This is a genomic window from Tepidicella xavieri (assembly GCF_004363315.1).
GTDB lineage: Bacteria > Pseudomonadota > Gammaproteobacteria > Burkholderiales > Burkholderiaceae_C > Tepidicella > Tepidicella xavieri.
Window position 1 is genome coordinate 55,877 of record NZ_SNYL01000009.1, and the last position, 56,672, is coordinate 112,548.

General features: G+C 66.8%; 51 protein-coding genes (1 of these 51 cut by a window edge). 27 read left to right on the plus strand and 24 right to left on the minus strand.

The genetic code is table 11. From position 1 onward, the window contains the following. Positions 1–1,619, minus strand: partial view of an ATP-dependent DNA helicase RecG gene (gene recG / locus DFR43_RS08745; RefSeq protein WP_133597746.1) — the 5' portion only. 529 nt of this gene lie to the left of the window's left edge; the window shows 1,619 of its 2,148 coding nt (coding positions 1–1,619); it begins with the start codon at positions 1,617–1,619; the stop codon falls past the left edge of the window. A 151-nt stretch (positions 1,620–1,770) separates the two neighbouring features. Between recG and DFR43_RS08750 the strand changes: the two genes are divergently transcribed. From DFR43_RS08750 to DFR43_RS08760, 3 genes are read left to right on the plus strand one after another with little or no spacing between them, the layout of a single operon-like run. After that, positions 1,771–2,703 carry a sodium-dependent bicarbonate transport family permease gene (locus DFR43_RS08750; RefSeq protein WP_133597748.1) on the plus strand — a complete coding sequence of 311 codons (933 nt, stop codon included), beginning with the start codon at positions 1,771–1,773 and terminating at the stop codon, positions 2,701–2,703. Positions 2,704–2,724: 21 nt separating this feature from the next. Next, entirely contained in the window at positions 2,725–3,036 is a 312-nt protein-coding gene (locus DFR43_RS08755; RefSeq protein ID WP_245988881.1) for a P-II family nitrogen regulator, read from the plus strand. Positions 3,037–3,062: 26 nt separating this feature from the next. Next, positions 3,063–4,553: a sensor domain-containing diguanylate cyclase gene (locus DFR43_RS08760; RefSeq protein ID WP_133597866.1), complete on the plus strand. Its 1,491-nt coding sequence runs from the start codon at positions 3,063–3,065 to the stop codon at positions 4,551–4,553. Positions 4,554–4,566: 13 nt separating this feature from the next. Here DFR43_RS08760 and trhP read toward each other — a convergent pair whose 3' ends face one another. The 7 genes from trhP to DFR43_RS08795 all read right to left on the minus strand — a co-directional run bounded on the left by trhP (position 4,567) and on the right by DFR43_RS08795 (position 13,072). Further along, positions 4,567–5,949, minus strand: a complete 1,383-nt coding sequence (gene trhP, locus DFR43_RS08765) for a prephenate-dependent tRNA uridine(34) hydroxylase TrhP (protein WP_133597750.1) — start codon at positions 5,947–5,949, stop codon at positions 4,567–4,569. 35 nt (positions 5,950–5,984) lie between these two features. Beyond that, the gene (locus tag DFR43_RS08770) at positions 5,985–7,178 is read right to left on the minus strand and encodes a DUF3095 domain-containing protein (protein WP_164499721.1); all 1,194 of its coding nucleotides are present in this window, start codon (positions 7,176–7,178) and stop codon (positions 5,985–5,987) included. Between the two features lie 62 nt (positions 7,179–7,240). Beyond that, positions 7,241–7,705 (minus strand): fasciclin domain-containing protein, encoded by a 465-nt coding sequence (locus tag DFR43_RS08775; RefSeq protein WP_133597754.1) that lies wholly within the window; start codon positions 7,703–7,705, stop codon positions 7,241–7,243. 210 nt (positions 7,706–7,915) lie between these two features. Next, complete coding sequence (gene acnB, locus DFR43_RS08780; protein WP_133597868.1) at positions 7,916–10,519, minus strand: bifunctional aconitate hydratase 2/2-methylisocitrate dehydratase; 2,604 nt, start codon at positions 10,517–10,519, stop codon at positions 7,916–7,918. Positions 10,520–10,554: 35 nt separating this feature from the next. Beyond that, on the minus strand, positions 10,555–11,061 hold the full coding sequence (locus DFR43_RS08785; RefSeq protein ID WP_133597756.1) for a hypothetical protein: 507 nt from the start codon (positions 11,059–11,061) through the stop codon (positions 10,555–10,557). A gap of 2 nt (positions 11,062–11,063) precedes the next feature. Beyond that, on the minus strand, positions 11,064–12,071 hold the full coding sequence (locus DFR43_RS08790) for an HpcH/HpaI aldolase/citrate lyase family protein (protein WP_133597758.1): 1,008 nt from the start codon (positions 12,069–12,071) through the stop codon (positions 11,064–11,066). 14 nt (positions 12,072–12,085) lie between these two features. Further along, a complete protein-coding gene (locus tag DFR43_RS08795) occupies positions 12,086–13,072 on the minus strand; it encodes a malate dehydrogenase (RefSeq protein WP_133597760.1) in 987 nt (328 codons plus the stop codon). Between the two features lie 115 nt (positions 13,073–13,187). On the opposite strand from DFR43_RS08795, the gene DFR43_RS08800 reads away from it, so the two are divergent. From DFR43_RS08800 to DFR43_RS08895, 20 genes are all read left to right on the plus strand, one after another. Next, on the plus strand, positions 13,188–13,988 hold the full coding sequence (locus tag DFR43_RS08800) for a GntR family transcriptional regulator (RefSeq protein ID WP_133597762.1): 801 nt from the start codon (positions 13,188–13,190) through the stop codon (positions 13,986–13,988). Positions 13,989–14,147: 159 nt separating this feature from the next. Beyond that, positions 14,148–14,579, plus strand: coding sequence for a succinate dehydrogenase, cytochrome b556 subunit (gene sdhC / locus DFR43_RS08805; protein ID WP_133597764.1), 432 nt, complete (start codon positions 14,148–14,150; stop codon positions 14,577–14,579). 20 nt (positions 14,580–14,599) lie between these two features. Further along, entirely contained in the window at positions 14,600–14,965 is a 366-nt protein-coding gene (gene sdhD / locus DFR43_RS08810; RefSeq protein ID WP_133597767.1) for a succinate dehydrogenase, hydrophobic membrane anchor protein, read from the plus strand. A 3-nt stretch (positions 14,966–14,968) separates the two neighbouring features. After that, positions 14,969–16,774, plus strand: a complete 1,806-nt coding sequence (gene sdhA / locus DFR43_RS08815; protein ID WP_133597768.1) for a succinate dehydrogenase flavoprotein subunit — start codon at positions 14,969–14,971, stop codon at positions 16,772–16,774. 25 nt (positions 16,775–16,799) lie between these two features. Beyond that, positions 16,800–17,504 (plus strand): succinate dehydrogenase iron-sulfur subunit, encoded by a 705-nt coding sequence (locus tag DFR43_RS08820; RefSeq protein ID WP_133597770.1) that lies wholly within the window; start codon positions 16,800–16,802, stop codon positions 17,502–17,504. A 17-nt stretch (positions 17,505–17,521) separates the two neighbouring features. Further along, positions 17,522–17,830 carry an FAD assembly factor SdhE gene (locus DFR43_RS08825; RefSeq protein ID WP_133597772.1) on the plus strand — a complete coding sequence of 103 codons (309 nt, stop codon included), beginning with the start codon at positions 17,522–17,524 and terminating at the stop codon, positions 17,828–17,830. Further along, positions 17,827–19,137 carry a citrate synthase gene (locus tag DFR43_RS08830; RefSeq protein ID WP_133597774.1) on the plus strand — a complete coding sequence of 437 codons (1,311 nt, stop codon included), beginning with the start codon at positions 17,827–17,829 and terminating at the stop codon, positions 19,135–19,137. The genes DFR43_RS08825 and DFR43_RS08830 overlap by 4 nt, the downstream gene beginning before the upstream one ends. 134 nt (positions 19,138–19,271) lie before the next feature. Continuing rightward, positions 19,272–20,723 (plus strand): 3-isopropylmalate dehydratase large subunit, encoded by a 1,452-nt coding sequence (gene leuC / locus DFR43_RS08835; protein ID WP_133597775.1) that lies wholly within the window; start codon positions 19,272–19,274, stop codon positions 20,721–20,723. Between the two features lie 26 nt (positions 20,724–20,749). After that, complete coding sequence (locus tag DFR43_RS08840; RefSeq protein ID WP_133597777.1) at positions 20,750–20,881, plus strand: entericidin A/B family lipoprotein; 132 nt, start codon at positions 20,750–20,752, stop codon at positions 20,879–20,881. 3 nt (positions 20,882–20,884) lie between these two features. Then, complete coding sequence (gene leuD, locus DFR43_RS08845) at positions 20,885–21,538, plus strand: 3-isopropylmalate dehydratase small subunit (RefSeq protein ID WP_133597779.1); 654 nt, start codon at positions 20,885–20,887, stop codon at positions 21,536–21,538. 82 nt (positions 21,539–21,620) lie between these two features. Beyond that, complete coding sequence (gene leuB / locus DFR43_RS08850; RefSeq protein ID WP_133597782.1) at positions 21,621–22,691, plus strand: 3-isopropylmalate dehydrogenase; 1,071 nt, start codon at positions 21,621–21,623, stop codon at positions 22,689–22,691. Positions 22,692–22,969: 278 nt separating this feature from the next. Then, on the plus strand, positions 22,970–24,076 hold the full coding sequence (gene asd, locus DFR43_RS08855; RefSeq protein ID WP_133597784.1) for an aspartate-semialdehyde dehydrogenase: 1,107 nt from the start codon (positions 22,970–22,972) through the stop codon (positions 24,074–24,076). A gap of 166 nt (positions 24,077–24,242) precedes the next feature. Continuing rightward, positions 24,243–26,798, plus strand: coding sequence for a FimV/HubP family polar landmark protein (locus tag DFR43_RS08860; RefSeq protein ID WP_245988882.1), 2,556 nt, complete (start codon positions 24,243–24,245; stop codon positions 26,796–26,798). Positions 26,799–26,826: 28 nt separating this feature from the next. Continuing rightward, the gene (truA, locus tag DFR43_RS08865; RefSeq protein WP_133597786.1) at positions 26,827–27,612 is read left to right on the plus strand and encodes a tRNA pseudouridine(38-40) synthase TruA; all 786 of its coding nucleotides are present in this window, start codon (positions 26,827–26,829) and stop codon (positions 27,610–27,612) included. A gap of 32 nt (positions 27,613–27,644) precedes the next feature. Next, entirely contained in the window at positions 27,645–28,331 is a 687-nt protein-coding gene (locus DFR43_RS08870) for a phosphoribosylanthranilate isomerase (RefSeq protein ID WP_133597788.1), read from the plus strand. 91 nt (positions 28,332–28,422) lie between these two features. Next, on the plus strand, positions 28,423–29,715 hold the full coding sequence (gene trpB, locus DFR43_RS08875; protein WP_133597872.1) for a tryptophan synthase subunit beta: 1,293 nt from the start codon (positions 28,423–28,425) through the stop codon (positions 29,713–29,715). Between the two features lie 15 nt (positions 29,716–29,730). Further along, a complete protein-coding gene (trpA, locus tag DFR43_RS08880; protein ID WP_133597790.1) occupies positions 29,731–30,540 on the plus strand; it encodes a tryptophan synthase subunit alpha in 810 nt (269 codons plus the stop codon). Between the two features lie 171 nt (positions 30,541–30,711). Further along, on the plus strand, positions 30,712–32,226 hold the full coding sequence (locus tag DFR43_RS08885; protein WP_133597792.1) for a CoA-acylating methylmalonate-semialdehyde dehydrogenase: 1,515 nt from the start codon (positions 30,712–30,714) through the stop codon (positions 32,224–32,226). A gap of 17 nt (positions 32,227–32,243) precedes the next feature. After that, entirely contained in the window at positions 32,244–32,537 is a 294-nt protein-coding gene (locus tag DFR43_RS08890) for a putative signal transducing protein (protein ID WP_133597794.1), read from the plus strand. After that, complete coding sequence (locus tag DFR43_RS08895) at positions 32,534–34,228, plus strand: GMC family oxidoreductase (protein ID WP_133597796.1); 1,695 nt, start codon at positions 32,534–32,536, stop codon at positions 34,226–34,228. The genes DFR43_RS08890 and DFR43_RS08895 overlap by 4 nt, the downstream gene beginning before the upstream one ends. Before the next feature lie 213 nt (positions 34,229–34,441). Here the strand turns inward: DFR43_RS08895 and DFR43_RS08900 are convergent, their stop codons facing one another. Beyond that, complete coding sequence (locus tag DFR43_RS08900; RefSeq protein WP_281276437.1) at positions 34,442–34,738, minus strand: flagellar basal body protein; 297 nt, start codon at positions 34,736–34,738, stop codon at positions 34,442–34,444. Positions 34,739–34,799: 61 nt separating this feature from the next. Beyond that, positions 34,800–36,080, minus strand: coding sequence for a solute carrier family 23 protein (locus DFR43_RS08905; RefSeq protein ID WP_133597798.1), 1,281 nt, complete (start codon positions 36,078–36,080; stop codon positions 34,800–34,802). A 131-nt stretch (positions 36,081–36,211) separates the two neighbouring features. On the opposite strand from DFR43_RS08905, the gene DFR43_RS08910 reads away from it, so the two are divergent. After that, positions 36,212–38,242 carry an acetoacetate--CoA ligase gene (locus tag DFR43_RS08910; RefSeq protein ID WP_133597800.1) on the plus strand — a complete coding sequence of 677 codons (2,031 nt, stop codon included), beginning with the start codon at positions 36,212–36,214 and terminating at the stop codon, positions 38,240–38,242. Positions 38,243–38,259: 17 nt separating this feature from the next. On the opposite strand, the gene DFR43_RS08915 is transcribed toward DFR43_RS08910, so the two are convergent. From DFR43_RS08915 to DFR43_RS08945, 7 genes are all read right to left on the minus strand, one after another. Continuing rightward, positions 38,260–39,156 (minus strand): DMT family transporter, encoded by an 897-nt coding sequence (locus DFR43_RS08915; RefSeq protein WP_133597802.1) that lies wholly within the window; start codon positions 39,154–39,156, stop codon positions 38,260–38,262. Next, on the minus strand, positions 39,153–39,638 hold the full coding sequence (locus tag DFR43_RS08920) for a flavin reductase family protein (protein ID WP_133597804.1): 486 nt from the start codon (positions 39,636–39,638) through the stop codon (positions 39,153–39,155). Before DFR43_RS08920 ends, DFR43_RS08915 begins: the two co-directional genes overlap by 4 nt. A gap of 59 nt (positions 39,639–39,697) precedes the next feature. Beyond that, positions 39,698–40,687 (minus strand): GGDEF domain-containing protein, encoded by a 990-nt coding sequence (locus tag DFR43_RS08925; protein WP_133597806.1) that lies wholly within the window; start codon positions 40,685–40,687, stop codon positions 39,698–39,700. Beyond that, on the minus strand, positions 40,684–41,301 hold the full coding sequence (locus DFR43_RS08930) for a chemotaxis protein CheC (RefSeq protein ID WP_133597808.1): 618 nt from the start codon (positions 41,299–41,301) through the stop codon (positions 40,684–40,686). Before DFR43_RS08930 ends, DFR43_RS08925 begins: the two co-directional genes overlap by 4 nt. After that, complete coding sequence (locus DFR43_RS08935; RefSeq protein WP_245988883.1) at positions 41,298–41,666, minus strand: response regulator transcription factor; 369 nt, start codon at positions 41,664–41,666, stop codon at positions 41,298–41,300. Before DFR43_RS08935 ends, DFR43_RS08930 begins: the two co-directional genes overlap by 4 nt. A 145-nt stretch (positions 41,667–41,811) precedes the next feature. Continuing rightward, positions 41,812–43,290, minus strand: a complete 1,479-nt coding sequence (locus DFR43_RS08940) for an alanine/glycine:cation symporter family protein (protein WP_245988884.1) — start codon at positions 43,288–43,290, stop codon at positions 41,812–41,814. A gap of 61 nt (positions 43,291–43,351) precedes the next feature. Next, complete coding sequence (locus tag DFR43_RS08945) at positions 43,352–44,695, minus strand: D-amino acid dehydrogenase (protein WP_133597810.1); 1,344 nt, start codon at positions 44,693–44,695, stop codon at positions 43,352–43,354. Positions 44,696–44,812: 117 nt separating this feature from the next. On the opposite strand from DFR43_RS08945, the gene DFR43_RS08950 reads away from it, so the two are divergent. Further along, positions 44,813–45,727 carry a LysR family transcriptional regulator ArgP gene (locus tag DFR43_RS08950; RefSeq protein ID WP_133597812.1) on the plus strand — a complete coding sequence of 305 codons (915 nt, stop codon included), beginning with the start codon at positions 44,813–44,815 and terminating at the stop codon, positions 45,725–45,727. A 32-nt stretch (positions 45,728–45,759) separates the two neighbouring features. On the opposite strand, the gene DFR43_RS08955 is transcribed toward DFR43_RS08950, so the two are convergent. Both DFR43_RS08955 and DFR43_RS08960 read right to left on the minus strand, forming a co-directional pair. Beyond that, entirely contained in the window at positions 45,760–46,632 is an 873-nt protein-coding gene (locus tag DFR43_RS08955) for a metallophosphoesterase (RefSeq protein WP_133597814.1), read from the minus strand. Beyond that, positions 46,629–47,585, minus strand: a complete 957-nt coding sequence (locus tag DFR43_RS08960; RefSeq protein WP_133597816.1) for a LysR family transcriptional regulator — start codon at positions 47,583–47,585, stop codon at positions 46,629–46,631. The genes DFR43_RS08955 and DFR43_RS08960 overlap by 4 nt, the downstream gene beginning before the upstream one ends. Before the next feature lie 105 nt (positions 47,586–47,690). Between DFR43_RS08960 and DFR43_RS08965 the strand changes: the two genes are divergently transcribed. Further along, positions 47,691–48,218: a hypothetical protein gene (locus DFR43_RS08965; RefSeq protein ID WP_133597819.1), complete on the plus strand. Its 528-nt coding sequence runs from the start codon at positions 47,691–47,693 to the stop codon at positions 48,216–48,218. A gap of 70 nt (positions 48,219–48,288) precedes the next feature. Here DFR43_RS08965 and DFR43_RS08970 read toward each other — a convergent pair whose 3' ends face one another. Both DFR43_RS08970 and DFR43_RS13620 read right to left on the minus strand, forming a co-directional pair. Beyond that, the gene (locus DFR43_RS08970) at positions 48,289–50,148 is read right to left on the minus strand and encodes a phosphoenolpyruvate carboxykinase (GTP) (protein WP_133597821.1); all 1,860 of its coding nucleotides are present in this window, start codon (positions 50,146–50,148) and stop codon (positions 48,289–48,291) included. A 286-nt stretch (positions 50,149–50,434) separates the two neighbouring features. After that, the gene (locus DFR43_RS13620; protein ID WP_164499722.1) at positions 50,435–50,578 is read right to left on the minus strand and encodes a hypothetical protein; all 144 of its coding nucleotides are present in this window, start codon (positions 50,576–50,578) and stop codon (positions 50,435–50,437) included. A gap of 334 nt (positions 50,579–50,912) precedes the next feature. Here DFR43_RS13620 and DFR43_RS08975 point away from each other — a divergent pair, with 334 nt between their 5' ends. Then, positions 50,913–53,168 (plus strand): ATP-binding protein, encoded by a 2,256-nt coding sequence (locus DFR43_RS08975; protein WP_133597880.1) that lies wholly within the window; start codon positions 50,913–50,915, stop codon positions 53,166–53,168. Here DFR43_RS08975 and recQ read toward each other — a convergent pair. The 3 genes from recQ to hemB are packed head-to-tail and all read right to left on the minus strand — an operon-like array spanning position 53,158 to position 56,575. Next, complete coding sequence (recQ, locus tag DFR43_RS08980) at positions 53,158–55,077, minus strand: DNA helicase RecQ (protein ID WP_245988885.1); 1,920 nt, start codon at positions 55,075–55,077, stop codon at positions 53,158–53,160. The two genes, DFR43_RS08975 and recQ, sit on opposite strands and share 11 nt — an antisense overlap. Positions 55,078–55,116: 39 nt before the next feature. After that, positions 55,117–55,527, minus strand: coding sequence for a rhodanese-like domain-containing protein (locus tag DFR43_RS08985; RefSeq protein WP_133597823.1), 411 nt, complete (start codon positions 55,525–55,527; stop codon positions 55,117–55,119). A 40-nt stretch (positions 55,528–55,567) separates the two neighbouring features. Further along, a complete protein-coding gene (gene hemB / locus DFR43_RS08990) occupies positions 55,568–56,575 on the minus strand; it encodes a porphobilinogen synthase (protein WP_425471084.1) in 1,008 nt (335 codons plus the stop codon). Positions 56,576–56,672 lie beyond the last annotated feature (97 nt).

Below are 56,672 nucleotides of genomic sequence, written 5' to 3' on the forward strand. Positions count from 1 at the left end.
AACCCGACGCGCGCGGGGCTGCCGTCGGCATGGCACAGCCCTTGCAGGGCCGCCGACAGCTCGGCATGGGTGGCGGTGGCGTTGCGCAGATCCAGCGCCTCGCTTTCTTCGATCAAGGGGCAGACCCAATAGACCTGGCGACCCTGGGCGACCTGGGCGCGCAAACGGGCGATGAGCTCATCGCGCCGGCTGTCGGCCAGCAGCTTGGTGACGATGGGCGTGCGGCCCGGCGGCAGTTCGTCGATGGTGGAGACGTCCAGATCGGCGTAGTAGCTCATGGCCAGGGTGCGCGGGATGGGGGTGGCGCTCATCATCAACAGATGCGGCTCCCAGCCGGCGTCTTGCATCTTGGCGCGCAGCGCCAGGCGCTGGGCCACGCCGAAGCGGTGCTGCTCGTCGATCAGGGCCAGCGCCAGCCGGTGAAAGCGCACCTGCTCTTGAATGACCGCATGGGTGCCCACCACCAGCGCCGCCTCCCCGCTGGCGATGGCGTGCAACATCGCCGCGCGCGCTTTCTTGGTCTGGCCACCGGTCAGCCAGGCCACGGTTTTGCCCCGCGGCGCCAACAGCGGGGTGAGCCAGCCCACCAGCTTGCCGAAATGCTGCTCGGCCAGAATTTCCGTGGGCGCCATGAGGGCGCACTGCCAGCCGGCGTCGATGGCCACGGCCGCCGCCAGGGCGGCCACCACCGTTTTGCCGCTGCCCACATCCCCTTGCAACAGGCGATGCATGGGCACGGTGCGGGCCAAGTCGCGGGCAATCTCGTCGGCGACCCGGCGCTGCGCCGCCGTCAAGACAAACGGCAAGGCGGCGAGCAATTGCTCGTGCAGTCCCCCGGGCTGGGCACACAGCGCCGGGGCGCTGAGGGTCGAGCGCTCCCGCCGCGCCAGGTGTTGCGAGAGCTGTTGGGCCAGCAGTTCCTCGGCTTTGAGGCGTTGCCAGGCGGGATGGCTGCGGTCCTCCAGTGCCGCCAACGGCACATCCGGGGTGGGCTGATGCAGGAAATGCAGCGCTTCGCGCAAGCTCCAGGGCCGCCCGCCCCCGCGGGAGCACAGCCCCGGGCACGCCTGCAGCGCCTCGGGCGGGATGGTGTCGCTCAGATCGGCCCGCTGCAACCCCGCGAGCACGGCGCGGCGCAGATAGGCCTGGGGCAAGCCGGCGCTGCTCGGGTACACCGGGGTCAGCGCATCGGGCAACTCACCCTGGGCGGACCGAAAGCTCGGATGCACCATGCTCCACCCCCACAAGCCACCGCGCAGTTCCCCCCGGGCGCGGATGCGGGCGCCGACGCTCAGGGCTTTCTGATGGCTGGGGTAAAAGCTGAAGAAGCGCAAAGTGCAGATGGCGCTGCCATCGTCGAGCGTGACCAGCAATTGCCGCTTGGGGCGCAGCGCCACCTCGCACGCCGTGACCGTGCCTTCGATTTGCACCACCTCGCCCTCCCGCGCTTGCGCCAGGTGGGTCAGGCGGGTTTCGTCCTCATAGCGCAGCGGCAGATGCAGCGCCAGATCGATCGGGCGCACCAGCCCCAGCTTGCGCAGCGCTTTTTGCGGCGCAGACAGGGGCTTGACAGCGGCCGCCGCAGGCGGCGCCGCCGATGGCGGGGCGGTCCGGGGCATGACCCGATTGTGCCAGCCCTGATAGATAGGTTTTTACCTATGAATCGCGCAGGAGAAATGGATTTTACAAAATGCCTCTTCCCGCCTAGGATCACTCGTTTGCCTTCCGACGCCCCCTTGACGGGGGCCATCCGTGCCATCATCGCTGCCTATGGATCCGGTCATCCTGTTTTTTCTGTTCGGCCTGGTGGCCGGGCTGCTGCGTTCGGAGCTGAAGCTGCCCAGCGCGCTGTACGACTCCCTGTCCATCTTCTTGCTGCTGGCCATCGGCCTCAAAGGCGGGCAAGGGTTGGCCACGCAACCCCTGCTGCCGCTGCTGCCGCAGATCGGGGCGGTGATCGTGCTGGGGGTCTTGCAAACACTCATCGCTTTCAGCGCGCTGCGCCTGCTCTTCGGCTTCGATCGCCCCAACGCGGCCTCCACCGCCGCGCATTACGGCTCCGTCAGCGTGGCCACGTTCGCGGTGGCGGCGGCCTGGCTGGCCGCGCGAGACATCGCCATGGAGCCGCAAATGGCGGTGCTGCTGGCGGTGATGGAAATCCCGGCGATCCTGGTCGGCATCGTGCTGGCACGCGGCATCCACCGCGATACCGACTGGAAATCCCTGGGCCACGAGGCCTTTCTGGGCAAAGGGGTGACGCTGCTGCTGGGCGGCATGGCCATCGGCTGGGCGGCCGGCCCCGAGGGACTGGCCCCCATCAGCGGCTTGTACTTCGACCTGTTCAAGGCCGTGCTGGCCCTGTTTCTGCTGGAAATGGGGCTGATCGTGAGCCGGCAGGTGGGGGAGTTGCGCCGGCGCGGGCTGTCACTGATCGTCTTTGGCTTGGCCATGCCGCTGCTGTCGGCCACCCTGGGGCTGGGGACGGGTTGGCTGCTGGGCCTGTCTGTCGGCGGGCTGACCATGCTGGCCACGCTGGCGGCTTCGGCCTCCTACATCGCCGTGCCGGCGGCCATGCGCATCGCCGTGCCCGAAGCCAATCCGGCGGTCTCCCTGGCTGGCTCATTGGGCGTGACCTTTCCTTTCAACATTCTGCTGGGCATTCCCCTCTACCACTGGATGGCCACCCGTTTGAGTGGCGCCTGACCCCCTGCCGAGGAGCCTCCCATGAGCACCATGCACACCGAAAAGCGCACCCTGCTGACCGTATTCACCGAAGCCAGCATCGAGCAGCTCCTCATCCGCGACATGGACCGCCTGGGCGTGCGCGGCTACACCATTTCAGACGCGCGCGGCAAGGGCAGCCGTGGCGTGCGCGACGCCTCCTGGGACGAATCGCGCAACATCCGCATCGAAGTCATCTGCGCGCGCGAACAAGCCGAAGCCCTGCTGGCTCACCTGCAAGCACGCTATTACTCCAATTACGCCATGGTGGCCTGCTTCTCCGAGGTGGAGGTGCTGCGGCCTGGCAAATTCTGATGGCTCAGGGCTATGATGACGTCATCATGCCCACCGACCTGCCCATCGCGCTCCCGCCCTCGGACACCGCCTTCGAGCATGTGTTCGATCTGGCCCCTGTATCGCTCTGGTTGGAAGACTACAGCGAGTTGATCGATCTGTTTGACCGCTGGCGGGCCGCTGGCGTGGTCGACCTGGCCGCCTACCTGCGTGAACAGCCCGAGCGGGTGGCCGAATGCACGGCCCGCTACCGCGTGCTGAAGGTCAACCGGCGCACGCTGGAGCTGTTCCATGCCCGCTCGCAAGACGAACTGCTCGCCTCGCTGGGGCTGATCTTTCGCGGCGACATGCACGAGACGGCCATCCGCGAGCTGGTGGCCATCTGGAGCGGCCAGACGGTATTCGAGAACCAGACCGTCAACTACACCCTCGACGGGCAACGGCTGGACGTGCTCATCCGCGGACGGGTGCTGCCCGGGCACGAAGCCCGCTGGGACCGGGTATTGGTGTCTCTGGAAGACATCACCGCCCGCGTGCGGGCCGAGCGTGAGCTGCACGACAGCGAACAGTATGCCCGCGACCTGTTCGAGCGCTCACCCGTCTCGCTCTGGGTAGAGGATTTCCGGGCCGTCAAGCTGCTCATCGACGACGTGCGGGCGCGCGGCATCGAGGACTTCCCGGTGTTCCTCAAAGTGCACCCCGAATTCATCAAGCGCTGCATGCAGGAAATCCGGGTCATCGACGTCAACCGCCAGACCCTGCGCATGTTTGGCGCCGCCGACAAGGCCGAATTGCTGCGGCGACTGGACCAGGTGTTCCGCGACGACATGGAAGAGCCCTTTGCCGCCCAGCTCATCGACCTGTGGAATGGCAAATACACCCAGGAACGCGAGGTGGTGAACTACAACCTCAACGGCGATGCGCTGCACGTGCACATGCAGTTCGCCATCCTGGAAGAGCACCTGCATGACTGGGGCATGGTGCTGGTCTCGCTGGTGGACATCACCGCACGCAAGAAAGCCGAAGCCTATCTGGAATACCTGGGCAAGCACGATGTGCTGACCCGGCTGCGCAACCGGGCCTACTTCGTCGAGGAAACGGCCCGTCTCAACCGCAAAGGGCCATGGCCGGTGGCCGTGATCGCGGTCGATCTCAATGGCCTGAAGATCGCCAACGACGAAGGCGGGCACACCGCTGGCGACGCGCTGTTGCGCCGCGCCGGCGAAGTGCTCAACAAGGCCGTGGACCCCCCGGGCTGCGCAGCACGCATCGGTGGCGATGAATTCACGATCCTACTGCCTGCCACGGACGAAGAAGGCGCCCGCGCGGTGATGGAGCACATCCGCCAAGTGCTGGAACTCAACAACCAGTTCTACCCGGGTAAGGCCTTGAGTTTTTCCATGGGCATGGCGGTGTGCCCGCGCGGCGCCTCGCTCGAAGCCACCCTACAGGCGGCCGACCGCGCCATGTACGAAGACAAGGCGCGCTATTACGAAACCCACCCACCAGCGCGCCGCCGCACGGACCGCACCGACTGAGCCTGGCCACACCTCACGCCGCCACCGGCTCCAGCAAGCGCGCCAGCAAGGCGCCCTGCACCGGCTGGCCCAGAGGCACATACACCCGCACCGGGCTGCCCGGGGCAACTTGCACCGGCTCGCCATCGAGGGTTTGCATCGCCTCCAGGCGCACGATGCGGTTGCCGCTGGGGTGAATGACCTCGATGCGGTCACCCACGGCAAAGCGATTCTTGGTTTCCACCTCGGCCCAGCCATCGGCACGCACGCCACGCACCTCGCCCACGAAATGGCTGCGGTGCAGCTCGGAATGGCCGCTGACGTAGTTCTGGTAATCCTGCGCGGGACGGCGCTCCAGCAGGCCGCCGGTGTAGCCCCGGTTGGCCAGCCCTTCGAGCTCCAGCAGCAGCTCGGGGTTGAAGGGGCGGCCAGCGACGGCATCGTCGATGGCGCGGCGATACACCTGGGCCGTGCGAGCCACGTAGTACAGGCTCTTGGTGCGGCCTTCGATCTTGAGCGAATCGACCCCGATGCGACACAGCCGCTCCACGTGCTCGACCGCCCGCAAGTCCTTGGAGTTCATGATGTAGGTGCCATGCTCATCCTCCATGATGGGCATGAGCTCGCCGGGCCGCGCCTTTTCTTCGATCAGGTACACCCGGTCGGCCGCGGGGTGGCGCTGGCCATTGCCGCAGGTGGAAAACGCGGTTTCGGCGTCGGTGCGGGCCTGGGCGAAGTCGAAATCGCCCCCCATGCGCTGGACCGGCACAGCCTCGCCCGTCACCGGGTCTTCCGCCGCCGCCTGGGTCCCGTATTCCCAGCGGCAGGCATTGGTGCAGGTGCCCTGGTTCGGGTCGCGGCGGTTGAAGTAGCCCGAAAGCAGGCAGCGCCCCGAGTAGGCAATGCACAGCGCCCCGTGGACGAACACCTCCAACTCGATGTCCGGGCAGGCTTGGCGGATAGCCTCGATTTCGTCCAGGCTGAGCTCGCGCGACAGGATGATGCGGCTGATGCCCACCTTCTGCCAGAATTTGACCGCGGCCCAGTTGGTGGTGTTGGCCTGCACCGACAGATGGATGGGCACCTCGGGCCACTTCTCGCGCACCTGCATGATCAAGCCCGCATCGGCCATGATGAGGGCGTCGGGCTGCAGCGCGATGATGGGCTCGATGTCGCGCAGATACGTGCGCACCTTGTCGTTGTGCGCGATCAGGTTGCTGGTGACGAACAGTTTCTTGCCGCGGGCATGGGCCTCGGCGATGCCTTGGGCCAGTTGTTCCAGGCGGAATTCGTTGTTGCGCGCGCGCAAGCTGTAGCGGGGCTGACCGGCATAGACCGCATCGGCGCCAAAATCGTAGGCGGCACGCATTTTCTCCAGCGAGCCGGCAGGCAGCAGCAATTCAGGGGCTTTGAGCATCCCCGAATTGTCGGTGTTTTTGCCGTGGCGTGCGCTCAAGTCCGACGGACGTCTTGCAGCTGGGCCTTCAATTCACGGGCGGCCAAGGCATAACCGCCATCGGCGCCATCGACGAAATGCACATGCCGCCCGTCATAGCTGTGCACGATGCAGGTGATCAGGGCCGCGTCAGACTGGTGCATCCCGTACACCAGCCGCCCGGCCCGGCGCTGCGCCTCCAGCCACTGGCGCAGGCTCGCCACCTGTTCGGCGCTGGCATCGAGCACCATGCGCAAGGCGCCGTCGAATTTGCGCCGATCGCTCTGGCGTATCAGATCCCGCCGGTAGCGTCCCCACACCGTATCGGGTTGGCGCCGGTATTTGAAAAACACATACAGGGCCGCCAGATTGACGAAGAGCAGATGCCCCACATACCGCCAACGCGCCCACGCGCCTTGCCCCCAGGTGCGCACACGCGGCTCCACCGTCAGGCCCAAGCGGCCGAAGTGGATGCGCAAGCCGGCCAGGTCCAGCGGGTGCGAAGCGGCGTCGTCCCCCACCATCTCGCTGACTTTCTGCAAGGTCTCTCGGATGGCTTGCTGATTGAGCAGCGGATCCGGCGAACGGCCCAGCACGATGAGCGAGAGCTTGACCCCCTTGCGCGCCGGCACGTTCTGCCAGCGGCATTCAAACCCCGAGAAGTCGGCTTCGGCCGGTTCCGCATCGGCATCCAGCAAGCACACGGCCTCGCCGGCCTTGGTGCGTCGCTCCGCCTCCTCCCAGCCTCGGCCCGAGAGCACGGGCAAGTCCACTTGCGGCGAGAGCCTCACTTTGCTGGCCCGAACCCGCATTCCCTGTGCCTGGAGTTCACTCACGCGCACCAGCCCCACGCGCAAGACCAGGCCAAACGCGTCCCGCGCCATGCGCTGCGCCCCGCGCAGCGCCGCTTCCGCCCGCGCACGCAGCCTGTCGGGAATGGCCAGGGTGGCCCCATCGCCGCCAAACATGTAAGGCAGCGCCAGGGAACGGTCGAGGTTGAGCACCGCCGCGATGCAGGCCACCCCCACGGTGTTGACCTGTTTGTACTGGCCCCGCGCAATGGCTTCGGTGGAGCCGGCGATGTCGGCAATCACCACCCACCAGTCCCCAGGCACATCGGCATGGCGCGACGTGTCCACCGCCTCTTCCAGGGTCGGCACGGACTCGACGGCTGCGAAGAATTCGTCATTCAGACCGATGCGCTGGCTCATGCCCACCAATGTAGCAGCACGGGCTCCCGGGGCGAGGAGCCCGCGCCTCATGTCGACCAAGATCAGTTGGGCAGCAGCACGCTGTCGATCACGTGGATGACGCCGTTGCTGGCGGTGATATCGGCATTGACCACGCGCGAGTCGTTGACCTGCACACCCCCTTCGGTGCGCAGCGTGATGGCCTGCCCGGCCTTGGTTTGGACCTCGCCGGCCTGCACGTCGCTGGACATCACCTTGCCCGGCACGACGTGGTAGGTCAGCACCTTGGTCAGGGCCTCTTTGTCGGCCAGCAGGGCATTGAGTTTGTCCTCGGGCAGCTTGGCAAATGCTTCATCGGAGGGGGCAAACACGGTGAACGGGCCCTCGCCTTTGAGCGTGTCCACCAGCCCGGCGGCCTCGATGGCCTTGACCAGCGTGGAGAACTGCCCAGCCTGGACAGCCGTCTCGACGATGGTGGATGCCTTGGCATGCAAGGCGCTCAGCCCCAGAGCGGCGGCGCAGGCGGTCGCGATCAATGCTTTTTTCATGACTCAACTCCTCAGGTTTGCAGGTGACACAACGATGAAGGTGAGGCTGGCCAGCCATGTGACGTCACCCAGGTGGGCAACGCCACACTGGCCCGTTTTGTCTGGGACAAGTTCCGCCGTCGCCGGCCATCGATCGCAACAAAACGTTAACAATGATGCAAAAAAAAAACGGCCCCGAAGGGCCGCCATGGAAACCGGACGAGACAGGCCTCAGACCGTCACGCCCTTGGCCACTTCCGCATACTCCTCGATCTGGTCGAAGTTCATGTAGCGGTACACGTTGGCCGCGTCCTTGTTGATGATGCCCATGGCCTCGTGGTATTCGGCCAGGGTGGGGATGCGGCCGAGCTTGGAGCAGACCGCCGCCAACTCCGCCGACCCCAGGAACACGTTGGTGTTCTTGCCCAGGCGGTTGGGGAAGTTGCGGGTGCTGGTGGACATGACCGTCGCGCCTTCGCGCACCTGGGCCTGGTTGCCCATGCACAGGCTGCAACCCGGCATTTCGGTGCGCGCGCCTGCAGTGCCGAAGGTGGCGTAGTGGCCTTCCTTGATCAGCTCGTTCTGGTCCATCTTGGTGGGCGGCGCCACCCACAGCTTGACCGGAATGTCGCGCGCGCCACCGAGCAGCTTGGCCGCGGCGCGGAAGTGCCCGATGTTGGTCATGCACGAGCCGATGAAGGCCTCGTCGATCTTGGTGCCCGCCACTTCAGAAAGGAACTTGGCGTCGTCCGGGTCGTTGGGGCAGCAGACGATGGGCTCCTTGATCTCGTTGAGGTCGATCTCGATCACGGCGGCGTACTCGGCGTCCGGGTCGGCCTCCAGCAGCTCGGGCTTGGCCAGCCAGGCTTCGACGGCCTTGATGCGGCGCTCCAGCGTCCGGCGGTCCTGATAGCCATCGGCGATCATGTTCTTCATCAACACGATGTTGGACTGCAGGTACTCGATGATCGGCTCTTTGTTGAGCTTGATCGTGCAGCCGGCCGCCGAACGCTCGGCCGAGGCGTCGGACAATTCGAAGGCCTGCTCCACCTTCAGATCGGGCAAGCCCTCGATCTCGAGGATGCGCCCGGAGAAGATGTTCTTCTTGCCTTGCTTGGCCACGGTCAGCAGCCCCTGCTTGATGGCGTACAGCGGGATGGCATGCACGAGGTCGCGCAAGGTCACGCCCGGCTGCATCTGGCCCTTGAAGCGCACCAGCACCGACTCGGGCATGTCCAGCGGCATGACGCCGGTGGCGGCGGCAAAAGCCACCAGCCCGGAGCCGGCCGGGAAGGAGATGCCGATCGGGAAGCGGGTGTGCGAATCGCCACCGGTGCCGACGGTATCGGGCAGCAGCAGGCGGTTGAGCCAGGAGTGGATCACCCCGTCGCCCGGGCGCAGGCTGACGCCACCGCGGCTGCTGATAAAGGCCGGCAGCTCGCGGTGCATCTTCACGTCCACGGCCTTGGGGTAGGCGGCGGTGTGGCAGAACGACTGCATCACCAGATCGGCGCTGAAGCCCAGGCAGGCCAGGTCTTTGAGCTCGTCGCGGGTCATCGGGCCGGTGGTGTCCTGGCTGCCGACGGTGGTCATCTTGGGCTCGCAGTAGGTGCCGGGGCGGATGCCTTGCTGGTTGCCATTGACCACGGGCAAACCGCAAGCACGGCCCACCATTTTCTGGGCCAAAGTGAAGCCCTTGCCGCTGTCCACCGGGGCCTTGGGCAGGCGGAAGACGGTGGAGGCCGGCAAGCCCAGGAACTCCCGCGCTTTGCCGGTGAGGGAGCGGCCGATGATCAGGTTGATACGCCCGCCGGCACGCACCTCATCGAGCAGCACCTCGCTCTTGAGCGCGAAGGTAGCCACGACGGCGCCGTTCTTCTCGATCTTGCCGTCGTAGGGGTAGATGTCGATGACGTCGCCCATCTCCAGCTTGCTGACGTCCACCTCGATGGGCAGCGAGCCGGAGTCTTCCTGCGTGTTGAAGAAGATGGGGGCGATCTTGCCGCCCAGCGTCACGCCGCCGAAGCGCTTGTTGGGCACGAAGGGGATGTCCTCGCCGGTGTGCCAGATCACGCTGTTGGTGGCCGATTTGCGGCTGGAGCCGGTGCCCACCACGTCGCCCACGTAGGCCACCAGATGGCCTTTTTTCTTGAGGTTTTCGATGAACTGGATGGGGCCGCGCTTGCCGTCTTCCTCGGGCTCGAAGGGTGCGTCGGGCCGCTTGTTTTTGAGCATGGCCAGCGCATGCAGCGGGATGTCCGGGCGGCTCCAGGCGTCCGGGGCGGGGGAGAGGTCGTCGGTGTTGGTTTCGCCGGGCACCTTGAAGACGGTGACCGTGATCTTGCGCGGCACTTCGGGGCGCGACGTGAACCACTCGGCATCGGCCCAGGACTGCATCACCTCCTTGGCCTTGGCATTGCCGGCCGTGACCTTTTCGGCCACGTCGTGGAAGGCGTCGAACATGAGCAGGGTCTTCTTCAGCCCTGCGGCGGCCACATCGGCCACCTCGGCGTCGTCCAGCAAGTCAATCAGCGGCTTGACGTTGTAGCCGCCCACCATGGTGCCCAGCAGTTCGGTGGCCTTGGCCTTGCTGATGAGGCCGACTTGAATATCGCCATGGGCCACGGCCGCCAGGAAACTGGCCTTGACCTTGGCAGCGTCGTCCACGCCGGGCGGCACGCGGTGGGTCAGCAGGTCCAGCAGGAAGGCTTCCTCGCCGGCCGGCGGGTTCTTGATCAGCTCGATCAACTCGGCCACCTGCTTGGCATCCAGCGGCAGCGGGGGAATGCCCAGCGCGGCGCGCTCGGCGGCATGTTCACGGTAGGCTTGCAACATCATGGGCTCCAAAAAAACGGGGCATCAAGAAACGCTCAACGCGGCGGGCTCTGGGCCACGTCGAGCAGATGGGGAGAGGGATTGGCCTTCATGGCCTCGGCGGCGGCGCGCTGCACGGCATTGGCGCACTCGTCGGCCAGGCGGCGGCCCTGGCGCTGGCTCATGAGCATGGACTTGTTGGGCAACTGGATCCAGACCGCGCCCTGGGCGCGGTCTTCCAGGCGCACGGCGCCGGTGGTGGTTTCCACCGGCCGCACCCGGAAGCGCTGCTGACCCATGGTGAGGTGGAAGTAGCCCGGCGCATCGGCATCGGGCTCGATGCGCACGGAGCGCCCGAGCTCGCACTGCTTGAGCCCGACGTACACCTTGGGCACGATGGCCAGCTCGCGCTCGGTCAGCGGGCCGTCGGCAGGCGCGGGCGCCTGCACCGTGGGCACCTGTCGATTGGCCGCCTGGGCATGCAAGGCCACAGCCGCCAGCAAGGCGCAAACACCCAAGGTGCCTTGGCCCAGCCAGCGGTAAAGGCGTTCCCGATTTGGCATGTTCAACTCCTCTGGGCGACGCCCGAATCGAAAAAACACGAAATGCCGGCGGGCAACGTACGTCCAGTGCGGTGCGCGCGCTCCAGCACTTGCCAAAAATACCGGTAACTGGCCCGGTCGTGCAACTGCCCCCGGTGCGAAATCGGGGCCCATTCTGCCGCATGGGCGGCCGCGATGATCTCGCCGGCACGCTCGACCTCCTCGGCATCAGGGGCAAACGCTTCGACGATCGGCAGGATCTGATCGGGATGGATGCTCCACATGCGGGTGTAGCCCAACTCGCGGGCCGCCCGCCGCGCCGCCTGGCGCAGCGCTGCCACATCGCGGAATTCGGTGACCACGCCATGCGCAGGCACCTTGCCGTGGGCATGGCAGGCGCTGGCAATCTCCAACTTCGCCCGCAGCACCAGGGGGTGGTGGAACTGGCCCGCCACGCCCATGCCTTCGGCCGGGATGGCGCCGCCATGCGCCGAGACGAAATCCATCAGGCCAAAGCTCAGGGATTCGATGCGCGGATGGGCCGCGATCTCGAACGCCCGGTGCACGGCCAGCGCCGACTCGATGAGCGCATGCAGCGGCAGATGGCTGCCGCCGGCCGCGTCCACGGCCGCCACGGCCCGGGCCACGTCGTGCGCCGACTCCACTTTCGGAATCATCAGGTAGGCCAGCCGATCGCCCGCGCGGGTGACGATGGTGGCCACATCCGCCTCGAAGGCCGGGTGATCCACGGCGTGGACCCGGGCCCCCACGCGGCGCGCCACGGGGCCATCGGCCGGCAGGCCGGTCAGCAGTTCGGCCACCAGCGCGGCGTGCTCGGCCTCACCCCCGACGGGGGCGCCGTCTTCACAGTCCAGCGTCACGTCGAACACACAGGCGCCAAAGCGCTCCATGCATTCGGTCTGCAGGGCCAGGCTTTTGCGCATGCGCGCCTCCACGCCGCTGTAATGGTCGCACACCGGCAGCGCCACCGCGCCAGCCTGTGCGCCCAGCAACACGTCGCGAGGATGCATGCGCGCGCCCCGGTTTACAGCAGGTGCTTGACGCCGTCCTGCTCAGACAGCAGCTCGGCCAGGGTCTTGTCGATGCAGCCCTGGGAGAACTCGTCGATCGGCAGGCCTTCGACGATCTTGTACTTGCCGCCTTCGCAGGTGACCGGGTAGCCGAACATCACGTCCTTCGGGATGCCGTACTCGCCGTTGGAAGGCACGCCCATCGTCACCCATTCGCCGTTGGTGCCCAGGGCCCAGTCGCGCATGTGGTCGATCGCGGCGTTGGCGGCCGAGGCGGCCGAGGACAGGCCGCGGGCCTCGATGATGGCGGCGCCGCGCTTGCCCACGGTGGGCAGGAAGACATCCTTGTTCCAGGCGTGATCGTTGATCATGTCCTTGACCGAGGCGCCGTCGATGGTCGCGAAGCGGTAGTCGGCGTACATCGTGGGGGAGTGGTTGCCCCACACGCACAGCTTCTTGATCGAGGCCACGGGCTTGCCGGTCTTGGCGGCGATCTGGCTCAGTGCGCGGTTGTGGTCCAGCCGCAGCATGGCGGTGAAGTTCTCGCGCGGCAGGTCCGGGGCGCTCTTCATCGCGATGTAGGCGTTGGTGTTGGCCGGGTTGCCCACCACCAGCACCTTGACGTTGCGCGAGGCCGACTCGTTGAGCGCCTTGCCCTGGGCGGTGAAGATCTGGGCGTTGGCGGCCAGCAGATCGGCGCGCTCCATGCCCGGGCCGCGCGGACGGGCACCCACCAGCAAGGCGTAGTCGGTGTCCTTGAACGCCGCCTTGGCATCGCTGTGGGCTTCCATGCCGGCCAGCAGCGGGAAGGCGCAGTCTTCCAGTTCCATCATCACGCCCTTGAGCGCCTTCTGGGCCTTCTCGTCCGGGATCTCCAGCAGTTGCAGGATGACGGGCTGGTCCTTGCCCAGCATCTCGCCGGAGGCGATGCGGAACAGCAGGGCATAACCGATCTGGCCAGCCGCACCGGTGACGGCCACGCGAACGGGCTTCTTGCTCATGAAGACACTCCAAAAAGGAACGGTTGAAGAAAAGGAAATCTTGTCGAGTGTACTCTGGTAAACCCTGAACCGTCAATTTGTCTTATGTCTTATATAAGATATGATTGGCAGACCCATGAACCCTCCACCGCTTTCCGACGCCGCCACCCCGACCCCGCCTCCGAGCGAAGGCGCTGGCGCCGTGTTGCCCACGCCGGCCTTCAGCCCGCTGTATCAACAGATCAAGTCGCTCATCCTCCAAAGCCTGCAAAGCGGCGAGTGGAAGCCCGGCGACCTGATCCCCAGCGAAATGGAGCTGGCCGCCCGCTATCGGGTTAGCCAGGGCACGGTGCGCAAGGCCATCGACGAACTCGCGGCCGACAACTTGCTGGTGCGCCGGCAAGGCAAGGGCACGTTCGTGGCCACCCATGCGGAGCAGCACATCCAGTACCGCTTCTTGCGCCTGCACCCGGACACCGGCACGCTCGACAGCGAAGGGCCGGCGGCGCGCCGCATCCTGAGCTGCCGCCGGCAGCGCGCCACCGCGGACATCACCGCCCCCCTGGGCCTGCGCGCGGGAGATGCCCTGATCCAGGTCAGCCGGGTGCTGTCCTTCCACGGCGTGCCCACCATCCTGGAAGACCTCTGGCTGCCCGGCGGCCCCTTCAAGGGGCTGACGCTCGACACCCTGGCCCAACACCAGGGCCCCATGTACGCGCTGTTCGAATCGCAATTCGGCGTGCGCATGGTGCGCGCCGAAGAAAAGATCAAGGCCGTCGGGGCCGACGCCCAGGCCGCCGAACTGCTGGCCGTCCCCCCTGACACCCCGCTGCTGAGCGTCGAACGGGTGGCCTATACCTACAACGATGTGCCGATGGAGCTGCGCCGCGGGCTATACCGCACCGACCGGCACCACTACCGCAACGAACTGAGCTGACCCTCGCCCAAGCCCACGAAAGCGCCACATGCATTCCTGAACAACACAGTCATGAATGTTGCGTTGCAATAGAATGCGACAGTTTTTCGTCAGGGTTTTCCTGCACATTCACACGCCGGTCAAAAACCCCCGTTCTCTCGTCCAACCGAGGTCTTTTTCATGACAGATCTGAGCAAAAAGCGGCCCGAGTTCCGCAACATCAACGCCTTCAAGGATCTGACCACCTACCGTCTGCCGGCGGCGGGCTGGGTCTCCATCCTGCATCGGGTCAGCGGCGCCCTGATGTTCCTGCTGATGCCCTTCATCATCTGGATGTTCGACACCTCGCTGTCCTCGGAACTGTCGTTCGAGCGCTTCACCTCGGCGTTCGTGGCCGGCATCGGCTTCGTGCCGGGCTGGTTCGTCAAGCTGGTGGTGCTGGGCCTGATCTGGGCTTACCTGCACCACTTCATCGCCGGCGTGCGCCATCTCTATATGGACGCCACCCACAAAGTGACCAAGGAATTCGGCAAATCGTCGGCCGTCGTCACCCTGGTGCTGAGCCTGGGGCTGACCGTCATCCTCGGCGCCAAGCTGTTCGGCCTGTACTGATTCAACCGGAGTAGCACACCATGTCCGTCAATTACGGCTCCAAGCGCGTCGTCACCGGCGCCCACTACGGCACCCGCGACTGGCTGATGCAGCGCGTCACCGCCGCCCTCATGGCGCTGTTCACCCTCGTGCTGCTGGCACAGCTGATTTTCACCAGCGGCCCCATCGGCTACGAAACCTGGGCCGGCATCTTCGCCGCCCAATGGATGAAGTTCCTGACTTTCGCCGTCGTCATCGCGCTGACGTGGCACGTCTTCGTCGGCGTGCGCGACATCTGGATGGACTACGTCAAACCCGCGGGCCTGCGCCTGGCCCTGCATGTGTTCACGATCGTCTGGCTGGTGGGCTGCGCCGGCTGGGCATTCCAAGTGCTCTGGAGGCTCTGATTCATGTCGACCACTTCTTCCCTGCCCCGTCGTCGCTTTGACGTCGTGATCGTGGGCGCCGGCGGCTCCGGCATGCGCGCCTCGCTGCAACTGGCCCGCGCCGGCCTCAACGTGGCCGTGCTGTCCAAGGTGTTTCCCACCCGCTCGCACACGGTGGCGGCCCAGGGTGGCATTGGCGCGTCGCTCGGCAACATGAGCGAGGACAACTGGCACTACCACTTCTACGACACCGTCAAGGGCTCGGACTGGCTCGGCGACCAGGACGCCATCGAGTTCATGTGCCGCGAAGCCCCGAAAGTGGTGTACGAGTTGGAACACTTCGGCATGCCGTTCGACCGCAACCCCGACGGCACCATCTACCAGCGCCCCTTCGGCGGCCACACCGCCAACTACGGTGAAAAACCCGTGCAGCGCGCCTGCGCCGCCGCCGACCGCACCGGCCACGCCATGCTGCACACGCTGTACCAGCAGAACGTGGCGGCCCGCACCACCTTCTTCGTCGAGTGGATGGCGCTGGACCTGATCCGCGACAGCGAAGGCGACGTGGTGGGCGTGACCGCGCTGGAGATGGAAACCGGCGATGTGTACATCCTCGAAGCCAAGACCACGCTGCTGGCCACCGGCGGCGCCGGCCGGATCTTCGCCGCCTCCACCAACGCCTTCATCAACACCGGCGACGGCCTGGGCATGGCCGCGCGCGCCGGCATCCCGCTGCAGGACATGGAGTTCTGGCAGTTCCACCCGACCGGCGTGGCCGGCGCCGGCGTGCTGCTGACCGAAGGCTGCCGCGGCGAAGGCGCCATCCTGCTCAACAGCAACGGCGAGCGCTTCATGGAGCGTTACGCACCCACCCTGAAAGACCTGGCCCCGCGCGACTTCGTCTCCCGCTGCATGGACCAGGAAATCAAGGAAGGGCGCGGCTGCGGCCCCAACAAAGACTACGTGCTGCTCAAGCTCAGCCACCTGGGCGCAGAGACCATCCACAAGCGCCTGCCCTCGGTGTACGAGATCGGCGTCAACTTCGCCAACGTGGACATCACCAAGGAAGACATCCCGGTGGTGCCCACCATCCACTATCAGATGGGCGGCATCCCGACCAACATCAACGGCCAGGTCGTGGTGCCCGACGGCAACGGCGGCCAAAAGGTGGTCGGCGGCCTGTACGCCGTGGGCGAATGCTCCTGCGTGAGCGTGCACGGCGCCAACCGCCTGGGCACCAACTCGCTGCTGGACCTGCTGGTGTTTGGCCGTGCCGCGGGCAACCACATCGTGGCCCACATCGACCCCAAGGCCGAGCACAAAGACCTGCCCAAGGACGCCGCCGACAAAACACTGGCCCGGCTGGCCCGACTGGAATCGAACCCCAACGGTGAATACGCCCAGCACGTGGCCAACGACATCCGCTCGACCATGCAGCAGCACGCCGGCGTGTTCCGCACCCAGGCCAGCATGGACGAGGGCGTGCAAAAGATCAACGCCCTGCGCGCGCGTGTGGCCCACATTGGCCTGAAAGACACCTCCAAGGTGTTCAACACCGCGCGCATCGAGGCGTTGGAGGTGGAAAACCTGATCGAAGCCGCGCAAGCCACCATGACCTCGGCCGCTGCCCGCAAGGAATGCCGCGGCGCCCATACCGTCAAGGACTACGAGCGCCCGGCCGATGACGCCGAGTTCCCGCTGGGCCGCAACGACAAGGAGTGGATGAAGCACACCCTGTGGCACAGCGCCGACAACTCGCTGACCTACAAGCCCGTCAACCTCAAGCCACTGACGGTGGATTCCGTGCCCCCGAAAGTCCGCACTTTCTGACACGCCCCGCCCACAGGAGCACAAGATGGCCAAACGCACCTTCAAGATCTACCGCTACGACCCCGACAAGGACGCCAAGCCCTACATGCAGACCATCGAGGTCGAGCTGTCGGGCACCGAGCGCATGCTGCTCGACGCGCTCATGAAGCTCAAGGAAGTGGACCCCACCATTTCCTTCCGCCGCTCCTGCCGCGAAGGCGTCTGCGGCTCCGACGCGATGAACATCAACGGCAAGAACGGGCTGGCCTGCCTGACCAACCTGCGCACCCTGCCCGAGACCATCGTGCTCAAGCCCCTGCCTGGGCTGCCCGTGGTGCGCGACCTGATCGTGGACATGACGCTGTTCTTCAAGCAGTACCACTCGATCAAGCCATACCTCATCAACGAGACCCAGCCGCCCGAGAAGGAGCGGTTGCAGTCGCCCGAAGAGCGCGAAGAGCTCAACGGCCTGTACGAATGCATCCTGTGTGCGAGCTGCTCCACCAGCTGCCCGAGCTTCTGGTGGAACCCGGACAAGTTCGTCGGGCCGGCCGGCCTGCTGCAGGCCTACCGCTTCATCGCCGACAGCCGCGACCAGGCCACCGCCGAGCGCCTGGACAACCTGGAAGACCCGTACCGGCTGTTCCGCTGCCACACCATCATGAACTGCGTCGATGTCTGCCCCAAGGGGCTCAACCCCACCAAGGCCATCGGCAAGATCAAAGAAATGATGGTGCTGCGCTCGGTCTGAGCACACCGCCCCTGGCCATGGACGACAGCGCCCTCCTCGACGCCCGCGCCCTGAGCAAGCTCAAGTGGCGCTGCCGCCGTGGCCTGCTCGAAAACGACCTGTTCATCGAGCGTTTCTTTGCCCGGCACGAAGCCGGCATCACCGTGCGTCAGGCCCGGGCCCTGCATGCGCTGATGGAACTGCCCGACAACGATTTGCTCGATCTGTTGTTGCGCCGGACCGAACCGCAGGGGCCACTGGCCAGCGAAGAAGTCGTGGAAGTGCTGGGGCTCCTGCGGACGCCCCTGCCCCCACTGAAGCCCACCCTCACCAAGGAAGACGAATGAAACTCGTTGACAACAAAGCCACCCTGTCGTTCAGCAACGGCGCTCCCAGCGTGGAACTGCCGGTCTACGCCGGCACCATCGGGCCGGACGTGATCGACATTCGCAAGCTGTACGCGCAGACCGGCATGTTCACCTACGATCCCGGCTTCCTGTCCACCGCTTCGTGCCAGTCGGCCATCACCTACATCGATGGCGACAAGGGCGAACTGCTGTACCGCGGCTATCCGATCGAGCAACTCGCCACCAGCTGCGACTACCTCGACGTGTGCTACCTGCTGCTCAAGGGCGAGCTGCCCAACGAACAGCAGCGCAACGACTTCCACAAGCTCGTGATCAACCACACCATGGTCAACGAGCAGATGCAGTTCTTCCTGCGGGGCTTCCGCCGCGACGCCCACCCCATGGCCGTGCTGACCGGCCTGGTCGGCGGCATGTCGGCCTTCTACCACGACAGCACCGACATCAACAACCCCGAGCACCGCGAGATCGCCGCCATCCGGCTGATCGCCAAGATGCCGACGCTGGTGGCCATGGCCTACAAGTACAAGATCGGCCAGCCCTACATGTACCCGCTGAACAAGCTCAGCTATGCGGGCAACTTCCTGCGCATGATGTTTGGCACGCCGTGCGAGGAATACGTGGTCAACCCGGTGCTGGAACGCGCGCTCGACCGCATCTTCATCCTGCACGCCGACCACGAGCAAAATGCCTCCACCTCCACCGTGCGCCTGTGCGGCTCCTCGGGCACCAACCCGTTTGCGGCGATTGCCGCGGGCGTGGCTTGTCTGTGGGGTCCCTCGCACGGCGGCGCCAATGAGGCGTGCCTGAACATGCTCGAAGAAATCCAGGCCAACGGCGGCGTGGCCAAGATCGGCGAGTTCATCGAAAAGGTCAAGGACAAGTCCTCCGGCGTCAAGCTCATGGGCTTCGGTCACCGCGTCTACAAAAACTATGACCCGCGCGCCAAGCTGATGCAGGAAACCTGCCACGAGGTGCTGACCGAGCTGGGCCTGGAAAACGACCCGCTGTTCGCCCTGGCCAAGAAGCTGGAGCAGATCGCCCTGGAAGACGACTACTTCGTGCAGCGCAAGCTCTACCCGAACGTGGACTTCTACTCCGGCATCGTGCAGCGCGCCATCGGCATCCCGGTCAACCTCTTCACCGGCATCTTCGCGCTGGCCCGTACCGTGGGCTGGATTGCCCAGCTCAACGAGATGATCGGCGACCCCGAGTACAAGATCGGCCGCCCGCGCCAGCTGTTCACCGGCTCGCCGCGCCGCGACGTGCCGCCGCTGAACAAGCGCTGATCCCGCTTGCGCATTCCCCGGGGAATGCGGCCGGCGTCCAGGCCCGCCCCAGCGGCGGGCCTTGTTTTTGGGCCTTGGCCTACAATGAATCCTCAGACCGGCCGCGCCGGCATCGAGACTTGGAACACCCTGCCATGGGACGCACCCTCTACGACAAAATCTGGGACGAGCACGTCGTCCACACCGAAGAGGACGGCACCGCCATCCTCTACATCGACCGGCATCTGGTGCACGAAGTCACCAGCCCGCAGGCGTTTGAGGGCCTGCGCGTGGCCGGACGCAAGGTCTGGCGCGTCAGCTCCATCGTGGCCACCGCCGACCACAACACCCCCACCACGGGCTGGGAGCGGGGTTATGACGGCATCGCCGACCCCATCAGCAAGGAACAGATCACCACGCTGGATGCCAACATCCGCGAATTCGGCGCCGCGGCCTACTTTCCCTTCCTCAACGAGCGGCAAGGCATCGTGCATGTGATCGGCCCGGAAAACGGGGCCACCTTGCCCGGCATGACGGTGGTCTGCGGCGACAGCCACACCTCCACCCACGGCGCGTTTGGCGCGCTGGCGCACGGCATCGGCACCTCTGAAGTGGAGCACGTGCTGGCTACCCAGACCCTGCTGGCCAAAAAGGCCAAGAACATGCTCATCAAGGTCGAAGGGCAGTTGCCGCGCGGTTGCACGGCCAAAGACATCGTCCTGGCCATCATCGGCCGCATCGGGACCGCCGGCGGGACCGGCTACACCATCGAGTTTGGCGGCAGCGCCATCCGTGCGCTGAGCATGGAAGGCCGCATGACGGTGTGCAACATGGCCATCGAGGCTGGCGCCCGTGCCGGCCTGGTGGCGGTGGACGACAAAACCATCGAATACCTCAAAGGCCGCCCGATGGCCCCGGGCGTGGACCCTCAAACCGGCCAGTTCGTCGGTGGCGTGGAATGGGAGCAGGCCGTGGCCTACTGGCGCACCCTGCACTCCGACCCGGACGCCGTGTTCGACACCGTGGTGGAACTGGATGCTGCGCACATCCTGCCGCAAGTCACCTGGGGCACCTCGCCCGAAATGGTGCTGCCCATCACGGCCACCGTGCCCGACCCCGACAAGGAAAAAGACGCCAACAAGCGCAACGCCATGGAGCGGGCACTGGCCTACATGGGGCTGGAGCCCGGCAAGCCGCTGACCGACATCCATGTGGACAAGGTGTTCATCGGCTCCTGCACCAACAGCCGCATCGAGGACATGCGCGAAGCCGCCGCGGTGGTCAAGAAGCTGGGCCAGAAAGTGGCCCCCCATGTCAAGCTGGCCATGGTGGTGCCCGGGTCGGGGCAGGTCAAGGCCCAGGCCGAGCGGGAAGGGCTGCATGACATCTTCCGCGCCGCTGGCTTCGAGTGGCGCGAGCCGGGTTGTTCCATGTGCCTGGCCATGAACGCCGACCGGCTGGAACCGGGCGAGCGCTGCGCCTCCACCAGCAACCGCAATTTCGAAGGTCGCCAAGGCGCTGGCGGCCGCACCCATCTGGTTTCCCCGGCCATGGCCGCAGCCGCGGCCATCCACGGCCATTTCGTCGACATCCGTCAGTTTGCCTGACCCGTTCGTCTGAAAGGAGAACTGTCATGAAAACCGCCATCGCCCTGATCCTGACCAGCCTGAGCCTGCTGCTGACCGGCTGCAACACCGTGGCCGGGATCGGCAAAGACGTGCAACGCGGCGGCCAGGTGCTGGAAGACGCCGCCAAGAAAAAATAAGCCATGCAGAAATTCACCGTGCATCAGGGCCTCGTGGCCCCCATGGACCGCGAGAACGTCGATACCGACGCCATCATCCCGAAGCAGTTCCTCAAATCGATCCGCAAGACCGGCTTCGGGCCCAATCTGTTCGACGAATGGCGCTACCTGGATCAGCCGGGCCAGCCCGGCGTGCCGGAGAGCGAGCGCCGGCCGAATCCGGACTTCGTGCTCAATCAGCCGCGTTACCAGGGGGCGTCCATCCTGCTGGCACGCAAGAATTTCGGCTGCGGCTCCAGCCGCGAGCACGCGCCCTGGGCCATCGAGCAGTACGGTTTTCGCGCCCTGATCGCGCCCAGCTTTGCCGACATCTTCTTCAACAACTGCTTCAAGAACGGGCTGCTGCCCATCGTGCTGCCCGAATCCACGGTCAGCCAGCTGTTCGATGAGGTGTACGCGTTCCCGGGCTATCGGCTGACGGTGGACCTGGAGCGGCAGGTGATCGTCAAGCCCCAGGGCGAGGAAATCCCCTTCGAAGTCAACGCCTTCCGGCGCTATTGCCTGCTCAATGGGTTGGACGACATCGGGCTGACCCTGCGCCACCGGGACAAGATCGCCGCCTTCGAGGCGCAGCGCCTGGCCACCAAACCCTGGCTGGCGCGGACCTTCGTCGGCTGATCGTTTTTTCGTCGTCGGCGCCCCGCCCGGGGCCTGCCGATGTGGTTGTATGCCCCCCAGGCGCAGACGCGCCCCTTGTGTCATGAAAATCGCAGTACTTCCCGGTGACGGCATCGGCACCGAAATCGTGGCCGAAGCGGTCAAGGTGCTGCAGGCGCTGAGCCTGCCCCTGGAGATGGAACACGCCCCGGTGGGCGGCGCCGCTTACGAGCAGCATGGCCATCCGCTGCCCGAATCCACCCTGAAGCTGGCCATGGACAGCGACGCGGTGCTCTTCGGCGCCGTGGGCGACTGGAAATACGACAAGCTCGACCGCCCGCTGCGCCCCGAACAAGCCATCCTCGGCCTGCGCAAGCACCTGGGTCTGTTTGCCAATTTCCGGCCGGCCATCTGCTACGAACAGCTCGTCGGCGCCTCCAGCCTCAAGCCCGAGCTGATCGCGGGCCTGGACATCCTCATCATCCGCGAGCTGACCGGCGACATCTACTTCGGCCAGCCGCGCGGCCGCCGCACCGCCACCGACGGCCACTTCCCCGGCGCCGAAGAAGCCTTCGACACCATGCGCTACAGCCGCCCGGAAATCGAGCGCATCGCACACGTCGCCTTCCAGGCCGCGCGCAAGCGGCGCAAAAAAGTGACCAGCGTGGACAAGGCCAATGTGCTGGAAACCTTCCAGTTCTGGAAGGATGTGGTCAGCGACGTGCATGCCCAATACCCCGACGTGGAGCTGGAGCACATGTACGTGGACAACGCGGCGATGCAACTGGTCAAGGCGCCGAAGAAGTTCGATGTCATCGTCACGGGCAATATGTTCGGCGACATCCTGTCGGACGAGGCTTCGATGCTGACCGGCTCGATCGGCATGCTGCCCTCGGCCAGCCTCAACGAGCGCGGCCAGGGCCTGTACGAGCCCAGCCACGGCAGCGCGCCGGACATTGCCGGCCAAGGCATTGCCAACCCGCTGGCCACCATCCTGAGCGCGGCCATGATGCTGCGCTTCAGCCTCAACCAGCCCGAAGCCGCCGACCGCATCGAAGCCGCGGTGCAGCGCGTGCTGGCCCAGGGCTTGCGCACGCCGGACATCTGGAGCGAAGGTACCACCCGGGTAGGCACCGCGCAGATGGGCGATGCCGTGGTGCGGGCGCTGGGCTGACCACCACAGCCCAGCGGTGTGCCTGTCGGGCTTGTCAGGCTTTGGCAAGCCCGTATGCGATACAATGGTTCTATGTTTGCCGCACGCCCGTTCACCCTGAACATCGAAGCCGCCCAACCGGCAGGCTTGGCCGTGCGCGCAATCTCCACCAAAACCACGACCATTATTCAGGGCTGAATCAGCTCCGGTATCGTCGTGCGCCCTCCCTGGCCTAGACGAGCCGGGGCAAACAGGTCTGGTCTGGACCGTTTTTGTTTCACTACGAAAGGGCGTTTGACATGAGCAAGTTGGTAGGTCTGGTCGGCTGGCGCGGCATGGTCGGCTCGGTGTTGATGGATCGCATGATCGCCGAAGGCGACTTCGACCTCATCGAACCCATTTTCTTCTCCACCTCCAATGCCGGCGGTCCGGCCCCGGCACAGGCCAAGGCGCACAAAACGCTGCGCGACGCACACGACATCGCTTCGCTGGCCGAGTGCGACATCGTCATCACCTGCCAGGGCGGCGATTACACCAAGGAGGTGTTCCCCAAACTGCGCGAAGCCGGCTGGCAAGGCCACTGGATCGACGCCGCCAGCGCCCTGCGCATGGAGCAGGATGCGGTCATCATCCTGGACCCGGTCAACGAGCATGTGATTCGCAAGGCGCTGGCCGCCGGCGGCAAAAACTGGATCGGCGGCAACTGCACCAACTCCATCCTGCTGATGGGGTTGGGCGGCCTGTTCCGCGAGAACCTGGTCGAATGGGTCAGCTCCATGACCTACCAGGCCGCCTCGGGCGGTGGCGCCAACCACATGCGCGAGCTGCTCAAGGGCATGGGCGTCTGCCACGCGGCCGTGGCCGAGGATTTGGCGAACCCGGCTTCGGCCATTCTGGAGATCGACCGCAAGGTGGCCCAGGCCATCCGCGAGGACGTGCCGACCGAATTCTTTGGCGCGCCGCTGGCCGGCGGGCTCATCCCCTGGATCGACGTGCAGCTGCCCAACGGCCAGTCCAAAGAGGAATGGAAGGGGCAGGCCGAAGTCAACAAAATCCTCGGCACCGAGCAGACCATCCCCGTGGACGGCCTGTGCGTGCGCATCGGCGCCATGCGCTGCCACAGCCTGGCGCTGACGCTCAAGCTCAAGCGCGACCTGCCGCTGGCAGAGATCGAGGCCATCATCAAGAGCGGCAACCCCTGGGTCAAGTGGGTGCCCAACGACCACGCCGTCACCGTCAAGGAACTGACGCCGGCGGCCATCACCGGCGGGCTGCAGGTGGGCGTGGGCCGCGTGCGCAAGCTCAACATGGGCCCGGAATACGTCTCGGCCTTCGTGATCGGCGATCAATTGCTGTGGGGCGCGGCCGAGCCGCTGCGCCGCATGCTGCGCATCCTGCTGGATTGAGGGTATAGTCGGCCCCAGCAAGACCGGGAATGTTGCAATACTGCTACATTTCCGGTCCATGTCATACTTCGCACCGGCCGCCGCAGGGACTCAAGCGGCTTCTGAGCTTGTCACCGTAACCGCTTGATGTTAAGGTGATTTCTCGCTTGAATTGGTAGAGGTTTCCGTGCAACGATCGACGAGCAATCACCCCGGGGCGACCCGATCGACCAGCCCACGCGCTGCCGACAGCCCGCCCCCACGGCGCGGGTTGCGGGCCGTGGCCCTGGCGGTGGCCCTGTCTGCCGCGGTGACGGCCGGCAATGCTTGGGCACTGGCCCTGGGGCGCATCAGCGTCCAGTCGTTGCTCGGCGAACCGCTGCGCGCCGAAATCGACGTGCCCAGCATCACCCCAGAGGAGCGGGCTTCGTTGCAAATCGGCATCGCGTCGCCGGACCGCTTCCGGGCGGCCAATATGGATTTCAATGCCTTGCTGCAGGACGTGCGCCTGGAATTGGTGCAGCGCCCAGACGGACGCACCGTGGTGCGCCTAAGCAGCGACCGGGTGGTGACCGAACCGTTCCTGGACGTGGTGGTCCAGGCCACCTGGAACAACGGCCAGTTGTTGCGGGGCTACACGCTGCTGTTCGACCCGCCCAACCTTCGTCCGGCCCCGGCGCCGTTGCTGCCCGCCGCCCCGACCGCGCCCGTGGTCACAGAAGTGCGGCCTGCCGCGCCGGTGCCCGCCCCAGCCCCTGCGGCCCGCCCCTCCACACCCGCCCCGAGTGCGGCCCCTGCTCCAGCGCTCGCCCCACGCCCTGCGCCAGTGTCACCACCCGCGTCCGCCCCCAGCGCAGCGCTCACGGTGCAGCGAGGCGACACCGCCGGTCGCATCGCCTTGGCCCATCTGCCGGCCGGCGTCTCGCTGGATCAAATGCTGATCGCGATGCTGCGGGCCAACCCCCATGCCTTCATGGGGAACAACGTCAACCGGCTCAAGGCCGGAGTCATTCTGCAGCTGCCCGACGCCAGCGAAGCGGCTGCCGTCAACCCCGCTGAAGCACGCCAACTGGTGCAGGCCCAAAGCCGCGATTTCAACGAATTCCGGCGCCGCCTGGCCGGCATGGCCCCGGCACAAGCCACCCCCAGCGCCACCCGCAGCGCCGAAGGCACGGTGCAGGCCGAGGTGGCTGACCAGCGCCCCGCCGCCACGGCGCAGGATCGACTCACCCTGTCCAAAGGTCCGTCCACCGACCCTCAGGCCGAGCAAATCGCGCAGGCACGGCAACAGGAAGCCACGCAAGCGCGCACGGGCGAGCTCGACCGCAACCTGCAGGAACTCCAGCAATTGCAGGAAGCCGCCCGCAGCGTGACGGCAGACACCACCGCTGCCACGCCGGCCCCGGAAGCCGCGGAGGCGGCTGCCCAGGCCGAGCCCACACCGCCGGGCCCGGCCGTCGAAACCACCACGCCCACGCCACCGGCACCCCCCCCGCCTCCGCCGCCCGTGGAAACGCCGGCACCAGCGGTCGGCGGCTTCATGCAGAGCCTGCTCGCCCACCCGTATGCCCTGCCCGCTGGTGGTGGTCTGGTGGCCTTGCTGGGCCTGCTGGCCCTGATGCGCATCCGCCGGCAGCGCCAGGAAGCCGCCCTGGCCGCCTCTGGCGACAGTCCCTCGGAATACATGGCCGCCGAAGGGCAAACGGTGGACACGCGCGAGGACGCCCCGGTCTCCTCGATGATGTATTCGCCCAGCCAGCTCGATGCCGGCGGCGACGTGGACCCGGTGGCCGAGGCCGATGTGTATCTGGCCTACGGCCGCGACCGGCAGGCCGAGGAAATTCTGCTGGAAGCCGTCCGCCTGCATCCAGAGCATCTGCCCGCCCGCCTCAAGCTGTTGGACATCTATGCCCAGCGCAACGACGTGGCCGCCTTCAATGCCCAGGCCGCCGAAGTGCACGCGCTCACGGGCGGCTCGGGCGAGGACTGGCAACAGGCCCGCGAGGCCGGCCTGCGCATCGACCCGGACAACCCGCTGTACCTCAAGGGCAGCCCCGACGCGGCGCCTGCGGCCGAAGCACCGTCGAGCGTGCCGCCCGACATCGACCTGAGCTTTGACCAACCTGAGCCGGCCTCGGCGGCCGCCCCGGCGTCCGCCGACGACGACCTGGAGGCGCTGCTCAAGGCCGACGCCGCCACCGAACAGACCGGGTTGGATTTCGACCTGAGCGACACGCCTGCGCCGGCCGCTCCCGCAGCACCGGCAGCCAGCACAGATTTCGATTTCGACCTGACGAAAGAACTGGGGCCCGAAACCGCCGAGCCGCCGCCCGCCAGCCCAGCGACCAGCGACACGGCCGACGGGTTCGACCTGGACCTCAGCGAGCTCGAAAGCACGCCCGCCGCAGCCCCAGCCAGCACACCCGAATTGCCCCCCGAGGTCAAGGACCTGTCGCTGGACCTGGACCTGGATCTGGAGACCCCCACCGAGCCGCCCCGCGACGAGCCCATGCCCGCTACACCCGCCACGGCCACCGAAACCAACGAGGACCCGATGGCCGGTTTCGAGCTCGACGAAACCCTGGGCGACAGCGACCCGCTGGAAACCAAGCTCTCGCTGGCACGTGAATTCCAGGCCATTGGCGACACCGAAGGCGCGCGCTCGCTGGCCGAAGAGGTGGAAGCCGAAGCCAGCGGTGAGATGAAAGCACGCGCACGCGCCTTCCTCGCGCAGCTGGGCTGAGCCGTCGGCCCCGCGAACGGATGGCGTCGTGAGGATCGCGCTCGGCATCAGCTATCACGGCGGCGCCTACCAGGGCTGGCAAAGCCAGCCCGGCGGCCAAACCGTGCAAGACCGGCTGGAAGCGGCATTGGCCCAGTTTGCCGACGTGCCACACATCGCCACCCTGTGCGCAGGCCGCACCGATGCCGGCGTGCATGGGCTGGGGCAAGTGGTGCATTTCGACACCACCCTCAACCGCGCCATGAATTCGTGGGTGCGGGGCACCAACCGCTACCTGCCCCCCGATATCGCGGTGCAATGGGCCAGTCCAGTGCCCGAAGCCTTCCATGCGCGTGCCAGCGCCGTGGCGCGGCGCTACGCCTATGTGCTGCTCGAATCGCCCGTGCGGCCCAGCTTCGAAACCGGCCGGGTGGGTTGGGTGTTTCGCCCGTTGGATGAAGCGGCCATGCGCGCCGCGGCCGCCCATCTGATCGGCGAGCACGACTTTTCTTCCTTCCGGGCCGCGCAGTGCCAGGCGCTGTCGCCCATCAAGCACCTGCGCCGGCTGGACATTCGGCGCCGTGGTGCCTACTGGCGTTTCGATTTCGAGGCCAATGCCTTCCTGCACCACATGATCCGCAACATCATGGGTTGCCTGGTGGCCGTGGGGCAAGGGCTGCGGTCGCCGGACTGGATGGCCGAGGTGCGCGACGCCCGCAGCCGCGAAACCGCTGCGCCCACCTTCGCCCCCGATGGACTGTATTTCCTGGGCCCGGTGTACGAAGCCCGGTGGGGCCTGCCAGACACCACCCCGGGCTTCGACTGGCTCCCCTGATGACATCCGGCCAAGCCCGTCATAATGGCTGCATGACCGCTTGCGCCCCGTTTCCCCTTCGCCGCACCCGCATCAAAATTTGCGGCCTGACCCGCGAGGCCGATGTGCGCCACGCCGTGCGCGCCGGGGCCGACGCCATTGGCTTCGTGCTCTATCCGGCCAGCCCGCGGGCCGTGACCCCCATGCGTGCCGCCGAACTGGCGCGACTGCTACCGCCTTTCGTGACGCCGGTGCTGCTGTTCGTCAACGCCACGCCCGAGGACGTGCAAGCCGGCTTGCGGGCCGTGCCCCAGGCCTTGCTGCAATTTCATGGCGACGAAAGCCCCGCCGAATGCGCAGCACACGGCCGCCCCTACATCCGGGCTGCCCGCGTGCCCACGGGCGCTGGTGCAGCGGGCTTCGATCTCCTAGAATACGTGCGACAGTATGCGAGCGCCCAGGCCATCTTGCTCGACGCCCATGTGCAGGGCTATGGCGGTGGCGGCGTGTCGTTCGATTGGAAGGCGTTCGATTGGTCAGATCCACTACTCAACGCCGGCGATCGGCTCGTTTTGTCTGGTGGACTCACACCCGAAAATGTGACCGATGGCGTCCGGCTCGTGCGCCCCTGGGGGGTTGACGTCAGTTCTGGCGTGGAACAGGCCAAAGGCCTGAAAGACGCTGGGCTGATCGACCGTTTCATCGCCGCCGTGCGGCAGGCCGACTGCCCTCAGGCATAGCCCTACCGAAATGACCGGCCCCGCGGCCGCGCCACCCGATCCGTCCGGCCCTCAGCGGGCTGGTTTGCCCGACTTCACGATCCGCACCACCATGCTCACTTACGACCAACCCGATGCCAGCGGCCACTTTGGCCCCTACGGCGGCAGCTTCATCAGCGAGACGCTGACCCACGCCATCGAGCAGCTGCGCCAAGCCTACGCACGCTATCAGCACGACCTGGCCTTCCAGCGCGAATTCCGCCACGAGCTGGCGCACTTCGTCGGACGGCCATCGCCCATCTATCACGCCCAACGGCTCAGCCACGAGCTCGGTGGGGCCCAGATCTTTCTCAAGCGCGAGGATCTCAACCACACCGGGGCCCACAAAATCAACAACGTCATCGGTCAGGCCATGCTGGCCCAGCGCATGGGCAAGCCGCGCATCATCGCCGAGACTGGGGCCGGTCAGCACGGCGTGGCCACGGCCACCATCTGCGCCCGCTACGGGCTGGAGTGCGTGGTCTACATGGGGGCCGAAGATGTCAAGCGCCAAAGCCCCAATGTCTATCGCATGAAGCTGCTGGGCGCGACCGTGGTGCCGGTGGAAAGCGGCAGCCGCACCCTCAAAGATGCGCTCAACGAGGCCATGCGCGACTGGGTGACGAATGTGGAAAACACGTTCTACATCATCGGCACCGTCGCCGGCCCACACCCGTACCCGATGATGGTGCGCGACTTCCAAAGCGTCATCGGCGAAGAATGCCTGCGCCAGATGCCCGAGATGCTGGCCGAGCTGGGGCTGCCGGGCAACGGGGTCGAAGCCCAGCCCGATGCGGTGATCGCCTGTGTCGGCGGCGGCAGCAACGCCATGGGCATTTTCTATCCCTACATCCCGCTCGAAGGGGTGCGCCTCATCGGGGTGGAGGCCGCCGGCGAAGGGCTGGACAGCGGCAAGCACTCGGCATCGCTGCAAAAGGGGCAGCCTGGCGTGCTGCACGGCAACCGCACCTACATTCTGCAAAACGACGACGGCCAGATCACCGAGACCCACAGCATCAGCGCCGGGCTGGACTACCCGGGTGTGGGGCCAGAGCATGCCTGGCTCAAAGACAGCGGGCGCGCCGAGTACGTGGGCGTGACCGACGCCGAGGCGCTCGCGGCCTTCCACCGCCTGTGCCGCACCGAAGGCATCATCCCCGCGTTGGAGTCCAGCCACGCCGTGGCGTATGCCATGCGGCTGGCCCCCACCATGCGCCCCGACCAGTCGCTGCTGGTCAACCTGTCGGGACGGGGGGACAAGGACATCGGCACCGTGGCCGACCTGTCCCAGGCCGATTTCTATTGCCGCCCCAGCTGCCGTGGCCAGTCGGTCAAGGGCGACGTGGCGTTGGCGAGTCTGCGCTGATCCGAGGTCTGTGCCATGAGCCGCATCGCATCCACCTTCCGCCGCCTCCAGGCCCAGGGCCGCAAGGCGCTCATCCCCTACGTCACCGCAGGCTTTCCCTACCCAGACGTCACGCCCGCGCTGATGCATGCCATGGTGCAGGCCGGCGCCGACATCATCGAGCTGGGCGTGCCGTTTTCCGATCCCATGGCCGACGGCCCCGTGATCCAGCGGGCCGGTGAACGCGCCTTGGCCCACGGCATCGGCATGAGCCAAGTGCTGGAGATGGTCCGCCAATTCCGCCAGCAAGACGCCGACACCCCCGTGGTGCTGATGGGCTATGCCAACCCGGTCGAACGCTACGAGATCAAACACGGCGCCCAGCGCTTTGCGCGGGATGCGGCCGCTGCCGGGGTCGATGGCGTGCTGATCGTGGACTATCCGCCCGAAGAATGCGAAGCCTTTGCGGCCGCGCTCAAGGCCCAGGGGCTGGACTTGATTTTCTTGCTCGCCCCCACCAGCACCGAGGCCCGCATGGCCCAGGTCGGACGCATCGCCAGCGGGTATGTGTACTACGTCTCGCTCAAGGGCGTGACCGGCGCCGGCCACCTGGACACGGCAGCGGTCGAAGCCATGCTGCCACGCATCCGCGTCCACGTGAAGGTGCCGGTGGGCGTGGGCTTCGGCATTCGCGATGCGGCCAGCGCCTGCGCCGTGGGTCGCAGCGCCGATGCGGTGGTCATCGGCACGCGGCTGATCCAAATCATCGAAAACCAGCCCCGAGACGCCGTGGCTGGCGCAGCCGCGGACTTCCTGCGCGACATCCGGCAGGCGCTGGACGCCTAGCGCGGCCCGTTGGCGCGCCATCCCCCTCAGGGGCGCCACTGAGGGGAGGATCATCGGTGGCGGTGGGCGAAGGTGATGCCATGCTCATGGGGGCAGATTGGTACCCATCCTACAAGCTTGCAGGGACATAATCCATCCCGGATTCTTCGAATTTCCCTGTCCCCACGCACCATGAGCAGCACCTCCTCCATCGGCCACTACATCCAGGGCCAGATCTGTGCCGGCACCAGCGGCCGCGCGCAAGACGTCTTCAACCCCGCCACCGGCGCCGTCACCGGCCGTGTGGCCTTGGCGAGCCGCGCCGAGGTGGGCGCCGCCGTGGCCGCCGCGCAGGCCGCTTTCCCCGCCTGGGCCGACACCCCGCCGCTGCGGCGCGCGCGCGTGATGTTCAAGTTCCTGGAGCTGCTCAACCAACACCGCGACTACCTGGCACGGATGATCACCGCCGAACATGGCAAGGTGTTCACCGACGCGCAGGGCGAGGTCACGCGCGGCATCGAGATCGTCGAGTTCGCTTGCGGCATTCCACAGTTGCTCAAGGGCGACTACACCGAGCAGGTGTCCACCGGCATCGACAACTGGACGATGCGCCAGCCGCTGGGCGTGGTCGCCGGCATCACACCCTTCAATTTCCCCGTGATGGTGCCGATGTGGATGTTCCCGGTGGCCATGGCGTGTGGCAACACCTTTGTGCTCAAGCCCAGCCCCATTGACCCATCGCCCAGCCTGTTCATCGCCGAGCTGCTCAAGCAGGCCGGTCTGCCCGACGGGGTGTTCAACGTGGTGCAGGGCGACAAGGAAGCGGTGGACGCGCTGCTCGACCACCCGGACGTGAAGGCGGTGAGCTTCGTGGGCTCCACGCCCATTGCCAACTACATCTACGAGACCGGCGCCCACCACGGCAAGCGCGTGCAGGCGCTCGGTGGCGCCAAGAACCACATGGTGGTCATGCCTGACGCGGACGTGCAACAGGTGGTCGATGCGCTCATCGGCTCGGCCTACGGCTCGGCCGGCGAGCGCTGCATGGCCATCAGCGTGGCGGTGCTGGTGGGCGACGTGGCCGACCGGATCATGCCCGCGCTGGTGGAACGCACAAAATCGCTCAAGGTGCTCGACGGCATGAACCGGGCCGCCGAAATGGGGCCCATCGTCACCGAGGCGGCGCGCCAGCGCATCAGCGGCTATATCGAGGCCGGGGTGAAGGAAGGCGCCCAACTGCTGGTAGACGGCCGCGGCTTTGACGGCGCCCGGGCCGGGGCCGGGTGTGAAGGCGGTTTCTGGCTCGGAGGCACGCTGTTCGATCACGTCACGCCCGAGATGAAGATCTACCAAGAAGAGATCTTCGGCCCGGTGCTGAGCTGTGTGCGCGTGCCCGACTTGGCCACGGCGGTGCGGCTCATCAACGAGCACGAATTCGGCAACGGCACCAGTTGCTTCACCCGCGACGGCAACGTGGCGCGCGAATTCGCCCGCCGCATCCAGGTGGGCATGGTGGGCATCAACGTGCCCATTCCCGTGCCCATGGCCTGGCACGGCTTCGGCGGCTGGAAGCGCAGCCTGTTCGGCGACATGCACGCCTATGGCGAAGAAGGTGTACGCTTCTACACCAAGCAAAAGAGCGTGATGCAGCGCTGGCCCGAAAGCATCGCCAAGGGCGCCGAGTTCGTCATGCCCACCGCCCAATAACCCTGCCCACGCGCCCCATGCCCGACAACAGCCCCTACGACCCGGATGAAGGCGACTGGCAGACGCTGGAAAGCTTCTTCAGCCCCACCGAGGCGTACCTGTTGCAAGGCTGCCTGCAAGCCAGTGGCATACCGGCCATGGTGACGGACGACCAGACGGTACAAACCCACACCCTGCTGGCCAGCGCCATCCAGGTGCGGGTGCTGGTGCCCGAACGGCGGCTGGCCCAGGCCGAGGCGGTGCGCCAAGCCTGGCGCCGGGGCGACTTTGCCCTGCCCGACGACGACACGCAGTACCTGGACCCGAGATGAGCGACCTGGCCTTTGACTACATCGTCGTGGGGGCCGGCACCGCAGGCTGCCTGCTGGCCAACCGCCTCAGCGCCAACCCGGCGCACCGGGTGCTGCTGCTCGAAGCCGGCGGACCTGACAACTATCCCTGGATCCACATCCCGGTCGGCTACCTGTACTGCATCGGCAACCCGCGCACCGACTGGCTCTACCAGACCGAGCCCGACGCCGGGCTCAACGGCCGCCGCCTGCGCTACCCTCGCGGCAAGACGTTGGGCGGGTGCAGCAGCATCAACGGCATGATCTACATGCGGGGGCAAAGCCGCGATTACGACCAGTGGGCCGAGATCACCGGCGACGACGCCTGGCGCTGGGCCCACTGCCTGCCCGACTTCATGGCGCACGAGGACCACTGGCGGCTCGATGCCCAGCAGGCCGGCCTGAGCGACCCACTGCTGGCCACCCTGCATGGCCACGGCAGCTTGGGCAGCAGCGGTGAATGGCGCGTGGAAAAACAGCGTCTGCGTTGGGACATCCTCGACGCCTTTGCCCAGGCCGCCCAGCAGGCCGGCATTGTCGCCACCGACGATTTCAACCGCGGCAACAATGAGGGCGTGGGCTATTTCGAAGTCAACCAGCGGGCGGGCTGGCGCTGGAACGCCTCCAAGGCCTTCTTGCGGCCGGTGCGCCACCGCCCCAACCTGGTGGTCTGGACGGGCGCTCAGGTCAAGCGTCTGTGGCTGGAGCGCGGCTTCGACGGGGCCCTGCGCTGCCACGGCGCCGAACTGGTCCGAGCCGGTGAGGCGCTGCGCGTGCAGGCCCGACGCGAGCTGATCCTCAGCGCCGGAGCGGTGAATTCGCCACAGATTCTTCAGCTCTCGGGCATCGGCCCAGGCGCGTGGCTGCAACCACATGGCATCGCGGTGCTGGCCGACTTACCGGGCGTAGGGGCCAACCTGCAAGACCACCTGCAGATCCGTGCCGTGTTCAAGGTGCAGGGCGTGCCAACGCTCAACACCCTGGCCAACAGCTGGTGGGGCAAGGCCCGCATTGGGCTGGAATACCTGCTGCGCCGCACCGGCCCCATGAGCATGGCCCCGAGCCAGTTGGGCGCCTTCACCCGCAGCTCACCGGCCTACACATGGCCCAACGTGGAATACCACGTGCAGCCGCTCAGTCTCGACGCCTTCGGCGAACCCCTGCACCCCTTTGCGGCTTTCACCGCGAGCGTGTGCAACCTCAACCCCACCAGCCGGGGCACGGTGCGCATCCGCAGCCCCCACTTCACCGCCGCGCCGGCCATCGCCCCCCACTACCTCTCCACGCCCGAGGACCGGCAGGTGGCCGCCGACAGCCTGCGTCTGACGCGGCGCATCGTGGCCCAGCCGGCACTGGCCCGCTACCAGCCAGAGGAATACAAGCCAGGCCCGCAGTACCAGAGCGACGAAGAACTCACCCGGCTGGCGGGCGACATCGCCACCACCATTTTTCATCCGGTGGGCACCACCGCCATGGGCCGCGACGGCGATCCGCAGGCCGTGCTCGACAGCCATTTCCGCGTGCGCGATCCGGCCGGCGGGCCGTCAGGGCGGATACAGGGCCTGCGGGTGGTGGACGCGGGGGCCATGCCCATCATCACCAGCGGCAACACCAACAGCCCCACGCTCATGATGGCCGAAAAAGCCGCGCGATGGATCTTGGCCGGCGCCTGAGCCTGGCCCCGGGTAACTCCCTATGTTCGCCGATCAGGCGCTTTCCTAGAATACAACCACTCGCTGTATGGGCATTACTGCCTGCATCGTTGGCGAGAGGACCGAGGAGACAACCCCCAACACCAAAACCATCGATCCAGCGTCCCCAGAGATGCCTTTACATGCGCCAGCCTTCGTGCTGGCGTTTTTGTGGGCCCTGGGAGCGCGGTGGGCTCAGGCGCGCGTGTCCAGCAGCCGGCCCAGCGTTTGATCCGCGGCCCGCACCACCTGCAGGTTGGCCTGAAAGCCATAGGTGGCCATTTTTTGCTCGACCAGATCCCTTGGCAGATCGGCGCCCGGGGCGGGGCGCTTGTCCACCTGGGCCATCACGCCGCCGCTGGCCTGCGCCTGCTGGCGCACTTCGTCGCGCCGGAAGCCTTCGGTCTGGGCATTGGCCACGTTGTTGGCCGCCGCATCGAGGCGCAACTGCGCGGCTTGCATTCCGGACTGGGCAATCGACAGGGCATCCACGGCACGACTCCTAAAACCCCAGTGTACGCCCAAGCACGGCCTGCCGCCAAGCCATAGCCCTTCAGCGGCCGCGGCTGAGCAGCGCGTGCAGCAAGATGGCACCGAAGGTCGCCGTCCCGATGCCGCCCAGCTCGAAACCACCGAACTTCAGGGTGAAATCCCCGGTGCCCAGCACCAGCGTGATGGCGGCCACCAGCAGGTTCTTGTTGTCGGAAAAATCCACCTGGTTATCGACCCAGATCTTGGCGCCGGCAATGGCGATCAGGCCGAACACCACGATCGAGACGCCCCCCATCACGGCCAGCGGGATGGCCTGGATCACCGCGCCGAACTTGGGGCTGAAGCCGAGCAGGATGGCCATCAGCGCCGCGATGACGAAGATGGCGGTGGAATAGATCTTGGTCGCGGCCATGACGCCGATGTTCTCGGCATAGGTGGTCACGCCCGTGCCGCCCACGCCGCCGGCCACCATGGTGGCCACCCCGTCGCCCATGAAGGCCCGGCCCATGTACACGTCCAGGTTCTTGCCGGTCATGGCGGTCACGGCCTTGATGTGGCCCAGGTTCTCCGCCACCAGGATGATGGCCACCGGCGCGATCAGCAGCATGGCGTTGGCCTCGAACACCGGGGCGCTGAAGTTGGGCACGCCGATCCAGGCGGCATTCGCGACACCGCTCAAGTCGATCGGCTGGCCCAGGCCCAGGCCGTTGGTCAACACGGCGTAGATGAGACTGGCCACGATCAGGCCCATGAGGATGAGCAGGCGCTGCACCATGCCCCGGGTGAACACCGCCACCAGCGCCACGCTCACGAAGGTGATGGCCTGCATCCAGGCATCGAAGGCCGTGGGCGACATGTTCTTGATGGGGATGTAGGCCAGATGCAGGCCGATCACCGCCACCACCGAGCCGGTGACCACCGGCGGCATGAAGCGCTCGATCCAACCCGTGCCAGCCACATGCACGATGGCGCCGATGACGAAATACAGCAGGCCACAGGCCACGATGCCCCCCAGCGCCACCGCGATGTTGGGGTTGGCCCCGGGCCCCGTGTAACCGCTGGCCGCGATCACCACGCCGATGAAGGCAAAGCTGGAGCCCAGGTAGCTCGGCACCTTGCCGCCCGTCATCAGGAAGAAGATGAGCGTGCCGATGCCGCTCATCAGCACCGCCACGTTGGGGTCGAACCCCATGAGCAGCGGCGCCAACACCGTGGCCCCGAACATGGCGATCAGGTGTTGCACGCCCATCACCGTGGTCTGCCCCCAAGGCAGGCGCTCGTCGGGGCCGATGACGCCGCCAGCCTGCAGGGCCGCCGGGCTTTTCTCCGTCCATTGGAACATGGGAAACCTCACTCCTCGATATGAAATGGCGCGATTGTGCCCGAATGGCAAGTTTCGTGCCTGCAGGGACGCGCCGGTGATGGCGCGACCTGCCAGCCCGGCGAATAATGGAGGCCGAGGAGACGACCGCGATGACGACCACCCCGCCCTACATTCCCCAGATCCGCCTGTACCAAGACTGGCTGCGCGAGCAGCGCGGCCTGCGTTTCGACCATTACGACGCGCTATGGCGCTGGTCCACCACAGACCTGCAGGCTTTCTGGCAGAGCATCTGGGACTACTTCGGCCTGCACTCGCCCACGCCCTACCGGGCCGTGCTCGAAGGCGGCCCCATGCCACATGTGCGCTGGTTCCCGGGTGCGCAGGCGAACTACGCGCGCCAGGTGTTCCGCCACGCCGCACCGGCCCACGCCGCCGGGCATCCGGCCATCGTTGGCGAGGACGAACGCGGCCGGGTGCGGGTGTTGAGCTGGCCCGAACTGCGGCGACAGGTCGCTTCGCTGGCGCTGGCGCTCAAGGCCATGGGCGTGCAACGGGGCGATCGGGTGGCGGCCTACCTGCCCAACGTGCCGGAGACGGTCGTGTCCTTTCTGGCCTGCGCCAGCATTGGCGCCATCTGGAGCCTCTGCGCCCCCGACATGGGCACGGCGGCGGTGCTCGACCGCTTCCGCCAGATCGAGCCCAAGGTGCTGATCGGCGCCGATGGCGTGCACTACGGCGGCAAGCCACTGGACCGCTCCGCCGTCGTGGCCGAGCTGCACGCCGGCCTGCCCAGCGTGCAGCACCTCATCACTCTACGTACCCCTTATGCGGCCGAGCGGGTTGCCGGCGCCGCCGATTTCGACGCCCTGACCGACCGCGACAATGCCGCCACGGCCGCCTTGGAGCCCGAATGGCTGCCCTTCGAGCACCCGCTGTGGATCGTGTATTCGAGCGGCACCACCGGTCTGCCCAAGCCCATCGTGCACGGCCATGGTGGCATCCTGCTGACCATGCTGGCCATGAAGGTGCTGCACAACGACATCGGCCCCAGCTATGCCCCCAACAGCTGGGGCGAACGCTTCCACTGGTACAGCTCCACCGGCTGGGTGATGTGGAACGCCCAGGTGGCCGGACTGGCCGGCGGCACCACCATCGTTCTGTACGACGGCCACCCCGGCGGCAGCAAGGAACACCCGGACTGGCACGTGCTCTGGCGCTTCGCGGCGCGGCACCGAGTCACCTTCTTCGGCGCCGGGGCCGCCTACTACGCCAACTGCATGAAGGCCGGCGTGAACCTGCCCGCCCTGCAGGCCGACGGCTTCGACCTCACGCGCATCCGCGCCCTGGGCAGCACCGGCTCGCCGCTGGCCGAGGACGTGCAGCGCTGGGGCAGCGCCCAGTTCGCCGCCCTGGGCACTCCGGACATCTGGTGGGCCAACATCTCGGGCGGCACCGACTTTTGCGGCGCCTTCATCGGCGGCCACCGCGAACTACCACAAGTGCCGGGCCAGATGCAATGCCGCCAGCTCGGCTGCGCGGTCGAGGCCTGGGGCGAGGACGGCCAGCCGCTGATCGGCGAAGTGGGCGAACTGGTCTGCACGCAGCCCATCCCCTCCATGCCCCTGTACTTCTGGAACGACCCGGGCCAGCAGCGCTACCTCTCCAGCTACTTCGACATGTACCCCGGCGTCTGGCGACATGGCGACTGGCTCAAGATCGGCACCGACGGCGGCTGCGTCATCTATGGCCGCTCCGACGCCACCATCAACCGCCACGGCCTGCGCATGGGCACGAGCGAGATCTACGCAGCGGTGGAAGCCCTGCCCGAGGTGCTCGACAGCCTGGTGGTGGACCTGGAGTACCTGGGCCGTGAAAGCTACATGCCGCTGTTCGTGGTGCTGCGCCCGGGCATGACGCTGGACGACGCCTTGCGCGAGCGCATCGCCGGGGCCATCCGCACCGCGCTGTCGCCGCGCTTCGTGCCCGACGAGATCGTGCCCATGGCCGAGATTCCTCGCACCTTGAGCGGCAAGAAGCAGGAATTGCCCATCAAAAAGCTGCTGCTCGGTCAGCCGCTGGACAAAGTGGTGAACCGGGATGCCATGGCCAACCCAGGCTGCCTGGACGCCTACGTGGCCTTTGCCCAAGCCCGCCTGGCACCCGCCCTCGGACCGTGCTGAGCCCCGCGGCCGGCCACTCAGCGCCGGTTCACCAGCACGATGCCGGCGGCCACGCCCCCCAAGGCCAGCAGCAAGGCCAGCGTCAACGGCTCGCCCAGCAGGCCCACCCCGAACAGCAGCGCAAACACCGGTGTGAGGAACACGAACGACGACATGCGGGTGGCCGGGTAATGCCGCAACAGCCACATCCAGACCAGATAGCTGGCAAAAGCGCCAACCACCGTCTGCAACCCGATCGATCCCCAAGCCAGGGCCGAATAGTCCAGCCGCCAGGTCTCGCCCAAGGCCAGCGACAACAGCGGCGCGGCCACGGCCGTGACGGCGACCTGATAGAACAGCGTTTTTTCGGCGCTGGCCTGTGCCAGCGCGGTGGTGCGGATGACGAGCGTGGTCAGCCCCCACAAAATGCCTGCGGCCAGCGCGATGGCATCGCCCATGAGTTGGGTCGGGGTCGAGCGGGCAAACCCCTCGCCAAAGGCCAGCGCCACCGAGGCGAAGGCCATGCCCAAGCCCACCCACTGCACGGTGCGCAAGCGCTCCCCCGGCACGAAGCGGGGCAACAGCAAGGCCACCACGAACGGCGAGGTGTAGAGGAACACCGTCAAGCGCGACGCGGTGGTGTACTGCAGCCCGATGTAAATGCAGGCAAATTCGCCGGCAAACAGCAACCCGGCCAACAAGCCCGCCAGGAGCGTGCCGTCGCGCTGGAACAGCGACACCCCGCGCCACCGACACCACAGCCACAGCAGGGCCGTGGCCCCCACGAAACGCAAGCTGGCTTGCCACAGCGGTGGCACCTCATCCACCGTGGATTTGATGAGAATCTGCTGAAACCCCCAAAACGCGCAACAGGCCAGCAGCAGCGTGATGGCCAGGCGATCGAGATGGTCCTTGCGGGCCGCGGGCCCGCTCACAGCGGATGCTCCGTGTAAAAACGGCCGCCGTGATAAAGCAGAGGACGCAACTCGCTGCGGTGCTGGCAGCGCTCGACCTGACCCACGAAAATCACGTGATCCCCCTCCTCATAGCGGCTGCGGTTGAAGCACTCGAAGGTGGCGATCGCGCCTTCGAGCAACGGCGCGCCGGCGGCCCCCTCGGTGTACGCCACGCCGGCCCAGCGGTCCACGCCGCGGGCGGCAAAGCGCAGCGCCAGCTCCCGCTGCTGCGCGCTGAGCACGTTGATCGCGTAATGCGTCCTGCCGCGGAACACCGGCAAGGCGCTGGAACCGCTCGACAGGCTCCACAGCACCAGCGGTGGCGACAGAGACACCGAATTGAAGGAGTTGGCCGTCAGCCCCACCAGCGCCCCGTCTTCGGCCCGGGCGGTGACGATGGTCACGCCGGTGGCGAAGCGGCCCAGGGCGGCCCGGAAAGTCTCGGCGGTGGGGGGAAGCATGGAAACGATTGTGCCTGTTCGATCAGCGCCCCGGGCTCACCCAGGGTCCAAACCCCTGCTCAGGGCGCGGGCGCCGGCTGGTATTCGAGCACGGAAACCCGGTCACGCCCCTGGCGCTTGGCCTGATACAAGGCCCGGTCGGCCAGCAGGATGAGGGTATCGGGCGACAGCCCCGGCACCGGCCGCTCGCACGCCACCCCGGCACTGACGGTCACCACCCCCAGCGGGCTGCCCGTATGCGGCAGGCCGTGTGCCCGCACCTGCGCCACCACGCGGTGCGCCAGTTGCAATGCCCCGGCCAGATCGGTGCCGGGCAACAGCATGGCGATTTCTTCCCCACCGTAACGGCACACCACATCGCGCGGCCGCTGGGCCTGCGCCTCCACGACGCCGGCCACCAGTCGCAGGCATTCGTCACCCTGCAAATGGCCATAGGTATCGTTGTAGGCTTTGAAATGGTCCACGTCGAACAAGACCAGCCCCAGACTTTCCTGGGTACGCTGCGCATGGCGCCATTCGCGCTCGAACATCGCGTCGAAATGGCGCCGGTTGCCGATGTCGGTCAAGGCATCGATGTGCGCCATGGCGTGCATGCGTTCGGCCTGCTGCTTGAGCAGCCGCTCGCGGGCCACCGCCGGCGTGACGTCCCAGACCTGGATGAGCAGATAGCGCCCGCCCAGTTCACGCGCTGGCTCCGCGCCCGTCGGCACGATCTGGATGCTTTGCTTGAGCTGACGCTCGGGCGAGGGGTCCCCCGTCAGCGGATACAGGGGCAACGCGGTCGGGTGCAGCGTCTCGGAAAGCAGCGCGGGAAAGCCATCCTGGCGCACGCTGTGCAAGCGCCGCTCGAAATGCCCGCCTCGCAAAGCGGGAAACACGTCAAACAACGGGCGACCCACCACCGCATCGGCGCCGAGGCGCGCACGCCGCAACAGCCACGGATTGGCAAAGACGATGACCAGATCGTCATCGAGCACCAGCAAGCCCGCCTGCACGCTGGCCAGCGCCCACGCCAGCCACGGTGGCGCCCCCCCTCCCACCTGGCTCACGCCCCGCCTCCTGGCAGACGCCGGATGAAGTCCGCGACCCGCTCCTCCAGCATGCCGGTGGAACGCATGTCCAGCAGGAACGCCAGGTAGCCGTGAATGCTGCGCGTGGCGATGTCGAAGCGCACCTGCAGGCTCAGCAGCGGCTCGTCCACGTCCTGCTCGGCCAGCAGCACGTCCGACACCACGCCGAGTTCGACCTCCGGCAATGAGCCGTCCAGCGCCAGGCCCAGGCTGTCGGCCACGCTGGCCACCACCGAATTGAGCAAGATGTTGCCAATTTCGGCCAACGCCTCCTGCTCCATTTCGCCCAGATGCTCCAGCGGCACCTGCTCACCCACCATGATCTGCACGAGTTGCAAGCTCTGCTCGGCCGGGAACATGAGAATGGCATCGGTGACGATGTCGCCGTGAAACCCTTGGCGCACGGCGCTGACGCGCTTGTCGTCGCCACGGGCGAGCTGGCGGATCACCTCGGCCTTGGGCAACAGACGCACCTCGGGAATGCTCAGCAGCACCGGCTCGCCAGCGAGCTGGCTCAACGCGTCGGCCGCCTGGCCCACGCCCATGTTGAACAGCTCGGTCAGAGCGTCCAGTTCGAGGGGGGAGAGCTTCATGCGCTGGCCCGGAAATAGTCCACCGCCTGCTGGATGGCGGCTTCGGTCACGGGCTTCTGGATGAACTTGACGCCCAGCGTCTGGGCCCGCTCGCGGCTGCTTTCCTGGATGTTGGCCGTCAACATCGCGATGCGTGCCTGCGGCAAGAGGGCCTGCAGGCGCTCGGCGGCGTCAAAACCACTCATGCCGGGCATGTTCACGTCCATGGTGATGAAATCCGGCCGCAGCTCGAGGGCGCGCTGCACCGCCTCGTCCCCGGAGGCGGCTTCGAGCACTTCCCAGTCGAGTTGCAGCGAGGCTACCTTGCCCTTGATGATCATGCGCGAGACGCGGCTGTCGTCAACGATGAGCAGTCGCTTGGCCAATTCGGTCCCCTGAGAAGTATCGTTGGATGGATCGAAGGCCTTGGACGTCGTGCGCGCCCCCAAAAAACAATAACCGGCCTCGAAAAATGGTTATTGTCGCCCATTCGAGGCCGGCCATCAATACCCCCATAGGGGCCGTCACCGATCAGCGGAAGCGGGTGATGCGACCGCTTTGAATGCCTTCCCAGTACTGCTCCAGCTCTCGCTTGACCACCGGCATGAGGAAGTACAGGCCGATGATGTTGGCAATCGCCATGGCGAAGATCATCGAATCCGAGAAGTCGATGACCGGGCCCAGCGCCATGGTCGAGCCGATGACCACGAAGGCCAGGAACAGCAGCTTGTACGACAGATCGGCCGCCTTGCTGTCGCCAAACAGATAGGTCCAGGCCTGCAGGCCATAGTACGACCAGGTGATCATGGTCGAGAAAGCAAACAGCACCACGCACACCGCCAGCACATAGGGGAACCAGGAAATCGTGCTGGCAAAGGCGGCAGAGGTCAGCGCCACACCGCGGGCTTCACCGGCAAGTTCGGTCACGCCACTGGCCGTCACGTGACCGGTGATGATGATGACCAGCGCCGTCATGGTGCAGATGACCACCGTGTCGATGAACGGCTCCAGCAGCGCAGCGAAGCCCTGCGAGACCGGCTGATCGGTGCGCACGGCGGAATGGGCGATGGCGGCCGAGCCGATGCCGGCCTCGTTGGAGAAGGTCGCGCGCCTGAAGCCCTGGATCAACGCCCCAACCACGCCACCGGCCACACCCTCGGCCGAAAACGCGCCGCCGATGATCTGGCCAAACGCCCACAGGATCTGGTCGGCGTTGACGATCAGCACCACCATGCCGGCACCCAGGTACAGCAGCGCCATGCCCGGTACCAGCTTGGCCGTGACAGCCGCAATCGACTTGATGCCGCCGATAATGACCAGGCCCACGATGACCGCCATGATCAGACCGAACAACCACCCCTGGCCCGCCAGCGGGCTGCTGGCGCCACCGGTCACGTTGACCACCTGCTGGAAGCTCTGATTGGCCTGGAACATGTTGCCCCCGCCTATCGAGCCGCCGATACAGCAGATGGCAAAAAACACCGCCAGAAACTTGCCCAGCCGCGCCCGCCCCTGCTCGGCCAGGCCCTTGGAGAGGTAGCGCATCGGCCCGCCGGCCACCACGCCATCGGCTTTGCGGATGTCGCGGTACTTCACGCCGAGCGTCACCTCGGTGAACTTGGAGGCCATGCCCAGCAGGCCGGCCAGGATCATCCAGAACGTGGCGCCAGCGCCGCCGATGGCCACCGCCACGGCCACGCCGGCGATGTTGCCCAGCCCCACGGTGCCGGAGACGGCCGCCGTCAACGCCTGAAAGGGCGTGACTTCACCCGGGTGCTTGGGGTCGGCATAGCGCCCGCGCACGATGTCGATGGCGTGCTTGAACCCGCGGATCTGGATGAAGCGGAAGTAGAACGTGAAGACGATGGCGGCGATGATGAGCCAGCCGACGATGAGGGGGAAGGCCGTGCCGGCCACGGGCACGGAGTAAAAGATGAGGCCGGCAACGAAATCGGAAGCCGGTTGGATGGCCGAGCTGATGCGCTCGTCCAGCGTCATGGACGTACTCACGGGGGTCTCCTCGTACGGATGTTGTCGTTATCCGCTTGTGGCGGACGGAAAAAGGCCACCTTCAGGCCATCGCGCGTGGCGAGAGCGAGCCGGCGAACCGCTGGTACTCCGTCTCGGATTCACCGGCAAAACGCATCGCGATGGCGGGGCGCTCGCCGCTGATCAGCTCGGCCAGGGCACGGCCCGATCCGGCCCCGTGCGTCCAGCCCAGCGTACCGTGTCCGGCATTGATCCACAAACCGGCAATCCGGGTGCGGCCGATGAGGGGGATGTTCGTCGGCGTGGCCGGGCGCAACCCGCACCAGAACTGGGGGTCGCCCCCCTGCTCGGGCAGGCGCGTGTCCACCGCGCCGGGAAACACCTCCTCGATGCGGCGCACCAGCATGCGGCAGCGGGCCTGTGCCAGCGGGGTGTCCAGCGACAGATCGAACCCTCCAAGCTCGATCGTGCCGGCCACCCGCAAACGGTCACCGAGACGAGAAATCGCCATTTTACGGCCGTCGTCCAGCAGGCTGACCTGCGGCGTGCGGGCCGCGTCGAGCACGGGCAACGTGGCGCTGTAGCCCTTGCCCGGGTAGATGGGCACGCGCACCCCGACGGTGCGCAACAGCGGCGCGGTGTAGGAACCGCACGCCACGACCACGGCATCGGCCTCCAGGACCTTGGTGATCCCGGTCTGCGCGTGTTTGATGACCACACGCCGGATGGCCCCGCCTTCGACGGCGAGTTGCTCGATCTGGTGTGAAAACAGCAGATTGACCCCCTGCTGGCGACACAGCGCCGCCAGTTTCTGGGTGAACACGCGGGCGTCGCCATGCTCGTCGGTCTGGGTGTAGGTGCCGCCGACGATCCGGCTGGCGCAGGCCTGCAGCGCCGGCTCGATGCGCAGCAGCTCTTGGCGATCGACCACACGGCGCTGCACCCCATGACGCGCCATCAGCTCGGCCGCCTGCCCCGCCTCCTCGAAGGCTTTCTGATCCATGTAGTAGTGCGCGATGCCACGCTGCGAACGGTGGTATTCGATGCCGGTCTCGGCCACCATCGCTTTGAGGGTTTCGTGGCTGTAGCGGCCCAGGGCCACGATCTGCGCCAGATTGCGCTCGAAGGCGCGGTCGTTGCATTCGGCCAGGAAGCGCAGCAGCCAGACCCACTGGGTGGCATCGAGCTGAGGCCGCCACAACAGCGGGGCTTCGCGGTCAAACATCCACTTCAACGCCTTCCAGGGCGCTTCGCGGTTGGCCCAGGGCTCGCAGTAGCTCACCGAAATCTGCGCCGCATTGGCGTAGCTCGTCTCCAGCGCCGCTTCGGGCTGGCGATCGACGAGCGTGACCTCGTGGCCGCGCCGCATCAGATGCCAGGCCGTGCTCGTGCCGATGATGCCGGCCCCCAGAACGATGACGCGCATACCGTGTCCCCTTGTTGTCTACCCGCAAGAAAACCGCAGTATGCGAAATCCGTCAATAGTTGTGAAGTCGGATTAAACTTACGGCGATTCAATAAGCCAAACTGATTTGGAGGCGCGATGAGCACTTTCGACCCGGATGCGCTCGAATGCCTGGCCGCGATCGTCGAGGAAGGCGGCTTCGAGCGGGCGGCCCAGCGGCTGTCGATCACCCAGTCGGCCGTGTCGCAGCGCCTGCGGGCCCTGGAAGCCCAGGTCGGCACGGTGCTGGTGGTGCGCAGCCGCCCGCTCAAGGCCACGGCGGCAGGTCAGCTCTTGCTCAAGCACACGAAGATGATGCGGCTGCTGCGCGCCGACCTGGAGCGCGATTTGCGCGAACTGGCGCCCAACGCGGCCCGTGGCCAACGCGACGAGGACCGCATCGCCGTGGCCATCAACGCCGACAGCATCGCCACCTGGGCCCTGCCGGCCCTCACCCCTCTGATTCAGGAAGGCCTGGCCATCGAGATCATCCACGACGACCAGGATTTCACCCACGAGTGGCTGCGCGAAGGCCAGGTGATGGGGTGCGTGACCTCACTGGGGCAGGCGCTGCGCGGCTGCCGGCTGGAGCCGCTGGGCGCGATGCCCTACGCCGCCGTGGCCTCGCCGGCCTTTGCTGCCGAGGCGCTGCAAGGGCGGCTGACCCCTTACAACTTTCATCGCGTGCCTTTCATCGCGTTCAACCGCAAAGACGATTTGCAACGCGACTTTGTCTGCCAGGCGTTTGGGCTGCCGCGCGCCTCGCTCAAGCAGGTCTATGTGCCCTCTTCCGAAGGGCAGGTGCGTGCCGCGCTGGCCGGCTGGGGCGTGACGGCCGTGCCCCGTCCGCTGGTAGCGTCCTTGCTGCAGAGCGGGCAGTTGCTGGACGTGGCGCCCGATCACGATTACCGGGTGCCGCTGTACTGGCATTGCTGGAATCTGGCCTCCGACGTGCTCGACGGCCTCAGCCGCGCATTGCGCCAAGGGGCGGCCCAGGCGCTCGCGCCGCTGTGACGCGCGCCCGAAACCCCGTGCTTGGCTGAAGGTCAGGCGCACCCCAAGACTGCGCGATCGTCCACCTCCACCACACACACCGGATCGAACCCCTCCTGCTCGGCCTTGTCGGCATAGCCCAGCGGATTGGCCACCACGCGACAGCCGTGCAGACGGTAGTCCTGGCGGCAATGCAGGTGGCCATGCAGCCAGACGTCGGCCAGCGCCAGCCAGTCGTCGAGGGCGTTGCAAAAGCCGGCCGTGCCCGGGTTGATGCCATAGCGCGGATCCTGGCTGCGCAGACTCGGGGCGAAGTGCGTGACCACCACCGTCGGGCCGGGATGGGGCTGCTCCAGCGCCGTTCGCAGCCAGTCCTGCGCAGCCAGGGCTTCTTCGCGCACCGCCTGGGCATCGAACAGCCGGCCATGGCGCTGGGTCTGCATGCGCGTGAGGTGGAAATTGGCGGCGCGAAACGCGCGTTCACGCAGTTTCACGGCGCGTGCCTGCGGCTCGGCCGGCAGGCCGCGCCCGGCATGGGGCACCTGGGCCAAGGCGTCGAAGTCGCTCCACAAGGTCGTGCCGATGAAGCGCACCCCCGCCAGCACGTGCGTCGCGCGCTCCAGCCACACAATCCCCAGTCGCTCACAGGTGGCACGCAAGCGGCGGTGGGCGTCGTCGAAGTCCAGTCCGTCGTACTCATGGTTGCCCGGGCAGAACAGCACCGGGGTGGGCCACCCGGCATACTGGGGCAACGGTGAAAACCGCTGCAAGCCCCAGTCTGGCTCCGCCATCTGGGCGCCGTCGGGGCGGCGCTGGTAGGAGCCGATGTCGCCCGCGAGCACCAGCACGTCGGCACCTGGGGCCACCACGGGGCAAAAGCCTGGGTTGGCTTCGAGATGCAGGTCGCTGAGCAGTTGGATTCTCATGCGCCCGCCTCCTGCGCGACGGCTCGCCAGACGGTGTCGCGCAACCAGCGCTGCGCCGCCTGGCCGTGGCTTTGGCGGTGCCACAGCATGTCCACATGCACCGGGGGCAGCTCCAGTGGCAGCGGGCGATGCACCAGCGCGTGCTCCTGGCCAGTCATGCCCAGAAAATGGTGGGGCAGCACGGTCAACAAATCGGACGTCGCCACCACTTGCCCGGCCGTGAAGAACTGGTTGACCGTCAGCACCACGCGCCGGCGGCGCGACTGGGCCGCCAGCGCCTCGTCCACGAAGCCCCAGGGCCGCCCGGAAAAACTCACCAGCAGATGCCGGGCCGCGCAGTAGGCATCCAGCGTCAGGGGGCCGGCGGCCAAGGGATGCCCTTGCCGCATCACCACGACGTACGCCGTGTCGTACAGGCGGCGCGATTGGAAGCGCGGCACATGGTCCTGCAGGTGGGAGGCGCTCAGCTCGGCCAGCACGCCGGGGAAATGCCCGATCGCCAGATCCACCCCACCGTGCTCCAGCAGCTCGCGCGGGTCGCGCGTGGTCAGCGGCAGCACCCGCAACGTCACGCCCGGCGCTTCGCGGTCCAGACATTGCACCAGCGCCGGCATGATCTTGGCCGCCGTGGCATCCGCCATGGCCAGCACGAAATGGTGCGTGGCCGTGGCCGGCTCGAACGCCCCCGGGGCCAAAGCCCCCCGCAACTGCTGCAAGGCTTCGCGCACGGTGGGCCAGAGCGTGGCCGCCAGCGGCGTCGGCTCCACGCCATAGCCCGCCCGCCGCACCAGATCATCGCCGGTGAGTTCGCGCAGCCGCCGCAGGGCGTTGCTCACGGCCGGCTGCGTCATCGACAGGTTGTGCGCCGCGCGCGTGAGGTTGCGCTCGGCCATCACTTCGTCGAACACGCGCAGCAGGTTCAGATCCAAGGTGCGGAAGTTCAGCTCATTCATTTCAATGGCGAATATAAGCCATCACAAAAATAAATTGGTGTGACATGAGGGTTTGCCCTAATATTCGCCCCATGCAATGCTGCATTGCAGCACAAGGAGCCTGACATGACCGCATACGCCTCAACTTCTGCCCCTGTGGCTGGGGCGCCGAGCCGCCCCTCCGCCCGCCGCACCGACCGTCCGCTGGCCGCCCTGCTGCTGGCCGCCGCCGTGGCCGCGCTGGCCGTGGCCACCGACCGGCTGATGGCCTCCTGGGCCGACGAGCATCTGCTGGCCACCTGGGTGGCCATGTGGGCCGTGGTGTTTGCCGGCAGCCTGCTGCTGGCCGGCACCGCCCGCCGCGCCGCCCAGCGCCTGCTGACGCTGCTCGATGGCTGGGCCCGCGCCCGCGCTGCCGCCCGCGCCGACGCCCGGCTGCTGGTGCTGGCCCGTCACGACCCGCGCGTGATGGCCGATCTGCAAGCCGCCCGCGACCGCGCCGACCTGACCGTCCACACCGAGGCCCTGGCTCCGTTGGGCCTGCCCGAGGTGTCGCGCCGCTCGGCGATCGACCCGGCGCGGGAATGGAACTGGGAAGCCGGTGCCGTGGTGGACATGGACGGCCGCCGCCGCATGGTGCCGTTCTACGTATAAGCCAGCGGCCAGCGCCGTGGCGCTCGCCACGGCCGCCGACCTTGCCCAGGCAGCCGACGGCTGCCTTTTTTCATGCGCAAGCCGCCAGCCGGGCCTCGATGCGAGCCTTGACCTCGGTCAGCGCCTGGGGCAGGCGTGCCGCGAGCTGCTCGAAGTGCTCGGCATGCAGCGCCAGTTCACGCTGCCAGTCGGCCGGGTCGATGCGGCTGACGGCGGCGTACTGCTCGGGGCTGAAGTCCAGGCCATCCCAGTGCAGGTCTTCGTAACGCGGACTCACGCCGAAGGGGTGCTCCACGCCCTGGCCCATGCCTTCGAGGCGGTCCAGCATCCATTTGAGCACTCGCATGTTGTCGCCGAAGCCCGGCCAGACGAACTGCCCGTCGGGCCCTTTGCGGAACCAGTTGACGCAGAAAATGGCCGGCAGCCGGGCGCCAGCGGCCTGCAAGCGCGCGCCCAGATCCAGCCAGTGCTGGAAGTAGTCGCCCATGTGGTAGCCGCAGAACGGCAGCATGGCAAATGGGTCGCGCCGCACCACGCCCTGCGCCCCAAAGGCCGCGGCGGTGGTTTCGGAACCCATGGTGGCCGCCATGTACACGCCCTCCACCCAGTCGCGGGCTTCGGTCACCAGGGGCACGGTGTTGGAGCGCCGTCCGCCAAAAATGAATGCATCGATCGGCACCCCGGCCGGCGAGTCCCAGGCCTCGTCAAGCGCGGGGTTGTTGGTGGCCGACACCGTGAAGCGGGCGTTGGGATGGGCGGCTTTTCGGCCCGTGGCCTTGGCAATGTCGGGCGTCCACGCCTGCCCCTGCCAGTCGGTGGCACGCTCAGGCGCGGGCCCCATGCCTTCCCACCACACATCGCCGTCGTCGGTCAACGCCACGTTGGTGAAGATGACGTCGCGGTCCAGGCTGGCCATGCAGTTGGGATTGGTCAGCGTGTTGGTGCCCGGCGCCACGCCGAAATAGCCAGCCTCGGGATTGATGGCGTAGAGACGCCCATCAGGGCCGGGCTTGATCCAGGCAATATCGTCGCCGATGGTGGTGACCTTCCAGCCCTCGAAACCCTTGGGCGGGATGAGCATGGCGAAATTGGTCTTGCCGCAAGCGCTGGGAAAAGCCGCGGCCACGTGGTATTTCTTGCCAGCCGGACTGGTGACGCCCAGAATGAGCATGTGCTCGGCCAGCCAGCCTTGTTCGCGCCCCATGGTGGAAGCGATGCGCAACGCCAGACACTTCTTGCCCAGCAGCGCGTTGCCGCCGTAACCGGAGCCGTAGGACCAGATCTCACGCGTCTCGGGGTAGTGGACGATGTACTTGGTGGTGGGGTTGCAGGGCCAGGCCACGTCTTTCTGACCGTCGGCCAACGGCGCGCCCACGGTGTGCACGCAGGGCACGAACTCGCCATCGACGCCCAGCACGTCGTACACGGCGCGGCCCATGCGGGTCATGTGCCGCATGTTGACGACCACATAGGGGCTGTCAGACAACTCCACCCCGATGTGGGCGATGTGCGAGCCCAGCGGCCCCATGCTGAAAGGGATCACGTACAGGGTGCGGCCCCGCATGCAGCCGTCGAACAGCGGGCGCAGGGTGGCGCGCATCTCGGCCGGGGCGACCCAGTTGTTGGTGGGGCCGGCATCGTCGGGGTTTTCGGTGCAGATGAAGGTGCGGTCTTCGACCCGGGCCACGTCGGACGGGTCGGACCAAGCCAGGTAGGAATTCGGCCGCTTGGCCGGGTTGAGGCGCTTGAGCGTGCCAGCGGCCACCATTTGCTCGCACAGGCGGTCGTACTCGGCTTGGCTGCCGTCGCACCATTCGATGCGTTCGGGCTTGCACAGCGCGGCCATCTCGGCCACCCAGGCGATGAGCCTGGCGTTCTTGACGTAATCGGGCACCTTGAGTTCAAGGCCCTGCATCAGCGGTGCGTTCATGAGATCGACTCCAGAAGGTAAGAAAGCGGATGTGGAAAGACCACGCCGCGTCCGGGAGTCAGACGATCTCAGGGTATGGCATACGGCTTTCCATATCCCTTTCTTGACCGAGGGACTGCGCTTGTCGCCCGCACCAGGGGCAAGAATCATGAATTTTATGAAATGCGCATGAAATCGTCACCCGCTTTTCATGCAAAACTTGCATGAGTTAATGCCTCATAACGATCTCGGCACCCAACAAAAAAACCGGCCCAGGGCCGGTTTCTGGTCGTCAGCCTGAGAGGGATCAGGCCATGGTCACGGCAATGAAGGCCAGCAGAAAGATCAGCAGGGCGCCCGCCAAGGGCAGCACCCAGGGGATCACGTCCACGATGGCCTCGGCCGGATCGACTTCTTCCTGGTGTTGCTCGTGCTGCGGGGCGTGGCTCATGAAGGGCTCCTGAATAGGCGGTAATGGGGTTTCTCACTTGATTTTAATCAAATTGCCGCCAAACCGGCCTCGGGTTTTGCCGAGCCCCTTCCATGTTGCCGTCAGCTGGGGTATGGTTCGCCCCACAGGCCGGGCCACCTTGGGCTGCCCGGCTGGCAGCAGGAGTCGTCCTCGGATGGTCAAGCGTTCGACGTCACCCCGGGCCGATGGGCAGGTGCTGCGCGAGCGCTCGCCTGCCCCCAAGCCCACGCCCCCCGAGCCCGCCACGCGGGCGCGCCCGGAGCGCGCCGCGACGCGTGCCTTGGCCGGGGGGCACGCGGCTGGTCCGCTGCTGATGCCCCCCGGCGTGCGCGATGCCCCGGTGCTGGATCTGATGTGTTCGCATTTCGTGCTCAGCCTCGTGGCGCGACAGGGCGCGCGCTTCAACCTGAGGCGCGACCTCAATGCCTTGCTCGCGCTGGCCGGTCGCCACCTGGTCTGGCCGCCCACCATCCTGCGGCGGCTGCGCCTGTTTCTGCAGCAGCGCTGCCACGACAACGAGTGGTGGCACGGGCAGGAGGCGCTGAGTCCGGCGGCTTTTCTGGAGCGGTTCGGCATCTGGCAAGGCCCCTACGAAGAAGGCACGCTGTTTTTCCATCTGGACGAATACGCCCGCGAAGCGCCGAAGGACGTGATGACGGTGCTGGCCGCCACGGGCGAGTGGCTGCGCCAGGCACTGCAGCGCCGCCCCAGTCTGCTGGAGCGCAACATCGAGACGCTGGCCCACCTGCTGCAACTCAACGCCGGCGAAAAGGCCTTGCTGCTCTATGGCACCCTGGCCCGCTACCAGCGCGAGTTGCGCAACATCCTGGTCGAATTCAAGGTCCACAACGCGCCTGAGGCCTACGCCCTGCTGGCCGATGTGGCCGGCGTCAACGCCGCGGAAATCCGGGAGGCGCTGCGTGCCGGTTCGCGGCTGGAGCGCATCGGGCTGGTGGACAACTTGCTGCCGGAACACAACATCACCGACATGGCCGACCTGATGAAGGTCAGCGAGCGGCTGCCGCCGGTGCTGATGCGCGAGTACCGCAGCCACAACGAGTTGATGGCGGTGTTCACCCGGCCCGCGGCGCGCTCGGCATTGGATCTGGACGACTTTGCCTTCGTGGCCGAAGACGCGGCCCTGCTGTGCACCCTGCTGCGCGAGGCCGTGGCGCGCCGGGAAGCCGGCGTCAATGTGCTGATCTATGGCCCGCCCGGCACCGGCAAGACGGAATTGGCCCGCGTGGTCGCGCAAGCCGCCGGGCTGGAGTTGTTCGAGGTGGAATATGCCGATCGGGAAGGCCATTCGCTCAGCGGCAAGGACCGCTACCGATCGCTGCAGATTGCGCAAGTGTTCCTCAAGGGCACGGCGCGCTCGGCGCTGCTGTTTGACGAGGTGGAGGACGTGTTCCCGGCCGCCCCCGAGGGCTTGGCCCGCGCAGGGCGCAACGAAACGGCAGACCCCGGCGGCAAGGCCTGGGTCAATCAGGTGCTGGAATCCAACCCAGTGCCCACGCTGTGGATCACCAACCGCATCGACCAGATCGACCCGGCTTTTCGCCGCCGCTTTGCCTACCACCTCGAACTCAAAAGCCCGCCACCCGGCGCCCGCGAGCAACTGGTGCGCAAAGCCCTGGAGGGCCAGCCGGTTTCGGAACGGCTGGTGGGCCGGCTGGTGGAGCGCCCGGGGCTGACGCCCGCGCAAATCCACACCGCGCTGCGCTTCGCGCGGCTGGCCGCGCCCGACAGCGCCGACCCGGCGCATTTCGATCGCCTGATCGAGCGCCAGCTCCAACACGCGGACCAGGCACTGGGCCGGCGCGCCGGCGCCACGGCCCGGGCCCAGCCGATGGATTACGGTCTGCAGTGGCTGCACATCGAGTCGCGCCACGCGCTGCCGCGCATCGTGGCGGCACTGCGGACCAAAGGCCAAGGCACGCTGTGCTTCCACGGCCCACCCGGCACCGGCAAGACCGCGCTGGCCGAATACCTGGCCCATGAGCTGGAACGACCGCTGATGGTGCGACAGGCCAGCGATCTGGTGAGCAAATTCGTGGGCGAGACCGAGCAGCAGATGGCCACCATGTTTGCCGAGGCGCAAGCCGAGCAAGCGGTGCTGCTGCTCGACGAGGCCGACAGCTTTCTGCTGGACCGCCGCGGCGCCCTGCGCACGCACGAAGTCAGCGAAGTCAATGAAATGCTGCAGGGCATGGAACGCTTCGAGGGCATCTTTGTGTGCACCACCAACCTGATGGAGCGCATCGATGCCGCAGCCCTGCGCCGTTTCACGTTCAAGATCCGCTTCAAGCCGCTGACGGCCGCCCAGCGCCTGGCCTTGTTCGCCCGCGAGGCCCTGGGCAGCACGGAGGCAGCGGCCGTGCCGGCCGAGTGGTCGCAGCGGCTGCTGGCGCTCGATCAGCTGTGCCTGGGCGATTTCGCCGCCGTCAAACGCCAGTGGGAGCTGCTGCACGAAGCCCCTTCGGCGGAGGACTTCCTGTGCCAGCTCGAAGCCGAGCACCGGCTCAAGCCCGAAGTGCGCGAGCGGCGCAGCATCGGCTTTACGGGTTGACCACGCGCAACACCGCCGCCCCGTAAGCCTCCCGCTTTTTCTGCCCCAGACCGGGCAGGCCCTCCAGGTCTGCCCAGCTGCGGGGCTGGCGCTCGGCGATGGCGCGCAAGGTGGCGTCGTGAAGGATGACGTAGGCGGGCAGGTTGTGCTCGCGAGCCACCTCGGCGCGCCAGGCCTTGAGGGCCGCGAGCGTCTCGCGGGCGGCCAGTGGCAGGGTGGCTTCGGCCGCCACCACCCGCTGGCGCGCGCCGCCACGGCTGCGCGCTGGGCTGGTCGAGGGCACGCGCAAGCGCACCGTTGCCTCCCCGCGCAACAACGCGCGCGCGCCTTCGGCCAGGTGCAGGGTGGCAAACGGCCCACCGTCCACCCGCACCGCGCCGCGCGCGATCAGCTGGCGCAGCAGGCTGCGCCATTCGCTCTCGCCCAGTTGGGTGCCGATGCCAAAGGTGCTGAGACGGTCGTGCCCGTACTGGCGCACCTTGTCGGTGGCCTTGCCCCGCAAGATGTCGATCAGGTGCCCGGCGCCGAAAGCGCTGCCGCTGGCCTGCTGCACGCGGTAGATGCACGACAGCAGCTTGCGGGCGGCTTCGGTGGCGTCCCAGGTCTGCGGCGGCTGCAGGCAGTTGTCGCAATTGCCGCAACGTGCCCCCGCGGCCAGCCCGTCCGGGCCTGCCTGGCCGTAGGCTTCCCCGAAATAGGCCAGCAAGCGCACGCGCCGGCAGTCGGTGGCCTCGGCCAGCGCCAGCAAGGCATCGAGCTTGCCGCGCAGCACCTGCTTGAACTCGTCGGCGGCGGGGCTCTCATCGATCATGCGGCGCTGGTTCACCACGTCTTGCAGGCCGTAGGCCATCCAGGCATTGGCGGGCTCGCCGTCGCGCCCGGCGCGGCCCGTTTCCTGGTAGTAGCCCTCGATGTTCTTGGGCATGTCCAGATGCGCCACGAAGCGCACATCGGGCTTGTCGATCCCCATGCCGAACGCGATGGTGGCCACCATGATGAGCCCGTCTTCGCGCAAGAAACGGTCTTGATGGCGCTGGCGCACGGCGGCATCCAGCCCGGCGTGATACGGCAAGGCGCGCAAGCCGGCCTCGGCCAGTTGGGCCGCCACCTCCTCGACGCGGCGGCGCGACTGGCAATACACCACGCCCGCGTCATGGCCGCTGGCGTGGGTGTGCTCGTCGCGAATGAAGCGCAGCAATTGCTGCACGCTGTCTTTTTTCTCGACGATGTGGTAGCGGATGTTGGGCCGATCGAAGCTGCTGACGAAGTGCTGCGCTGCCTGCAATTGCAGGTGGTGCACGATGTCGTCGCGGGTGAGCGCATCGGCCGTGGCGGTCAGCGCGATGCGCGGCACGTCTGGGAAGCGTTCGTGCAAGGCCGCCAGCCCGCGGTACTCGGGTCGGAAATCGTGGCCCCACTGGCTGACGCAATGCGCCTCGTCGATCGCAAACAGGCTCAGCAGCCCACGCTCGTGCAACGATTGCAACTGGGCCATGAAGCGCGGCGTGGTCAACCGCTCGGGCGCGGCATACAGCAGCACCAGCTCGCCGCGCAGCAGGCGCCGCTCCACCTCGGCAGCGTCTTCCCCCGACAGGCTGGAGTTGAGGTAGGCGGCCTCGACGCCGGCTTCACGCAAGGCGCCGACCTGGTCGTGCATGAGCGCGATCAGGGGCGAGACGACGATGGCCACCCCATGCCCGGCCCGGTGCCGCACGATGGCCGGGATCTGGTAGCACAGCGATTTGCCGCCACCGGTGGGCATGAGCACCAGGGCATCGCCCCCGGCGCTGACGTGGGCCACGATGGCCTGCTGCGGCCCGCGAAAACGGGCATAGCCGAACACGTCGCGCAGCACGGCGTGGCACTCGCCCTCCCACGGGGTGACGCCGGGCTCGACCGTGTCTGGCACGGCAAGGGCTTCACTGAGCAAGCGACGGGCCTCCGCCTTTCACATCTGCTCCCAGGGCAGGCCGTCGTGGCGCCAGCCGTTGACGGTGGAGCGGTGAAAGTGCTCGTCGAGCTCGCCTTCGAAGCCGTGCACCACGTGGGCCACGTCGGTGAAGCCGGCGGCTTCGAGCGCCTGCCCGGCATCCAGCGTGCGCTTGCCACTGCGGCAGATCAGCAGGATGGGGCGGTCCTTGTGGCCCGCTTCGGCCTCGACCTGGCGGGCAAAGCGCTCGGGGTCGGGCTTGAGATCTGGGTAGTCGTACCAGGCAATGTGCACCACCCCGGGCGGGCGCCCGACGTAGAGAGACTCGATTTCCATGCGCACATCCACGAACAGCGGGGCCTGCTCGGGCGGATCGTCGGCATGGGCCTGCAGCCACTGCCAGGCTTCCTTGGGTTGGAGGTGCTTCATGGTGGGTATTGTCGCTGCGGCGAACGGCAGGGCCTGCGGCTCAGGGCTGGCGCAGCAGCCGCGCCGCCTCGCGCGCGAAGTAGGTGAGGATGCCGTCGGCCCCGGCGCGCTTGAAGGCCAGCAGGCTCTCCATCATCACCGCGTCGTGGTCGAGCCAGCCGTTCTGGGCAGCGGCTTTCAGCATCGCATACTCGCCGCTGACCTGGTAGGCAAAAGTCGGCACCTTGAACTCGTCTTTCACACGGCGCACCACGTCCAGGTAGGGCATGCCGGGCTTGACCATCACCATGTCGGCGCCCTCGGCCAGGTCCAGCGCCACTTCGCGCAGGGCCTCGTCGGTGTTGCCGGGGTCCATCTGATAGACCTTCTTGTCGGCCTTGCCCAGGTTGACGGCGCTGCCGACCGCGTCGCGGAAGGGGCCGTAGAAGCTGCTCGCGTACTTGGCGCTGTAGGCCATGATGCGGGTGTGCACGTGGCCATGGGCCTCCAGGGCCTGGCGGATGGCGCCAATGCGGCCGTCCATCATGTCGCTGGGGGCGACGATGTCCACGCCGGCCGCTGCCTGGCACAGGGCCTGTTTCACCAGCACCTCGACCGTCGGGTCGTTGAGGATGTAGTGGTGCTCGTCGAGCAGGCCGTCCTGGCCGTGGCTGGTGTAGGGGTCGAGCGCCACGTCGGTCATCACGCCGAGGTTGGGCACCTTGGCTTTGAGTTCGGCCACCACGCGGGGAATGAGGCCGTCGGGGTTGTAGGCTTCGCGGCCATCGGGCGTCTTGAGGGACTGGTCGATGACGGGGAACAGCGCCATGACTGGAATGCCCAGGTCCACGCACTCCTGCGCCACGGGCAGCAGCAAGTCCAGGCTCAGGCGCTCGACGCCGGGCATGGAGGCCACGGGTTCGCGGCGGTTGTGGCCGTCCAGCACGAACACGGGGTAAATCAGGTCGTGCACCGTGAGGTGGTGCTCACGCACCAGGTTGCGGGTGAACACGTCGCGGCGCAGGCGGCGCGGACGCGACAGAGGATAGGCAGCGGTGGTCATGCTCATGAACGCTATTGTGGCAAAGAAGGGACGCCGCAGCACTTCCGCCACTGGCGCGATTGCGGTACGCTCGCCGCTGATGATTGACACCCCATCCCCGGAA

What these genes read in the sequence shown, in the direction of transcription:
- DFR43_RS08750 (WP_133597748.1), top strand. Translation starts at nt 1,771, where the DNA reads ATGGATCCGGTCATCCTGTTTTTTCTGTTCGGCCTGGTGGCCGGGCTG.
- DFR43_RS08755 (WP_245988881.1), top strand. Translation starts at nt 2,725, where the DNA reads ATGAGCACCATGCACACCGAAAAGCGCACCCTGCTGACCGTATTCACC.
- DFR43_RS08760 (WP_133597866.1), top strand. Translation starts at nt 3,063, where the DNA reads ATGCCCACCGACCTGCCCATCGCGCTCCCGCCCTCGGACACCGCCTTC.
- trhP (WP_133597750.1), bottom strand. Translation starts at nt 5,949, where the DNA reads ATGCTCAAAGCCCCTGAATTGCTGCTGCCTGCCGGCTCGCTGGAGAAA.
- DFR43_RS08770 (WP_164499721.1), bottom strand. Translation starts at nt 7,178, where the DNA reads ATGAGCCAGCGCATCGGTCTGAATGACGAATTCTTCGCAGCCGTCGAG.
- DFR43_RS08775 (WP_133597754.1), bottom strand. Translation starts at nt 7,705, where the DNA reads ATGAAAAAAGCATTGATCGCGACCGCCTGCGCCGCCGCTCTGGGGCTG.
- acnB (WP_133597868.1), bottom strand. Translation starts at nt 10,519, where the DNA reads ATGTTGCAAGCCTACCGTGAACATGCCGCCGAGCGCGCCGCGCTGGGC.
- DFR43_RS08785 (WP_133597756.1), bottom strand. Translation starts at nt 11,061, where the DNA reads ATGCCAAATCGGGAACGCCTTTACCGCTGGCTGGGCCAAGGCACCTTG.
- DFR43_RS08790 (WP_133597758.1), bottom strand. Translation starts at nt 12,071, where the DNA reads ATGCATCCTCGCGACGTGTTGCTGGGCGCACAGGCTGGCGCGGTGGCG.
- DFR43_RS08795 (WP_133597760.1), bottom strand. Translation starts at nt 13,072, where the DNA reads ATGAGCAAGAAGCCCGTTCGCGTGGCCGTCACCGGTGCGGCTGGCCAG.
- DFR43_RS08800 (WP_133597762.1), top strand. Translation starts at nt 13,188, where the DNA reads ATGAACCCTCCACCGCTTTCCGACGCCGCCACCCCGACCCCGCCTCCG.
- sdhC (WP_133597764.1), top strand. Translation starts at nt 14,148, where the DNA reads ATGACAGATCTGAGCAAAAAGCGGCCCGAGTTCCGCAACATCAACGCC.
- sdhD (WP_133597767.1), top strand. Translation starts at nt 14,600, where the DNA reads ATGTCCGTCAATTACGGCTCCAAGCGCGTCGTCACCGGCGCCCACTAC.
- sdhA (WP_133597768.1), top strand. Translation starts at nt 14,969, where the DNA reads ATGTCGACCACTTCTTCCCTGCCCCGTCGTCGCTTTGACGTCGTGATC.
- DFR43_RS08820 (WP_133597770.1), top strand. Translation starts at nt 16,800, where the DNA reads ATGGCCAAACGCACCTTCAAGATCTACCGCTACGACCCCGACAAGGAC.
- DFR43_RS08825 (WP_133597772.1), top strand. Translation starts at nt 17,522, where the DNA reads ATGGACGACAGCGCCCTCCTCGACGCCCGCGCCCTGAGCAAGCTCAAG.
- DFR43_RS08830 (WP_133597774.1), top strand. Translation starts at nt 17,827, where the DNA reads ATGAAACTCGTTGACAACAAAGCCACCCTGTCGTTCAGCAACGGCGCT.
- leuC (WP_133597775.1), top strand. Translation starts at nt 19,272, where the DNA reads ATGGGACGCACCCTCTACGACAAAATCTGGGACGAGCACGTCGTCCAC.
- DFR43_RS08840 (WP_133597777.1), top strand. Translation starts at nt 20,750, where the DNA reads ATGAAAACCGCCATCGCCCTGATCCTGACCAGCCTGAGCCTGCTGCTG.
- leuD (WP_133597779.1), top strand. Translation starts at nt 20,885, where the DNA reads ATGCAGAAATTCACCGTGCATCAGGGCCTCGTGGCCCCCATGGACCGC.
- leuB (WP_133597782.1), top strand. Translation starts at nt 21,621, where the DNA reads ATGAAAATCGCAGTACTTCCCGGTGACGGCATCGGCACCGAAATCGTG.
- asd (WP_133597784.1), top strand. Translation starts at nt 22,970, where the DNA reads ATGAGCAAGTTGGTAGGTCTGGTCGGCTGGCGCGGCATGGTCGGCTCG.
- DFR43_RS08870 (WP_133597788.1), top strand. Translation starts at nt 27,645, where the DNA reads ATGACCGCTTGCGCCCCGTTTCCCCTTCGCCGCACCCGCATCAAAATT.
- trpB (WP_133597872.1), top strand. Translation starts at nt 28,423, where the DNA reads ATGCTCACTTACGACCAACCCGATGCCAGCGGCCACTTTGGCCCCTAC.
- trpA (WP_133597790.1), top strand. Translation starts at nt 29,731, where the DNA reads ATGAGCCGCATCGCATCCACCTTCCGCCGCCTCCAGGCCCAGGGCCGC.
- DFR43_RS08885 (WP_133597792.1), top strand. Translation starts at nt 30,712, where the DNA reads ATGAGCAGCACCTCCTCCATCGGCCACTACATCCAGGGCCAGATCTGT.
- DFR43_RS08890 (WP_133597794.1), top strand. Translation starts at nt 32,244, where the DNA reads ATGCCCGACAACAGCCCCTACGACCCGGATGAAGGCGACTGGCAGACG.
- DFR43_RS08895 (WP_133597796.1), top strand. Translation starts at nt 32,534, where the DNA reads ATGAGCGACCTGGCCTTTGACTACATCGTCGTGGGGGCCGGCACCGCA.
- DFR43_RS08905 (WP_133597798.1), bottom strand. Translation starts at nt 36,080, where the DNA reads ATGTTCCAATGGACGGAGAAAAGCCCGGCGGCCCTGCAGGCTGGCGGC.
- DFR43_RS08910 (WP_133597800.1), top strand. Translation starts at nt 36,212, where the DNA reads ATGACGACCACCCCGCCCTACATTCCCCAGATCCGCCTGTACCAAGAC.
- DFR43_RS08920 (WP_133597804.1), bottom strand. Translation starts at nt 39,638, where the DNA reads ATGCTTCCCCCCACCGCCGAGACTTTCCGGGCCGCCCTGGGCCGCTTC.
- DFR43_RS08930 (WP_133597808.1), bottom strand. Translation starts at nt 41,301, where the DNA reads ATGAAGCTCTCCCCCCTCGAACTGGACGCTCTGACCGAGCTGTTCAAC.
- DFR43_RS08945 (WP_133597810.1), bottom strand. Translation starts at nt 44,695, where the DNA reads ATGCGCGTCATCGTTCTGGGGGCCGGCATCATCGGCACGAGCACGGCC.
- DFR43_RS08950 (WP_133597812.1), top strand. Translation starts at nt 44,813, where the DNA reads ATGAGCACTTTCGACCCGGATGCGCTCGAATGCCTGGCCGCGATCGTC.
- DFR43_RS08955 (WP_133597814.1), bottom strand. Translation starts at nt 46,632, where the DNA reads ATGAGAATCCAACTGCTCAGCGACCTGCATCTCGAAGCCAACCCAGGC.
- DFR43_RS08960 (WP_133597816.1), bottom strand. Translation starts at nt 47,585, where the DNA reads ATGAATGAGCTGAACTTCCGCACCTTGGATCTGAACCTGCTGCGCGTG.
- DFR43_RS08965 (WP_133597819.1), top strand. Translation starts at nt 47,691, where the DNA reads ATGACCGCATACGCCTCAACTTCTGCCCCTGTGGCTGGGGCGCCGAGC.
- DFR43_RS08970 (WP_133597821.1), bottom strand. Translation starts at nt 50,148, where the DNA reads ATGAACGCACCGCTGATGCAGGGCCTTGAACTCAAGGTGCCCGATTAC.
- DFR43_RS13620 (WP_164499722.1), bottom strand. Translation starts at nt 50,578, where the DNA reads ATGAGCCACGCCCCGCAGCACGAGCAACACCAGGAAGAAGTCGATCCG.
- DFR43_RS08975 (WP_133597880.1), top strand. Translation starts at nt 50,913, where the DNA reads ATGCCCCCCGGCGTGCGCGATGCCCCGGTGCTGGATCTGATGTGTTCG.
- DFR43_RS08985 (WP_133597823.1), bottom strand. Translation starts at nt 55,527, where the DNA reads ATGAAGCACCTCCAACCCAAGGAAGCCTGGCAGTGGCTGCAGGCCCAT.
- hemB (WP_425471084.1), bottom strand. Translation starts at nt 56,575, where the DNA reads ATGAGCATGACCACCGCTGCCTATCCTCTGTCGCGTCCGCGCCGCCTG.